Below are 56432 nucleotides of genomic sequence, written 5' to 3'. Positions count from 1 at the left end.
CGTCTCGCTCGACACGGCGCTGCCGGGCGTGGAAACGCTGACCACGGGCCGGCCCCTGTTCTTCGAGTCGATGGAGAATCTGGCCGCCGCCTACCCGGGGATCCCGCTGGACGCGCACCTCGGCGCCCGCGCCTTCCTGCCGCTGATCGCCTCCGGCAGGCCGGTCGGCTCCTGCATCCTCGGCTTCGACACGCCGCGCGGCTTCAGCCCGGAGGAGCGTACGGTGCTGACCGCGCTGGCCGGCCTGATCGCGCAGGCCCTGGAGCGGGCGAAGCGCTACGACAACGAGGCGGCGCGCGCCCGGGGGCTCCAGTCGGCCCTGCTGCCGCACCGGCTGCCGGTGCGCGAGCACGTGGACACGGTGGCCCGCTATCTTCCGGGCACGGTCGGCATGGACGTCGGCGGCGACTGGTACGACGTCATCGAGACCGACGACGGCCGGCTGGCGCTGGTGATCGGGGACGTCCAGGGCCACGGCGTGGCGGCTGCCGCGACGATGGGCCAACTCCGCAGCGCGGTACGGGCCTTCGCGCTCAGCGGCAGCACTCCGCAGGAGGTGGTGAGCGGCACCAACCGGCTGCTCATCGATCTGGATCCGGGCCAGTTCGCCAGCTGCTGCTACGTGTCGCTCGACCCGGAAACCGGTTCCGTGCGGGCTGTGCGGGCCGGCCACCCCCAGCCGCTGCTGCGCCACCCCGACGGCCGCACCGAGGTGCTCGACCTGGCGGGCGGGGTGGTGCTCGGCATCGACCCGCAGGCCTCGTACCCCGTCACCGAACTGCGGCTGACCACGGGCTCGGTGCTCGCCCTCTACACGGACGGGCTGGTGGAGAAGCCGGGCATCGACATCGACATCGGGGTGGAGCGGCTGCGGGCGGCCCTGGCCGAGGCCCGGCCGACCCCGCTGACCGAGACCGCCGACCGGCTGGTCAGCGAGGCGGGCAGCAGCACCGACCGGCCGGACGACATCGCCCTGCTGCTGGCCTCCCGCACGGGCGGCGCCCCGTAGGCCCGCTCGGCCGGTCACCCGGACGGCCCCGTCAGCCGGCGTCGGCGGGCCGCTCCCCGCCGAGTCCCAGGGTGATCGCGGTGTTCACCAGGCCGACGTGGCTGAACGCCTGTGGAAAGTTGCCGAGTTGGCGTCCGGCGACGGGGTCGTACTCCTCCGCGAGCAGCCCCACGTCGTTGCGTACGGCGAGCAGCCGTTCGAAGAGGGCGCGGGCCTCCTTGTCCCGGCCCGTCAGGTGCAGGGCGTCGACCAGCCAGAACGAGCAGGCCAGGAAGGCCCCTTCGTCGCCGGGCAGTCCGTCGACGGACGGACCTTCGGTGCTGTAGCGGCGGACCAGCCCGCTGCTGCCGAGCTCCGCGCGCACGGCGTCGACGGTGCCGGTGACGCGCGGGTCGTCGGGCGGCAGGAAGCCGACCCTGGGGATGAGCAGGGCCGACGCGTCGAGTTCGCGGGAGCCGTAGTACTGCGTGAAGGTGCCCCGCTCGGGGTCGAACCCCTTCTCGCACACGTCGCGGTGCACCTCCTCGCGCATGGTCCGCCAGCGCTCCACGTCGCCGGGCAGTGACGGATATCCCTCCAGGGTGCGGACGGCCCGGTCGGCGGCGACCCAGGCCATCACCTTGGAGTGCACGAAGTGGCGGCGCGGGCCGCGGACTTCCCACAGGCCCTCGTCCGGCCGGCGCCAGTTGCGGCCCAGGAAGTCGAGGAGCGCGAGCTGGATCCTCCAGGCGTGCCGCTCGACGGGGATCCCGGCGGCCCGGGCCAGGTGGAGGGCGTCGAGGACCTCCCCGTACACGTCCAGCTGGAGCTGGTCGACGGCCGCGTTGCCGATCCGGACCGGGGCGGAGGAGGCGTAGCCGCGCAGCCAGGGCAGCTCGACCTCGGGGATCCGCCGCTCGCCGCTGATCCCGTACATGATCTGGAGGTCGGCGGGATCACCGGCGACCGCGCGCAGCAGCCACGCGCGCCAGGCTCGGGCCTCGTCGAGGAAGCCGGTGGCGAGGAGCGAGCCGAGGGTGAGGGTGGCGTCGCGCAGCCAGCAGTAGCGGTAGTCCCAGTTGCGGACGCCGCCGATCTCCTCGGGGAGGGAGGTGGTGGCCGCGGCGACGATTCCGCCGGTCGGAGCGTAGGTGAGGGCCTTGAGGGTGATCAGGGAGCGGGTGACCGCCTCCCGGTAGGGGCCCTCGTAGAGGCACCGGGAGGTCCACTCGCGCCAGTCGGCGAGGCCCTGCTCCAGGGCGGCGTACGGGTCCACGGGCTCGGGGCGCGGTTCGTGCGAGGGGTGCCAGGTGAGGACGAAGGCGACGCGCTGGCCGGCGGCGACGGTGAACTCGGAGCGGGTGCTGTTGGCCTCGCCCCAGGTGGGCACGGGCGGCTCGCTGCGGAACCACGCCGAGTCCGGCCCGGCGACGGCCACGCGGTCACCCTCGGAGCGGCGGACCCAGGGCAGAACGTGGCCGTAGTCGAAGCGCAGCCGCAGGGTGCTGCGTACGGTGACCTCGCCGGAGACCCCTTCGACGATCCGCATCACATCGGGTGCGCTGTCCCGCTGCGGCATGAAGTCGACGACCTTGACCGTGCCGCCCTCGGTCTCCCAGTAGGACTCCAGGATCAGCGAGCCGTCGACGTAGGCGCGGCGGGTGCACCGCTCGGAGGGCCCGGCGCCGGCCGGCGCGATGCGCCAGTGGCCGTTCTCCTCGTCGCCGAGGAGCCTGGCGAAGCAGGCCGCGGAGTCGAAGTGCGGCAGGCACAGCCAGTCGATGGACCCGTCGCGGCCGACCAGCGCGCTGGTCATGAGGTCGCCGATGAGTGCGTAATCTTCGATGGGTTGTGTCATTCGTCCGCTCTTCCCTCGAATACCCGGGGTCAATCAGCTCGGACCCCGGGCACCCTCGTGCGGACTGCCCGTGACGTCAGTTCCGTACGAGGAGCAGCGCGCCCGCGAGGACCACGCCGAGGGCGACGGCGAGGGCCCCGTGCGCCAGTCGGTGGCTGCGCAGCACGGGCAGGAAGCGGTCGACGGCGTACCGTCCGGGGCCGGTCAGGGCGAGGGCCGCGGCGCCCGCGGTCAGCAGCAGTTCGTACTCGATGCCCTTCGGGGCGAAGAAGGCGCCGGCGCCGTGGACGGCGATCGCGTTGATGAGCGTGCCGACGATGGCGGCGCCGGCGAGCGGGGTGAGCAGTCCGACGGCGAGGCCGAGGCCGCCCAGGGTCTCGGTGAGGCCGGCGAGGACGGCCATGGCGTCACCGGCGGGGTAGCCGCTGGCCGTGAAGAACTGGCCGGTGCCGCTGACGCCGCCGCCCCCGAACCAGCCGAAGAGCTTCTGCGAGCCGTGCGCGGCCATGGTCAGGCCGAGGACCAGGCGCAGGAGCAGCAGGCCGGTGTCGTGACCGGGGGTGGAGAGGCCGGCGAGGACGGCGGGCCGGGGCTGTGCGGCCGGTGCGGCGGCCTGCGGCTTCGTCGTGGTGACGGAGGGGCTGGTCATCGGGGGGGTCCTTCCGGTCAGGCGGCCCGGTGAGGGAGGGGAATGTTGTTCAAATTCGAACCGCTAGTCGTCGACCCTAACCATTGATTCAAATTCGAACAACCCGTGTAGTCTGGAGCCATGGCTGAACCGAGATGGCTGGACGACCGCGAGATGCGGGCCTGGAGCGGCTTCCTGGCCGCATCGGCCCTGGTGAACCGCCGCCTCGACCAACAGCTCAAGGACGATTCCGGGCTCTCGCACCCCCAGTACGAGATCCTCGTCCGGCTCGCCGCCGCGCCCGGGCGCGAGCTGCGGATGACCGAGCTCGCCAACGGGCTGATCAACTCCAAGAGCGGGCTGACCTACCAGGTCACCCAGATGGAGAAGGCCGGGCTGGTCCGTCGCCGCAGCTGCCCCTCCGACGTGCGCGGCGTCTTCGCCGTCCTCACCGACGCCGGCAGCGCCAAGCTGGAGAAGGCCGCGCCGGGACACGTGGCCACGGTCCGGGAGATCCTCGTCGACGTCCTGACCCCCGGACAGCTCGACGCGCTCGCCGACGGACTCGGCGAGGTCGCCCGCCGGCTGCGCGAACACGGCGCCTGAGTGGATCCGGCCGCGGACCGGATCACGCGACCCGACATCGGGGTATAGGGGCGCCATGGACGGAAAGGTCTGGTTCACCCTGGCCGCGCTCGCCGTGGCGGGGCTCGCGATCGCCGCGGCCGTACTGCTCGTACGGGTCCTCAAGGCGCGGCGACTGCTGCGCGACGCGGGCATCCCGCTGCGCGACAAGGCCCTGTTCTGGGTCGCCGTGGTCTACACCGTCTCACCGGTGGACCTCATTCCGGACCCCGTGTACCTGGACGACATCGGGGTGCTGCTGCTGGCGCTGCGCTCCCTGCACGCGGCGGCCGCCACTGCGGTCAGCGAACGCCCCGGGGCCGGAACTGGACGCTGATGCGGGGGCCCACGGCCCGCGCCGACTTGGGTACGGCGTGCTCCATGGTGCGCTGGCAGGAGCCGCCCATGACGACCAGGTCGCCGTGACCCAGGGGCAGCCGGAGCAGGGTGGGCCCGCCGTCGCGCGGCCGGAAGGCCAGATCGCGCGGGTCGCCGACGGAGACGATCGCGACCATGGTGTCCTCGGTCGAGGAACGGCCGGTGCGATCCCCGTGCCAGGCGACGCTGTCGCGGCCGTCGCGGTACAGGCACAGGCCGGCGGTGGTGAAGGGCTCGCCGAGCTCGGCGGCGTAGTGGCGGGTCAGCACGGAGCGGGCCTCGGTGAGCGAGGGGTGCGGCAGGGCCTCGCCCTCCGCGTAGAAGGCCAGCAGCCGGGGCACATCGACCTCGCGCTCGTACATCTGGCGCCGCTCGGCCTGCCAGGGCACGTCGGCTGCCAACCGTTCGAAGAGCGCGTCGGCTCCGGTCAGCCAGCCGGGCAGGTGGTCCACCCAGGCCCCGGCGCCGAGCACGGTCCGCCGCATGCCGGCGAGCGGACCGAGCCGGATCTCGTCGCCTTGGTCGAAGAGTGAACCCTGCAGACCCTGAAGGCCCTGGACTGCGCGCATGACCCCAGCCTAACCCCATGAACCGAACACCTGCACGAATATGGCCGGCGCGGCGCGCCTCGGCCGGTCCGGGCGGTTCAGCCGGTCCGGGCGGTTCAGCCGGTCCGGGCGGTGCGCGCAGTTCGTGCGGTTCGTGCCACGGACGGCCGGGCCAGGACCGTGACGGCAACGGAGACCGCCGCGGCGAGGGCGATCGCGGCGCCGGGGGCGAGGTACTGGGCCAGGCCTCCGGCGATCGCGGCGCCGAGGCCCTGCCAGGTCATCCGGCCGGCGGACTCCACTCCCTGGACCTGGCCGCGCACCGCTTCGGGGGTCAGCGCGAGAAGCTGCTCCTGCAGCGGCAGCGTGGCCGCGAAACCGGCGCCGGCGAGGAACACCGCGGCCGCAGCGAACAGGGTCGGCGGGTGGAACGCGAACACCAGGAAGGGGACGGCGAGCAGCAGCCGCAGGGCGAACGCGCAGCGGCGTCGCCGGTTAGCGGTGAGCAGCCGGCCGACGGCCAGGTCCCCGAGGAGCATGCCCGCCGACCCGGCGGCCAGCAGGGTGCCGGCGCTGCCCGGGTCGTAGGAGATGAACAGGGCCTCGCAGCCGACGATCAGACCGTTGGGGACCCACAGGTTCAGCAGCAGCACCCGCCGGCCTGGGTGGGCGAACAGCTCCTTGTTCGTCGTCCAGGTCTGCCGCAGGCCGGGGCGGCGGGTGAGCCGGATCGAGCGCTCCCGGACGGTGGCCGCCACCACGGCCAGCCCGAGCGCGGTCAGGGCCGTGGCGACGGTGAAGACCCCGTACGGGCTGAGGTGGCGCAGCAGTACGGCGCCGATGGCGTAGCCGAGGATCGCCATGCCGCCCGAGGTGATGTTCATCAGCGAACGCGCCGTCGCGTAGGCGGAGGTCGGCACGATCTCGGCGAGCAGGCCCAGGCGCGTACCGGTCCCCAGGGACTGGAAGAAGCCGAGCATCAGCAGCAGGCCGAACCGGGCGGCCAGCGGCAGCCCGGGGATCGCCTGGGCGCCGACACCCACCAGCGAGGCGAACTGGAGGAGGACGATGGTCCGTCGGGGACGGTTCCCGTCCGCGACCGACATCAGCGTCAGCGCGCCGAGGACCGTCGCGAACGTGGCGCCGTACATGCTCACGGCCGTCAGGAACGGGGAGCCGGTACGGTCGTTGACCAGAGACCCGAGGGCGAAGCCCGACAGGGTGCTCGCGGCGGTCGTCACGGTGAAGCCGGCGTAGAGGCCGGTGAATTCGGTGTTGCGGAGCAGGTCGCGATAGCCGGTGGTGGTGTCGTCGGCGATGCGGTCGGCGATGTGGTCGGTGGCGTGGTCAGTGGCGTGGTCGGAAGGCATGAAAAAAGCCTCCGGGCACGTCCGTTGGGGACGTAGACCGAAGGCCGACACGGTGATTCTAGCAGCCCTGCGGGCTTGTCCGTTGTAAAGGTGTGATCAGGGACTCACGCTCTTGGCCGAAAGCCCTGCGCACGGTAGCGTCACGGCGACATTCCACATAGCGACGACGGCGAGACGGAAGTCCGGTGTGAATCCGGCATGGTCGCGCCACTGTGTGCTGTGGCGACATCCCCAGGGTGGCGCCGCGGCGAGTCAGACCCGAGGACCGTCGTCCTGCACCACCGTATGGGACGCGTGTTCCCCGAGGAGGTTCCATCATGGCCGAGGCTGTCGCTTCCGCTGCCATCCCCACCACCGCCGGCTCCCTGTCCGCTCCGCTGCCTGTCCGCGCGGTGCTGCCCTGGGCGCTCTTCGTCGGTCTCCTGATGCTCGTCGCCCTGTACTTCGTCGGTGCCGAGCAGGGCGCCACCGCCCTGTTCGCCGGTGAGGGCGTGCACGAGTGGGTGCACGACGGCCGTCATCTGCTCGGCTTCCCCTGCCACTGAGAGGCCACGCACATGTACGCCTCCACTGTCAGAGGTCTGCTCGTCCGCGGCATGCTCGCGGGCCTGATCGCCGGCCTGTTCGCCTTCGCCGTCGCCTACGTGGTGGGTGAGCCCCCGGTGCGGGGCTCCATCGCCGTGGAGGAGGCCCAGGCCGCTCAGGACGCCGCGGGCGCCGCGGGCGCTCACGCCGGGCACGGCGGTGACGCCGCGTCGGGCGAGGCCGCCGAAGAGGAAGAGGAGCTGGTCAGCCGACCGGTGCAGTCGACCGTCGGGCTGGCCACCGGCGTCCTGGTCTACGGGGTCGCGCTGGGCGGCATCGCCTCGCTCGCGTTCTCGTTCGCCCTGGGCCGCGTCGGCAAGTTCAGCCCGCGGGCGACGGCGGCGCTCACCGCCGCGGCCGCCTTCGCCACCGTCTACCTGGTGCCGTTCCTGAAGTACCCGGCCACCCCGCCGGCGGTGGGCAACCCGGACACCATCGGGAAGCGCACCACGCTGTTCTTCCTGATGATCCTGCTCAGCGTGCTGCTGGGCGTCGGCGCGATCATCATCGGTCGGCGGCTGGCACCGCGCCTGGGCAACTGGAACGCGACGCTGGCCGCGAGCGCCGGCTTCATCGCCGCCGCCGCCCTCGCGTTCGTGTTCCTTCCGGCGAACGACGACGCGGTCAAGCCCGGTTTCCCCGCCGCCCTGCTGTGGGAGTTCCGGGTCGCCTCGCTGGCCGTCCAGCTCGTCCTGTGGGCGGTGTTCGCCATCGTCTTCGGCGTCCTGGCCCAGCGGCTCCTGGCCGTGCGCGCCGACCGCCCGGAAGCGACGGTCCAGCAGAACGCGCCCGCGCTCGGCTGACCCCGTCCGGCTCGCCTGTACATGAGGCCCCGCCGCTCCCTCCTGGGAGCGCCGGGGCCTCATGCATGCGTGCGCAGACATGCACACATCGCCCTCCGGCCGCCCTACGATGTGGCCATGAGCGCAGACGGGCAAGTGGAGCGGGTCAAGGCGCGGGGCGACCGGCTGGAGGCCGCCGCGTCCGTCCTGGCGCTGCTCGCGGACCGCACCCGCCTGGCGCTGATGGAGCAGCTCGGCCGCGGCGAGGCCGATGTCACCACCCTCACCGAATCGTGCGGGGCCGCCCGCCCCTCCGTCAGCCAGCACCTCGCCAAGCTGCGCCTGGCCGGGCTGGTCACCACCCGCAAGGACGGGCGCCGGGTCGTCTACGCCTTGAGCCACGGGCATCTGCGGCGGCTGGTGGACGAGGCCCTGAACGTCGCCGACCACCAGCTCGGCTCCCTTCCGCCGCACGACTGAGCACCTCGGAACAGATACGTGCACAGGTACGCACATGTTGGCTACCATGGCGTCCTGTCAGCGATCCGCCGCCCGGGACGGGGGCTGCCCGTGCTGTCCGTACTGCGCAACACCACCTACCGCCGCCTGTTCACCGCCCAGGTCATCGCCCTGGTCGGTACCGGGCTCGCCACCGTGGCGCTGAGCCTGCTCGCGTACGACCTCGCGGGCGCCAGTGCCTCGGCGGTGCTCGGCACCGCGCTGGCGATCAAGATGATCGCCTACGTCGCCATCGGCCCCGTGATCGGAGCGGTCGCCGACCGGATCCCCCGCCGGGCTCTCATGGCGGCGATGGACCTGACCCGCGCCGGGGTCGCGGCGGCCCTTCCCTTCGTCACCGAGATCTGGCAGATCCACGTCCTGATCTTCCTGCTCCAGGCGGCGTCGGCGGCCTTCACGCCGACCTTCCAGGCCACCGTCCCCGAGGTCCTGCCCGCCGAACGCGACTACACCCAGGCCCTGTCGATGGCCCGGCTCGCCTACGACCTGGAGAGCCTGTTCAGTCCGGCACTGGCAGCGGCCCTGCTGACCCTGGTCTCCTACGACTGGCTGTTCGCCGGCACCACCGTCGGCTTCCTGGCCTCCGCCGCACTCATCGTCGCCACCGTGCTGCCCAGGCCCGCCCCCGTCGAGCGGACCGGCGGGGTCTACGCCAAGGCCGCCTTCGGCACCCGGTTGTTCCGGGCCACCCCGCGGCTGCGGGCCCTGCTCGCGCTCGACCTCGCGGTGGCCGCCGCCGGAGCCGTGGTCTTCGTCAACACCGTCACCCTGGTCCGCGACCACTTCGACCGCCCGGCCGGGGCCGTCTCCCTCGCCCTCGGCGCGTACGGCGCCGGCTCGATGCTGACCGCGCTGGTCCTGCCCCGCCTCCTGCGGCGCTCCACCGACCGCACGGTGATGCTGTCCGCCGCCTTCGTCCTCCCGGTGGTCCTGGTCGCCGTCGCCGCACTCACCGCGACCGCCCCGGGCGCCTGGTCCTGGCCCGCGTTCCTGGCCGTCTGGGCCGCGATCGGCGCCGCCTGCTCGGCCGTCCTGACCCCGGGGGGCCGCGTGATCCGCCGCTCCACCGCCGACGCGGACCTGCCCGCCGCCTTCGCCGCGCAGTTCTCCCTCTCCCACAGCTGTTGGCTGCTCACCTACCCGCTGGCCGGCTGGCTCGCCGCGGGGGCGGGCATGCCGCTGACCGCGGTGGTCCTGGGCGCCGTCGCCCTCGGCGCCACCGCGGCCGCAGCCGTGATCTGGCCCGCGCGTGACCCGTACCGGCTCGAACACGTACATCCGGACCTGCCGCCGGGCCACCCGCACCTCGCCGACGCCCGCCCGGGTACCGGCGGTTGGCGGCACGGCCACCACTACGTCATCGACCAGCACCACCACCGCTGGCCGGAGCGGATCCATTGAGCGGAAGGGCCGGGTCCGCGGGCAACGGACCCGGCCCTTCGGTCGGCGGTCGGCGGTCGGCCGTCGGCGGTCGGTCAGACGCGGTCGGCCGCGATCAGGACGTACTGGAAGGAGCCGTCGTTGTAGGAGTTGATGAACGCCTCTTCGATGCCGGTGACCAGGGAGGACTTGGCCCGCAGCTCCCAGTAGGGCAGGGTCGCGGGAGTCAGGTCGATGACGGCCTGCGGTACGAGACGGTTGTCGGCCATCGCGCGCAGGTACTCCCGGCGGGAGTGGATGTTGCACTCGAAGTGCGCGTTGATCTGGGAGACCCACTTCGACGGCTGGCCGTAACGCGGGTTCCAGCAGCCGGTGATGGTCACGTAGCGGCCGCCGACCGCGAGGATGCGGGAGTGCTCGGCGAAGAGGTCGTGCAGGTCGACGTACATGCTCGACTCGTTGTTCCACGAGGCCTCGGCCTGCCCGGTCTCGAAGGGCGTGGCGAGCATGTTGCAGACGCGGGCGTGGACCCGGTCCTCGATGCCGAGTTCGCGGGCGCGGTGGTTGGCGAAGTCGGCCTGCTTGGCCGACAGGGTGACGCCCTCGACCTTGCATCCGAAGCGCTGGTGGGCCATGACCATCGAGCCGCCGCGGCCGCAGCCGGCGTCCACGAGCGTGTCGTCGCGCTCGATGGAGCCGAGGTGGTCCAAGAGGGCTTCGGCCTGCGCCGACTCCAGACGGTGGAGCTCGGCGATCAGCTTCTTCTCGTATGCGCTGTCGTCGGCGTCGCCGAGGGCGCCGTGGTCGACCTCGCCGATTCCGTAGTGGTGGTGGTAAAGGCCGTCGACGTCACCGAGGCGCAGGTTCACCGGCCTGGCCTCGTCGTTCCAGTAACGGGCGATGTCACCCTGATAGGGCGTCACCGGGGCGGGGATGAACGTCGAGGTGCCGGCGGTGGTGAGGTCGATGCTAGTCACAGATGAGTCCATCCTTACCAGAAGTCGGGCAAGCTGTAGCGATAGGGGTTGGTCATGTGCCAGGAGTGGTTGCCGTCGACCCACACGGCCAGGCCCCGCAGGAAACGCAGCACCCTCGGGTCGGGGCAGGTGACGGCCAGTTCGGCGGCCGCGGCCTCGAAGGCGTGCATGAGGTCGTTGTGGACCTCGACCGCCTTCAGATAGGCGTCCCTTTCGGAGCGGCTCTCGCGTTCGGCGAGCACGACCGGCAGGTTCAGGTGGCGGCCGGGGCTGGCGAGTTCCTTGGTGTAGGAGTACAGGTCGTTGACGATGGTCGTCGCGTTCCCGGCGAGCGCGATGACCCGCTGCATGTGGTGAGCCTGAGCTGCTCCTCGGTCTGGTTCATCGGCTCGTTGTAGAGGTCGGCGACCCTCGTGTGCACCCGCAGGACGGTCTGTACGATGGAGAGTTCGTACTCGCGCGGCTTGAGCTCGTAGTCGACGAAGGTGCCGGGCAGCTCGGGTTCGCCGCTGTGGCCGACCGACATCGCGAGTTCGGCCTCGCCGTGCCGGTTCTGCCGCTGGTGCGGAAGCGAGCCGAACTGCTGGATGTGGGCCTGGAGGTTCGGCGCGTTGGACAGCACGGCGGCGAAGTCGGCCCGGGACAGGGTGAGCAGGGTGCCGGCGGTGGCGGCGATCGCGGTGTAGTCCCACCCTGCGGCGCCGTCGAGCAGGGCGTTCTCGCCGAACCGGTCGCCGTCCGCGAGTACGGCCACGGCGACCTCGTCGCCGTATTTGCCGACGGAGGTCTGGTTGATCCGGCCGTGAGCGATCAGGTGGATCTGGTCGGCGGGAGCGCCGCGCTCGGCCAGCACCTCACCGGGACGGAAGTCACGCTGGACGCAGCGGCCGGCGAGCGTGTTCAGCACCTCCAGGTCGTCGAAGCCGCGCAGCATGGCGAGTTCGCCGAGCTCCCGGGGAAGCACCCGGACGTGGGCGCCGTCCTGGACGAACTCGATGCGCCCGTCGCCGATGGTGTAGCTCAGTCGGCGGTTCACCCGGTAGGTGCCGCCCTTGGTCTCCACCCAGGGGAGCATCCTCAGCAGCCAGCGAGAGGTGATCTCCTGCATCTGGGGGGCGGACTTGGTCGTGGTGGCGGGTTGCGGGCGGCCGCCGTGCCGAGGCTGGACTGCCGGGGCGGCTCCAGTTGCGCTTCCGGGCTGGTGTCAACGGTCATCGGGCGAGCTCTCCTTCATAGAGAGGGGTGACGGCGTACGCGCATGTCACCGGTAAAAGAGTGAAAAGAGGGTGAATATCCGGGAATTCCTCCAGATTCGGGGGAACATTAGCGGCCGATGCGCCCACCCGCCCCTACGGAACCGCTGGTGTTCCCCCGATGCGGTGATCTCGACCCGCAGCGGGTTTGCACGGGCAACCGACGGGGTTCGGCCCTGGTCGGGTGCTTGCCCGGGGCGCGCCATGGCCGCCGCCGACGGACCGTCACTAGAGTCGGCAGGAGGTCACCTGCCAGCCCCACCGGGAGATGCGCATGAGGATGCTGATCAACAGTCCGCAGACCGTGGTCGCCGACGCCCTGCGCGGCATGGCCGCCGCCCATCCCGAGCTCGATGTCGACGTGGAACGGCGGGTCGTCGTACGGCGGGACGCGCGGGACAGCGGGCGGGTCGGGGTGGTGTCCGGGGGCGGGTCCGGGCACGAGCCGCTGCACGCCGGGTTCGTGGGTTACGGGATGCTGTCGGCCGCGTGTCCCGGGGAGGTGTTCACCTCTCCGGTGCCCGACCAGATGCTGCGGGCGGCCGGGGCCGTGGACTCCGGGCAGGGCGTGCTGTTCGTCGTCAAGAACTACACCGGCGACGTGCTGAACTTCGAGATGGCCGCCGAGCTGGCCGAGGAGGACGGCCTGCGGGTGGAGCGCGTCCTCGTCAACGACGATGTCGCGGTCACCGACAGCCTGTTCACCGCCGGGCGGCGCGGCACCGGGGCCACCCTCTTCGTCGAGAAGATCGCCGGGGCGGCGGCCGAGCAGGGGGCGCCGCTGGAGGAGGTCGCGGCGATCGCCCGGCGGGTCAACGGGTCCTCGCGGAGCTTCGGGGTGGCGCTGAGCGCCTGCACCACACCCGCGAAGGGCAGCCCGACCTTCGAACTCCCCGAAGGGGAGCTGGAGTTGGGTATCGGCATCCACGGTGAACCGGGCCGGGAGCGGCGCGCGATGATGTCGGCGCGGGAGATCGCGGAGGTCGCGGTGGGCGCCGTACTGGAGGAGCTCGCGGAGGTGGGTCCGGCCGGCGGGCCAGTGCTGGCGCTGGTCAACGGGATGGGAGCGACGCCGCTGCTCGAACTGTACGGGTTCCACGCGGAGGTGGCGCGGGTGCTGGGCGAGCGGGGTGTGCCGGTGGCTCGGGCGCTGGTGGGCAACTACGTCACGTCGCTGGACATGGCGGGGTGTTCGGTGACGCTGTGCCGGGCCGACGAGGAACTGCTGCGGCTGTGGGACGCGCCCGTCCAGACCGCGGCGTTGCGCTGGGGCCGCTGACCGTATGGTGTCGGTGGGACTGGCCAGACGGGTGCGAGGCGAGGAGATCCGGTGCGTGACGCAGAGTTCTTCCGGCGCTGGATGACCACGGCCGCGGCCGCGGTGGAGCGCGAGGCGGACCGGCTGACCGAGCTCGACTCCCCGATCGGGGACGCCGACCACGGGAGCAATCTGCTGCGCGGGTTCACGGCGGTGCTGGCGGCCCTGGACGCCGAGGCTCCGGCGGCGCCGGGCGAGGTGCTCCAGCTGGCCGGCAGGACGCTGATCTCGACGGTCGGCGGCGCGTCGGGACCGCTGTACGGGACGCTGCTGCGGCGCACCGGCAAGGCGCTGGGGGAGGCGGCCGAGGTCTCCGACACCCAGCTGCGCGAAGCCCTGTACGCGGGGGTGGCCGCGGTGGCGCAACTGGGCGGGGCGGCGCCGGGCGACAAGACGATGCTGGACGCGCTGGTGCCGGGCGTGGCCGCGCTGAGCACCTCGTACCGGGCGGGCGGGGTCGCGGCGGAGCACGGGGCGGTGGCGACGGTGCCGCTGCAGGCGCGCAAGGGCCGGGCCAGTTATCTGGGCGAGCGGAGCATCGGGCACCAGGATCCGGGCGCGACCTCGTCGGCGCTGCTGCTGAGCGCGCTGGCGGACGTGGCGGAGCCGGGCGAGGGCGCGCTGTGACGGGCTCCGGGCCCGGCCCCGACCCGGCGGCCATGGTCGGCATCGTGCTCGTGTCGCACAGCGCGCCGGTCGCGGAGTCGGTGGCGGAGCTGGCGCGGGGCCTGGCGGCCGGCGGCCCCCTGGCCCTGGTCGCCGCGGCGGGCGGAACGGCCGCCGGCGGGCTCGGCACGAGCGCGGAGCGGATCGTCGCGGCCGCCCGGGAGGTGGACGGGGGCGTCGGGGTCGCGCTGCTGGCGGACCTGGGGAGCTCCGTACTGACGGTGAAGGCCCTGCTGCTGGAGGAGGAACTCCCGCCCGGTTCCCGGCTGGTGGACGCGCCCTTCGTCGAGGGCGCGGTGGCGGCGGTGGTGACCGCATCCGCCGGAGCCTCCCTGGACATGGTCGCATCGGCCGCCGCCGAGGCCTACACGTACCGCAAGACCTGAGGCGCGAGGCACGTCCAGCCCCGCCCGCGTGTGAGGCGCGGGGTCTGGGGCGGAGCCCCGGGGAACCCGGCTCCGCCGGGCACCGGGCTCCGCCCGGACCTGCGCCTCACACGCCGGCGGGGCTGGGTTCCCGGGAGGCTACGGGCGGCCGCGCAGGGTTTCGATCTCGCGACGCTCCCGCTTCGTGGGGCGGCCCGCGCCGCGGTCGCGGATGCCGACCACGGCGGCCTCCACGGGAGTCGGCGGCGGCGGGCTGTTGTCGATCAGGCATTCCGCGGCGACCGGCGCGCCCACCCGCTTGGACACGGGCCGCTTGACGACCACGATCCGCTCGCGCCCCGCGTGGAAGAGCCGTACCTCGTCACCGGCGCGCACCGGCTGCGCCGGCTTGGCGCGTTCCCCGTTGACCTTCACGTGGCCCGCCCGGCAGGCCGTCGCCGCGGTCGAGCGGGTCTTCGTCAGGCGCACGGACCAGATCCACGCATCGACCCGCACCGTGCCCGTTTCCGTTACCTCATCAGCCATGCCCCGACTCTAGTGCTGTGACCGGAAAGGTTCACCGGGTCACGGCCCCCGGCACGGCACCTCGCCGCGTTGTCGGACCGCGCCGGTACGTCCAGTACGAGCCGCGGCCCTCCGCCTTGCGATGTACCGCACCGGACGCCGTGACCCGGCAAACCTTTCCGGCCACAGCACTAGCGATCCGGGCACGGCATGACGGAACGACTTTTGGCGGATGCGACAACACCCATGGCATCTGCTATGGAGATCATCCCAATAGGATTGCAAATGCGCCACGCATGCCCCTACCTTGTCGCACATGCAGTCCTACACCATCGGACAGGCGGCGCGCCTGCTGGGCGTCAGCCCGGACACCGCACGCCGCTGGGCCGACGCCGGCCGGGTCGTGACCCATCGCGACGAAGCCGGCCGACGCCTGATCAACGGCCGCGACCTGGCCGCTTTCTCCGTCGAGGTGGGCCAGGGCGCCCACGGCGAGGACGGAGAGCCGTACACCTCGGCACGCAACGCCTTTCCCGGCATCGTCACGGCCGTCAGGCTCGGCGACGTGGCCGCCCAGGTCGAGATCCAGGCAGGTCCCCACCGCCTGGTCTCCCTGCTCACCCGTGAGGCCGTCGAGGAGCTCGGGCTGGAGGTCGGCATGCAGGCCACCGCCCGCGTGAAGTCCACCAGCGTGCACATCGACCGCACCTGAACGGGGACGGCCCCGCCCGCCGTCCACCCGCGGTCCCCCGCACCACCCGCTCAGCGCCACCCACGTCCCCACCCGCTCCGCCCGTCACCGGCGCGGGTCACCACCGCGCGGAACCGGCACCCGGCCGGCCGCCGACCCGACCGAGGAGCACCCGCTCATGTCCCCGATCCTGACCCGCCGTCGCGCCGCGGCCGCCGCCCTGACCGCCGCCCTGCTCGCGCCGCTGGCGGCCTGCGGCAGCAGCGACACGAAGCCCGCCGCCGACTCCACGGGCTCCGCGCCGGCCTCCGCCGAGGCGAAGGCCGCGAACCTCACGGTCCTCGCCGCCTCCTCCCTCACCGACGTCTTCAAGACCGCGGGCGCCGCGTACGAGAAGGCCCACCCCGGCACGAAGATCACCTTCTCCTTCGCCGGTTCGCAGGAGCTCGCGGCCCAGGTCAAGCAGGGCGCCCCGGCCGACGCGCTGGTCACCGCCGACACCAAGACCATGGACGGCCTGAAGGCCGAGACCGGCGACGCCACGGTCATCGCCAAGAACCGCCTGGTCATCGCGGCCGGCAAGGGCAACCCGTTCAAGGTCGACGAGCTCAAGGACCTCGCCGACACCAAGATCAAGGTCGTGCTCGCCGCGCCCGAGGTCCCGGTCGGCCGCTACAGCAAGCAGATCCTCGACGCCCAGAAGATCGAGGTGAAGCCGGTCTCCCAGGAGCCCAACGTCCGCGCCGTCCTCTCGAAGGTGGAGCTCGGCGAGGCCGATGCCGGTCTCGTCTACAAGACCGACTCCGCCAAGTCCGGCGACAAGGTCGTCACGGTGGAGATCCCGGACGACCAGAACGCCGTGGCCTCCTACCCGGCCGCCACGCTGAAGCAGTCCAAGAACGCCGAGGCCGCGGCCGCGTTCGTGGCCTGGCTGAGCACCCCGGAGGCGCAGAAGATCCTCCAGGACGCGGGCTTCCAGAAGGCGTAGCGCCGTCGGCGTCCGGATGCCGAAGGGCTGCCTGGTCCGGGGGGACAGGCAGCCCCTCTCGGCGTGTGCGGCGCGCGTCCTCCCGTACGGCCGTCCGTAGCGCCGCAGCGGCATACGCTGCCCCCCGCAGCCACCGCCCCAGCCCGAGCCCCAGCCAGGAACCCTCATGAGCAGACTCCGCACCCGCACCCGGCCCCCCGTGACCCTGGCGCTCCCCGCGCTGCTCGCCGTCGCGTTCCTGCTGCTGCCGCTCATCGGCATCCTCGCCCGCACCCAGTGGGGCGAGCTCGGCGCCCACCTCGGCAGCCCCGGCGTGGTCCAGGCCCTGAAACTCTCGCTCGTGGTGTCCCTGTGGGCCCTCGGCTTCTCGCTGCTGCTCGGCGTACCGCTCGCCTGGCTGCTGGCCCGCGTGGAGTTCAGGGGAAAGGCCCTGGTCCGCTCGCTCGTGCTGCTCCCGATGGTGCTGCCGCCGACCGTCGGCGGCGTCGCCCTGCTGCTCGGCTTCGGGCGGCGCGGGCTGCTCGGGCCGTGGCTGGAAGGCACCTTCGGGATCACCCTGCCCTTCCACACGTCGGGCGCGGTCGTCGCGGCCACGTTCGTCGCCATGCCCTTCCTGGTCATCAGCCTGGAAGGCGCCCTCGGCGGTCTCAAGCAGAGCTACGAGGAGACCGCCGCCTCGCTCGGCGCCTCGCCGGTCCGCGTGTTCTTCACGGTGACCCTGCCCATGGTGGCCCCCGGCCTGATCGCCGGCGCCGCGCTCACCTGGGCCCGGGCGCTGGGCGAGTTCGGCGCGACCATCACCTTCGCCGGAAACCTGCCCGGCACCACCCAGACCCTGCCGCTTCAGGTGTACCTGCTGCTCCAGGACCAGCCCGAGGCCGCCACCTCGGTCTCCCTCCTGCTCCTCGCGATCGCCATGGCCGTACTGATCGCCCTGCGCGGCCGCTGGACGGGCGCCCCGGTCGCCCGCGAGGCCGCGGGGGCGCGGCAGATGCCCGATGACACCCCCGCCTCGGAACCCGCCCCGGCCGCCGGGACGGTGGCGGTGCCCGAGGCCGGCCACTGGCCCCTGCACGCCACGGTCACCGGCTTCAACCGGCTCACCCTCGACGCCGAACCCGGCACCACCATCGCCGTCGTCGGCGAAAACGGCGCCGGCAAGACCACCCTGCTGCGCGCCCTGCTCGGCCTGACCCCGCGGGCCCACGCCGACCTGCGGCTCGGCGACACCGACGTCACCGCGCTGCCCCCGCACAAGCGCCAGGTGGCCTGGGTTCCGCAGGACGGCGCCCTGTTCCCGCACCTGAGCGCCCTGGCCAACACCGCGTACGGGCTCCGCTCCCGCCGGATACCGCGCGCCGAGGCCCGCCGGGAGGCGCAGTCCTGGCTGGACCGGCTCGGTGTCGGGCACCTCTCCCACCGCAAGCCGGCCCAGCTCTCCGGCGGCCAGGCCCAGCGCGTGGCCCTCGCCCGCGCGCTGGCAGCACGGCCCCGCCTCCTGCTGCTGGACGAGCCGCTCGCGGCCCTCGACCAGACCACGCGGGCCCACGTCCGGCACACCCTGCGCACACACCTGGCCGGCTTCGGCGGGGTCTGCCTGATCGTCACGCACGACCCCGTCGAGGCGGTGTCGCTGGCCGACCGGGTCCTCGTACTGGCCGACGGCGAGGCCCTCCAAGACGCGCCGCCCACCGAGGTGACCCGGCACCCGCGCTCCCCCTGGGTGGCCCGCATGCTGGGGCGCAACGCCTGGCCGGGCATCGCCTCGGCGGACGGGCTCGCGCTCGCGGCGGGCGGCCGGCTGGTGGTCGCCGAGACGCTGCCCGAGGGGGCGCAGGCGCTCGCGATCATCGCCCCGGAGGCGGTGTCGGTGCACCGGGACCGCCCGGGCGGCAGCCCCCGCAACGTCTGGCCGGGCACCGTACGGGAGATCACCGCGGTCGGCAGCCGACTGCGCGTCCTGATCGCCTCGGCCGGCGCGCCCGACCTGGTCGCGGAGATCACCCCGGAGGCCGCCGCCGAGCTGGGCGTCATCGACGGCGCCGAGGTGTGGACGAGCGTGAAGGCCACGGAGGTCACGCTCGTACGCCTCTAGGGGCCGCCGGCGCGTCCCCGCAGGCCGCACGGGACCCCGCCCGCCGGTTCCGGCGGGGCCGGGTGTGTGCCGGGGCGTCCCCGCAGGGCGCCGAACACAACACCGCCGCAATCCCCGACCCCTCGCCACGTTCGGCGCCCGAGGAGACGCCCCGGCGCGCGCCCGGCCCCGCCGGAACCGGCCCCCGACCCGACCCGGCCCCGACGGAACCGGCCCCACCACGCCCGGCCCCGCCGGAACCACGCCCCGCCGCGCACACGAACCCGGCGGAACCAACCCGCTCACCTCCCGCCGCGCAGGCGAACAGGCGGAGCCAGCACCACCGCACCCCGCCGCGCACGCGAACCGGCAGAGCCGACCCACTCACCGCCCTGACCCATCCTCCGGAGCAACCACCGCGAACTCGCACCACACGCACTTCCCGCCGCCCCTGGGCTCCACGCCCCACTCGTCCGCGAGCCGGTCCACCAGCATCAGCCCGCGCCCCGAGACCGCCCAGTCCCCCGCCTCGCGCCGCCTCGGCAGAGCGCTGCTGGAATCCTCGACCTCGATCCGGATCCGTCCCTGCCCCGTGAGCCGCAGGCTGACGTCGCCGCCGCCCTCCGTGTGGACCAGGGCGTTGGTCACCAGCTCGTCGGCCGCCAGTTCGATCTCGTCGGCCCGCCCCGCCGCTCCCCAGGCGGCCGCCGCCGCCCGGATCATGTGCCGGGCCAGCGCCGGCGCGTCCGTGTCCCCCGGCTCCAGCCGCTGGCGCAGCGGGCCGCCGCCGCGCGGGGTGGGGGTACCGCGGCGCCGCAGGACGAGCAGGGCCATGTCGTCCCCGCCGCCCGAATCCCCGATCAGGTCGCACAGCACGTCGGCGAGTTCCTCCACGTCCACCGGGCCGCTGTGGACCGCCGCCATGAGCTCCCGCATGCCGGTGTCCTGGTCCGCGCCGGGACGTTCGATCAGGCCGTCCGTGCACAGCACCAGCGTGTCTCCGGGGTGCAGTTCGAGGCTGGTCACGGGGTAGCCGGAGCCGGTTCCGGACTGCTCGCGCGGCGGCAGCCCCAGCGGCAGCCCGCCGGCCACCTGGATCCGGTGGCAGCTGGCGTCGCCGCGCCGCACGACGGGGTCGAGATGGCCCGCGCGGACCATCCGCAGCATCCCGTTGGTGAGGTCGACCTCGGCGTACGTGCACGTGGCGAACCGTTCCGTCTCCAGTTCGCGCAAGAAGGCCGAGGCCCGCGCCATCGCCGTGCCGGGGGTGTGCCCCTCGACGACGTACGCGCGCATCACGATGCGCAGCTGCCCCATGACGGCGGCCGCGTCCGTGTCGTGCCCCTCCACGTCGCCGATCATCACCCCGACCCGGCCCTCGCCGAGCGGGATCACGTCGTACCAGTCGCCGCCGATGTCCCGCCCCATCCGGGCGGAGCGGTACCGTACGGCGATCCGCGCACCCGGCACCTCCGGGATCCGGCGGGGCAGCATGGCCCGCTGGAGCCCCTCGGCCAGGTCGTGCTCCTGCTCGAAGAGGATGGCGCGCTGGAGGCTCTGCGCGATGCCGCTGCCGAGCGCCATCAGCAGGTTCCGCTCCTCGGCGGTGAAATCGCCGTCCCGCTTGTAGAGCAGCCCGAGCGCCCCGACGGGCCGTCCCTGGGCGATCAGCGGCAGGTAGACCCCGCTGCGGACGGACAGCGGCTCGATGTACGGCCACAACTGCGGGTAGCGCCGCTGGAACTCCTCCCGCGACGCGAGGAAGACCGGCTGCATGGTGCGCACGGCCTCGCTCATCGGGAACTGCGCGTCGATCCGCGTGTACTCGATCTCGGGCACGTACGAGCCGAGCTGCCCCTCCGCGACCAGGTGGATGCGGCCGCCGTCGACGACGCCCAGCATCACGCTGACCGCGCCGAGGTGCCCGAGGGCCGCCGGGTCCTTGAGGACGTCGGTCACGTCGTTGACGGTGCGGGCGTGCGCGAGGATGGCGGTGGTCCGCTCGACGACGCCGGTCATCCGGCGCCGCCCCTCGGCGTGCTCCCCGTCGGCGCCGGGGTCGTCGGGGTCGTGGGCGGCGTCGCGCAGGATCCCGATCACGCGGTACGGACGTCCGTCCGGCTCCCGCAGGATGTGCCCCTGGATATGGGTCCAGGCCGGCGATCCGTCCCGGCGGCGGCTGCGCACGTAGGCGCCGTAGTGGCTGCGACCGTCCTTGATCGCCTGCGCGACGCGGGCGTCGAGCCTGGCCTCCTCGGCGGGGGCGAGGCGCGGCCGGAGCCCGTCGGGGGTCCCGTTGAACTCGTCCGGGCGCAGGTCGAGGACCTCGAGGGCGGTGGGATCCAGATGCATCCGCCCGCTGTCGAGGTCCCAGTCGAAGGTGCCCATGCGGTTGAGCGCAAGGCTCGTATCCGGCCGCGCGGGCCAGTCGACCTCGGGGTTCTCTCCCCTACGGGCCATGCAGCCAGGGTCTCACTCTCCCCCGCCGGTGTCCCCGTGAGGCGGCCGGGCCCTTCTCCGCCTCCCGCTCCTCCCCGGCCGCATCGAACGAACAGAGGACCAAAGTCCCTTCCTTTCAGGACCTTTCCGGAATGAGCGGCTTGCACGCTTCCGCGAAGATCGATCTGATCTTGATCATCTTCAACTGCGTCAGCAGCCGACTTCGGCGGGCCCGTTGACGCCGATGGCTGTGTGGGGTGTGGCTTGTCGCAGGCGCGGAGGACGACGGGAGAGCCGTCCGAGGAAGTGGAGGGCGTGCGGGGCGAGGAGGGAACCGGAGCCGCGCAGGAAACGACGCCCGAGCGGATACCCGTACCGGTCGGTGCCGCACGGGGCGTGGTCATCCGGCCGTACCGGGACCCCCTCGTCCTCGGCCCGCTCTTCCGGGACGAGCAGCCGGCCGCCGCCGAGGACCACGGCGACCCCGACGGCACGCACACACTGCGGCAGCCCCCCGTCCGCGGTGCGCTACCCCGGCGGCCCGCTCCGGCCGCGGCCGCCCCGGCGGCGGAAGCCACGCCGCCGATGCCTACGCCCACACCCACGGCCCCACCGGCACCGGCACCGACCCCGGCACCGACCCCGGCATCGGGCCGGCGGACCCTGCCGCCCGTACTCGACCCCGAGCTCGCGGAACGCCCCGCCCGGGCCTGTTCCGGCTGGTGGGCCCTGCTGGTCGCGGCGCTCGCCGTAGGCGGCGCCGCCGTGCTGCTGCGGTACGAGGACCCCCGGCCCGCCCTCCCCCTCACCCTCGCCGGGGCCTGGCCCGCGGCCGTCCTCGTCTGCTGCGCCACCCTCACGTTCATCGCCCTCACCGGGCTGCGCCGGGGCCGCAGCGGCCACGCCTGGACGCTGACCCTCTTCGGCCGCTACCGCGGCACGATCCGGCGCACCGGGCTCATCTGGTCCAGCCCGCTGCCCCGGGGCGCGCGGGTCGACGTACGGCTGCGGCACTGGCGCAGCGAGCCTCTTCCCGTCGTCGACGCCGAGGGCACGGCCCTGCGGACCGTCGTCCTCGTCGTATGGCGGGTCAAGGACACCGCCCGGGCTCAACTCGCCGTCGACGACCACGCCTCCTACCTGCGCGAACAGGTGGAATCAGTGACGGCCCGGGTGCTCTCGCGGATGCCGGCCGACTCCTTCCGGCCGCCGGGCGGCGCCGAGCCGCGGACCCTGCGCGACACCGAGGGCGTCGGCGACGAACTGACCCGGATGCTCGCGGGGGAATGCCGGGCCGTCGGGATCGAGGTGTTCTCCGCCCGGCCGCTGCACGTCGAGTACGCCCCGGAGGTCGCCGCCGCGATGCAGCGGCGCCGGATCGCGGCGATCGACGCCCGGCACCGCGACTCCGTCCTCACCTCGGTCCTCGACGCGGTCGACGACACCGTGCACCGGCTGTCCGACCGTGGGCTCGTGAGCCTGGACGACTACGAACGCAAGGCCCTGGTCAAGGACTTGACCGTGGCCTTCTACACGGCGCGCGGCCCCGCCGCCGACGCCCGCTGAGCCATCACACACACCCCAGCGCCGGAATCCGCCGGCACACCTCCGATGGAAAGGGAACCCTGCATGCGCACGCCCGAGTTCACCGAGGAAATACCCGACAGCTGCGACTGCGCCGGCTGTGCCCGCGGCGCCACGACCCTGACGGCCACCACCGACCGCCGCCGCTGCACCCTGCGGGGGGCCGTGGTCGCGGCCGTCGGCGCCACCCTGCTGGTGGGCGCGGGGGCGGGCACCGCCTCGGCCGAGCCCGCACCGGCCCACGGGGGCTGGGACGGGTCGAAGTACTGGTACAAGGACGAGACCGGCTGGTGGCGCTGGACCTCGCACTACGACAAGTACGTGGCGAAGACCGGCCAGTCGGGCCAGGCGCCCCAGAAGGGCACGGCATCCACCGCACGAACCTCCGAGCCGACCTTCCGCGGCCGGACGGGCTGGGACGCCACGGACCGCGTGTACTGGTACAAGGACGCGACGGGCTGGTGGCGCTGGACCAGCCACAAGGACAAGTACGAGCGCTACGCGGGCGGCTCGGGCTCATCGAGCTCCTCCGGCTCGTCCGGCTCCTCTTCGGGCTCTTCCGGCTCCTCCTCCGGATCCTCCGGCTCTTCCGGCTCTTCCGGCTCCGGCACCCCGATCCGCCAGGGCACCGAGGCCGCCATCTCCTTCGCCAAGAACCACCTCGGCGACCCCTACGTCTGGGGCGGCAACGGCCCCCGCGGCTGGGACTGCTCGGGCCTGGTCCAGGGGGCGTACCGCAGCGCCGGAATCTCCCTCCCCCGGGTCGCCTCCGATCAGTACCGGGCCACCACCCCGATCTCGCGCGCCGAACTGCGCCGCGGCGACCTGGTCTTCTGGAGCTCGAACGGCTCGGCCTCCGGCGTCCACCACGTGGCCATCTACCTCGGCGACGGCCAGTACCTGGAGGCCCCCCGCCCGGGCAAGAACGTCCGGATCTCCAGCTTCAGCTACTACAACCCGAACATGTACGGCCGGGTCCGCTAGATCCTTTCGCAGGCACGGTGCATACAAGGATCCGGTCGAGGCTGCTCTGTACCGGATCCTTGTGTGCGAGGTGGGGCAGGCCCCACCCTCAAGTGGGCGGCGCACCCCAGTGACCGGGCGGCCTCGGTGCGGGATGGTGATCGCGATGCCAACGGCATCGCACCCCGCCCACGTCCACGTCCACGTCCACGCCCACGCCCACGCCCACGCCCACGCCCACGAAGCATCCTGAACACGGCCTGCCTGGAGGTCGGCGCGGCGGCTACCCACTCGATCGAGCCGAAGGAATCGCCGTGCACAGTCCCGCAGCAGCGTCACGCTTCGCAGGTATCCCCGGTAGGGCACTCGCCGTGCTCGTCGCCCTCGCCGTGTCCCTCGTCGCCGCCTTCGTCGTCGCCCCGCGCACGCTGGCGGCGGGCGGGTCGGACGGCGGCATCGTCGACAGACACAGCCTCGTCGAGGCCCTGCGCGAGGCGTTCGTCGGGTATTGGAGTTCCGGCGACCGGGATCTCTCCCCGGGCTTGGAGAGGGTCGTCGACTACTGGTTCCGCTATCACGTGGCCAAGGCCGTGATCGCTGCGATCCTGCTGATCGTGCTCGTCGTCCTCGGCGCTCTGCTCTGGAAGGCGTTCCTGAGGGCCGGCGGTCTCGGGACGGGAAGGAGGACCGCCCTCGCGTCGGCGGGCGCTCTCGTCACGCTGCTCGCGCTGCTCGCGCTGGCGATCGTGATGGCCAACGTCCAGGGCGCGGTGGCGCCCTTCGCCTCGCTGTTGCCGATGCTGGCGGTCGGCGCAACCGACGGAGAGCTCGGCGAAACGCTCGATCAGGTCAGGCGGCGACTGGCCGACTCCCTGAGCACGGGTGACCGAACCCCGCCTGCCCTCGAGGTGATGATCAGCGACTTTGCCCGCTATCACGTGGCGATGGCCGTGGTTGGCGCGATCGTGGCGGTCGCCCTCGCCGGCATGAGCGTGGTGCTGTGGCGGAGGTTCGCGAGAACGGAGTCATCCGACGGGCGAACGAGGCGCGTGCTGGGGTCGTTCGGCGTTCTCTCGGCGCTGTCCTCGCTGGCCGTGATCGTCGTCGTCGTGGCGAACACGACCACCGCCGCAGACCCGGCCCCGGCACTCGCGGCCTTCTTCGACGGCGGATGGTGACACACCTCGTCCAGCGCAAGGGCGAGCCGGTCCAGCCCGCGGTACGTATGATCGGCGCCGTCGGAGGGGGTCCGTACCGTGCCCGAGTTGCGTGTCGAACCGTCCTGGCGTGCGCCGTTGACGACATGGCTCCGTTCTGCGAGCGAACGCGCGCAGTACGCCGTGATCCCAACAGCCCACGGTGAGTACATGCTGTTCCGGGGGCCTGGTCAGCGGCTGAGCCCTGCCGCGAAAGCCGAGGCGTGGGAGCGGTGGCAGTTCGTGCTCGGTGAGGACGTCGTCCTGGAGATCGACGATGCCGGGGCGCCGTGGCACGTCTTGCGGGCCAGGATGCGCGCCGGCGTCCGCGGCAGGCTCGATGGCGTGCCCTTCACCGCACGGGCCAGGGGCATGTCGTTCGCGCCGAGCCGCCGCTGCATCCGCTTCGCCCTGGAGGATGGGCGGACCTTGTCGTTCACGGCCCACCGTTTTCACCAGCACCTCATCCGCGACGTCGGTGGTGAAGCGCGGGCGATCGCGCGTTCGAAAGGGCGGCGGTGGCAGACGGACCGCCTGGACCGTGGCGAGCTTGCGCTCCTGTGCTTCGTAGTGATCTCTGGCGCCGGCGCCCTGCTCGCGTCTCCCCTGCAGCGCCTCTAAGCATCACCCGGCGCTCGTGGACTCCGGCAGACCGGCGCGAGATAGTCCACTGATCCTTGACTCCTCAAGCATTGATGGTGATACTTGAGGAGTCAAGGAGGTAGCAATGAGTGATGCGCTGGACGTATGCCTGCGCTTGGTAAAGGCCGAGACGACCCTGGTGAGGCGGTTCGACAACCGGCTGGGGGCGTTGTACGGGGTGAGCCTGGCCGACTTTCTGACCCTGCTGCACTTGGGGCGGGCCGAAGGCGGGCGGATGCGGCGGGTGGATCTCGCCGAGGCACTGGGGATGACCGCGTCGGGAGTGACCCGGGGTCTGGCGCCGTTGGAGCGGATCGGCCTCGTGGTGCGGGAGGCGGACGCCCGGGACGCCCGCGTGGCGTACGCCGCTTTGACGGACGCCGGACGCGAGCGGCTGGGCGAGCTGCTGAAGGCGGCCGAGCAGGTTGCCGCCGAGTCCTTCACCGCGTCGCAGTGGGCCCCGGAGGACGTCGACGCGCTGGGAGCCCTGCTCACGCGGCTGGGCGGCACCGGACTTCCGGAGGACCACAGCCGCGCCTAGCGCTGTGACCGGAAAGGTTCACCGGGTCGCGGCCCCCGGCACGGCACCTCGCCGCGTTGTCGGACCGCGCCGGTACGTCCAGTACGAGCCGCGGCCCTCCGCCTTGCGATGCGTCCCCTAGGCCCTGCGGGCCTGGGGAGGCCCCATGGCACCGGACGCCGCGACCCGGCAAACCTTTCCGGCCACAGCACTAGGGCAGAGCCGGCGAAGGCGACGGGAGCAGCGGGCTCGGGGAAGGCGGCGGCGGGGGCAGTTGCCCGGGCGGCGTGACCGTGAGAGCCGGTTCCGGCTCGGGTTCCGGCTCGGCCGGTGGCGGCGGAGACGGGGATTCCGGCGCCGCCGGGCTCCGCGGGGACGCCGGCGGCGGCGCGGACTGCGGTTCCGGCTCCTGCGGCGGTGAGACCGAGGGCGACTTCGACGGCGACGGTGAGACCGAGGGCGACTTCGATGGCGACGGCGACGGCGACGGGGACGGGGACGGCGACGGGGGCAGGGTCGGCAGGCAGGACGCGTTGGGTGTGTCCGTCGGCGGGCACAGCGTCGGCGACGCGGATGACTCCGAGGGCGACTTTCCGGGCGACGGGGACAGCGACGGCGGGCAGGACGCGTTGGGCGTGTCCGTCGGCGGGCAGGGGGTCAGGGACCCCGGCGACTTCGACGCAGACTCCGACGCAGACTTCGACGGGGACTTCGACGGGGACTCCGAGGCGGAGGCCGAGGCCGAGGCGGAGGCCGAGGGGGAGGCCGAGGGGGAGGCCGAGGGGGAGGCCGAGGCGGACTTCGACGGGGACTCCGAGGGCGACTTCGACGGCGATTCCGACCGGGACTTCCCGGACTCCGACGCCGTGGGGGAGGTCTGCGACACGGACGGTGTCGGCGACGTGGGCGTGACCCACGGGTTCGGCGTGGGCGGCGGCGGGACCTGCTTGTCGTGCTTGCCCTCGTGGTCGTGCCGGTCGCGCTCGTACCAGCGCCGGTCGTGGTGGTCGTAGATCACGAACTTCTTCACGACGGTCGTCGACGGTGCGATGACCACCACCTGCGCCGGCCGGTACGAGTTCCACACCTGCCCGTAGCGCTTCGGGTTGGCCTGGAGCGCCACCGGCGGACCGAGCGGGTTCCCGCACGCGCAGCGCACCCGGGGCACGCCCCGGTCGTCCACCAGCACGGCCGTCCCGGCCTGGAGCACGGCCTGGTAGCTGGTGGCCTTGCCGTCCCGGTAGCCGTGGTTCGTCACGCGGGTGTCCGTGCGCAGCTGCACCGGGGTGAGCGAGCGGAGGTAGCCGGGGACGGCCGTCGGCTGGATGCCGAGGGCGGAGGCGAAGGCGGCGTTCTTGGCGGGCGATGCGGACAGCGCCGCCACCTGCTTCTCGACGTCGCAGCTGGCGGTGGACCTGGTGGCGCCGTACACGCCCGGCGCGGCGCCGCTGACGCTCCTGGTGGCCGTCGTGGTGCCCGCGGTGGCCGTGTCGCCGGCGGAGGGCTGCGGGCTCTCCGGCAGTGGCGTGGCGTCCTTCGCGGCGGTGGACTCGGTGAACGGGTCCGGTCCGGAGGCGGCGACGGGCTGGAGGAACACCTCGCGGCCCGCGCTGTCGGACGTACCGCTGGGCCGGGTCAGGACCAGGGCCAGGGCCACGGCCGCCGCCACCGCGACGAGCGCGGTGGCGAGCCGCGGTACGGATCGCCACCAGGGGCCTTTGGCGGGGCGGCCTCCCGGGCCTCCGGGGCCGCCCCCACCGCCGGTGTCTCCCGGCCCACCGGGCGGCGCCGAAGGCGGGGGCGGTGGCACGGGCGGCCCCTGCTGCCCGCCCGAGAGCGGGCCGGAAGGCGGCCCCGTGGGGCGCTCTGATGACGGCACCTGGCCGGAAGGTTGCGTGGTCACGGGCTCTTCTTCCCAGGAGGAGTGAGTTCCCTGGGGACCATTGTGTGCGCCGTCCGGGTGGTGCCCGCAAGCCGAGGGTGCCACGGTTGCAGGGTGAGCCAGACGCCGAGATCGACATTGCCCGGGGGCTCCGTGAGGGCATGGCGGGACGCCCTCGTCGCGGTCATCGCCGGGTTCGCCGTGATGACCGCCGTCGCCGCGGCCGGCCTGGCGTGCGCCGGGGCGGGCGATCTGCCGGGCGGCGCGTTCCCCCACGTCGTCGCCGCGGTCGTGGTGATGGCGGCCGGCGGCTCGGTCGAGGTGTCGGGCGGGGCCGGATTCCTCGCGGGGGCGGACGCGGCCCTGTCGGTGCTCCCGCTCTCGGTGAGCCTGGCCGGCGCCCTCATGACCGGCTACTGCTTCCTGCGCCCGCTGCACAACCGGGCGGTGGCCCGCCCCCTCGAACTCCTCGGCCGGGCCGTCCCGTTGGTGCTGCTGTGGCTGCTCGCGCTCACCGGCGCCGCGCTCCTCGCCCGCCGGACCTTCGGGATCTCCACCGGCGACTCCCCCCTGGGGGAGATCGGCGAACTCCTTGACTCCGCCCCGACGGTGGGCTTCCGCGCCGACCTGCCCGCAACGCTCCTCTTCGGACTCCTCTGGATCCTGGGCCTGTTGCTCATCGCGCTGCTGGTCTCGCGCCGCGCGCCGCTCCCGGCCCGGCTGATCCGCTTCCACGCGGCGCTGCGCCCGGCCGCCTTCGCCACCGTCGTACTGCTCCTCTCGTACGTGCTCATCGGCGTCGTCGTCGGCCTGGTGGTGGCCGCGACCCAGGGCCACGCCGTCCGGACCCTGGCCGTGCTCCTGCTGGGAGCGCCCAACCTCGCCTGGCCGGCACTCACCCTCGGCTTCGGCGGCGCCTGGGAGGGCAAGGTCGAGGGCCCCTTCGGGCTGCCGATGCCGCAGTTGCTGGACCAGGTCCTGCGCGGCCCCGACCTGTCCACGATCGACGTGGCCTCACTCGCGGAGCGGGACTCCCGGGCGTGGTGGCTGGTGGCGGTGGCCGCCGTCCTGCTGCTCGGTGCGGGCGTACTGACGGCCGTACGGTCCCCCGCCCACGTCCGGCCCTGGCAGCACGCGCTGCACCTGGGCGTGGCCCTGGCCCTCGCCACCCTGGCGGTCTGTCTGCTGGCGCGGATCCAGGCCCAGTTCGGCCTCTCCCTCCTCGGCATCGGCGACATGGACGGCCTCGGCGGCAAGGTCGAGCTCACCCCCGTCCTGTGGCGTACGGTCGGCCTCGCCCTCCTCTGGGGCGCGGTGGCGGGCTTCCTGGGCGGCTTCCTGGCCCGCCCCCTGCACCGCCGGGGCCGGGTCGACGAGCCCGCCGCGATACTGGAGCGGTGACCGATTCCCTCCTGCCCGCCGGCTGGACCATCGACAGGATCCGGGCGCTCTCCGGCGACTCCACCGCCACCGTCATCTCCCCCGATCCCGACCGGCTCGTCCTCCTGGAGGACGAGCCGCTGGATCCCGCGCTCGTCATCTCGTTCCACGGTCTCTGCCTGGTGCGGCCGCACGGCGACGAGGACTGGTACATGGGCGAGCTCGATGCCGGCTCCACGCTCACCTGCTGGGCTTCGTACGGTCCCGACCTCACTGCGGCTATCCGCGCTCTGTAGGCCCGCGGAACACGGGCAGCGCCCAGCGCGGTACGGGGGGCGGCTCGGGCGGCGCCGTCCCGCCCCCGGACCCCGCGGACCGTGCGGAGCCCGTGGACGACCTCCTGCGCGGACGAGCGCTCGCCCCTGCCCGCCGCAGCGCCCCGGTGAACTCCAGGCAGGTGCTCCAGCGGTCCTCCGGGGATTTGGCCAGGGCCTTGGCCAGTACCTCGTCCACCGCCGCCGGCAGATCGGGCCGCCGGGAGGTCAGCGGCGGCGCGACGGCGTACTGGTGGGCCCACAGCAGGGCCATGTCGTCGTCCCGCTCGAAGGGCGGGCCGCCGGCGAGGGTCTCGTAGACGACGCACCCCAGGCTGTAGACATCGCACCGGCCGTCCACCGGCTTCCCCGAGATCTGTTCCGGCGCCACGTAGTCCAGGGTCCCGACGAACTCCCCGACGCTCGTGAACCCGGTCAGCGACAGCGACTTCTTCGTCAGCCCGAAGTCCGTGAGGTACACGTGCTCGGGGTGGTCCGCGTCCGTACCCTCGGCGACGAGGATGTTGCCCGGCTTCACGTCGCGGTGCACCAGGTCGTGGTCGTGGGCCGCGTCCAGAGCCGAGGCCACCTGGCCGGCGATCCGCGCGGCCGTCTCCACCGGCAGCGGACCCGTCCGGTCCAGCATCGCCCGCAGGTCCTGCCCGGCGACGTACCGCATGGCGATGTAGAGGAGTCCATCCGTCTCCCCCGCTTCGAACACGGGCACGATGTGCGGGTGGTCGATGGCCGCGGCCACCTTCGACTCGTGGGCGAACCGCTTCCTGAAGGTGTCGTTCCGGGCCAGCTCGGGGGCCAGCAGTTTCAGTGCCACCGTCCGGTCGAGCCGCAGGTCCCGCGCCCGGTAGACGACCGCCATCCCGCCGCGCCCGATCTCGCTCTCCACCAGGTACCCGGCGATCTGCTTCCCGCGCAGATCGGAGGGGCGCCCGCGGACCGGTTCCTCCGCCATCACCCACCTCCCGGTTCACGCGTGTCCACGACCTGCGTCGGGTCGTGCGCCACGGGCCGGTCGGACGGTCCGCGGGGCGGTCCGTCGGGCGGCGCGTCACGCCCCGCCCCGGCCGGGTCGGCCGGTGGTGGATCCCGTCGTACGTCGGCCCCTCGGCCGGGAGCCGTCGGCGGCTCCGGCGGCTCCGGCCCGGGCGGTGCCCCCGGTCCCGCGGCGACCGCGTAGGTCGCCAGGCGGGTCCCGTCGCCGTACAGCCACCGTCCCGCCGCCTCGTCGTAGAGCCACACCGACTCCCCGTCGAGCACGATTCCGGCCCGCAGCCCCCGTACGGAGCGCCGGAAGGCCTCGCTGTTGACCCTCCCCGAGGCGAACTCCTCGAAGGCCCGCCGGTAGCTGTCCAGGACCTCGGCGCCGCGGGCGAGCAGCGGCCGCGGGTCGTCGGCACGCACCGGTGGCCCCCCTGCGGCCGTGGGGGGCGGCTGCGGCACGGCGACCAGCAGCCGTCCGTCCACCCAGGCGGACCAGCCGTTGGCGCACAGGACCTCCCCCCACTCGCCCTGCCGGGTCAGCAGCCGCACGGGCAGGAAGGGGTCCAGCGGGGCCGTGGGCCGGGAGCCGTCCGGGGTCTCCCAGGCGGCGAGTCCCTCCTGTGGCACGACGTGGGTGGGCCGGAAGTCCGCCGCTCCGCCCCCTGGACCGCCCATCGGGCTGCTCATGAGGCCTACTTCCGCATGATGGCCGGCTCGTGGCGGCGCAGCAGCCGGGAGACCAGCAGACCGAAGAGCACGGACAGGGCCACCAGCATGCCCATGCAGCGCAGCCACACCCCCTTTTCGTGGGCGAAGAGCGGGTCCTGGGTGAGCTTGCCGGGGACGATCGCGCCGAGGTCGATGGTGCCGGCCATCGCGCCCATCGCCCACCGGGCCGGCGCGAACCACGCCAGCTGTTCGATGACGGGGACGCCGGTGAGTTTCAGCAGGGTGCCGCAGAAGACCACTTGGACGATGGCGAGGAGGACCAACAGCGGCATGGTGACCTCCTCCTTGCGGACCAGGGCGGAGATCAGCAGGCCGAGCATCATGGCGCTGAAGGACAGCAGGGCCACGGCGAGGGTGATCTCGATCAGCGGGGGCATGAAGACGCCCCTGCCGTCCGGGGCGTTGAGTTCCACCCCGGCGAGGGCCGCGAGGGTCAGCACGACTGCCTGGGCGACGGTGATCGTGCCGAGCACCACCACCTTCGACATCAGGTAGGCGGAGCGGGACAGCCCGACGGCGCGTTCGCGCTGGTAGATGACGCGTTCCTTGATGAGTTCGCGGACCGCGTTGGCGGCGCCGGTGAGCACTCCGCCGATGCACAGGATGAGAAGCGCGTTCAGCGCCGTCTCGGCGGTGAGGGTGCTCCCGGCGAGTGCGCGGGCCATGGCCCCCATCATGAACGGCAGCGCGATCATGATGACGATGAAGGTGCGGTCGGCGCTGAGCACGGCGGCGTAGCGGCGGACCAGGGAGGACAGCTGGGAGCCCCAGCTCTGCGCCTTCGGCGGTGGCAGGGGCGCGGCTGCGCCGGGCCGTTCGGCCTCCCCGGCGAGGCGGGGCTGGCGGGCGGTGATGTCGATGTGTCGGCGGTGGGTGGGCGAGGCGCGGTACTCCCCGGCCCAGTCGCGGTCCTGCTGCTCCTCGAACGCCTCGAAGGCCTCGGGCCACTCGTCGAAACCGAAGAAGGCGAGGGCCTCCTGGGGCGGTCCGAAGTACGCGATGCGCCCGCCCGGTGCGAGGACCAGCAGCCGGTCGCACACGTCCAGGCTGAGCACGCTGTGGGTGACGACGATGACGGTGCGGCCGTCGTCGGCGAGGCCGCGCAGCATGTGCATCACGGAGCGGTCCATGCCGGGGTCGAGGCCTGAGGTGGGCTCGTCGAGGAAGAGCAGCGAGGGTTTGGTGAGCAGCTCCAGGGCGACCGAGACGCGTTTGCGCTGGCCGCCGGAGAGGCTGTGGATGGGCTGGTCGGCGCGCTGCTGGAGTCCGAGTTCGCCGATCACCTCGTCCACCCGGGCCCGGCGCTCGGCCTTGGCGGTGTCCTGCGGGAAGCGCAGCTCGGCGGCGTAGGTGAGGGCGCGGCGGACGGTGAGCTGGGCGTGCAGGATGTCGTCCTGCGGGACGAGCCCGATGCGGCTGCGCAGTTCGGCGTAGTCGCGGTAGAGGTCGCGTCCGTCGTAGAAGACGGTGCCCTGGTCGGCGGGGCGCAGGCCGGTGAGCGCGCCGAGCAGGGTGGACTTGCCGGCTCCGCTGGGGCCGACGACGGCGAGCAGGCATTTGGCGCCGACGGGGAAGGCGACCTTGTCGAGGAGGGTCTTGCGGCCGTGGTCGACGGCGACGGTGAGGCCCTGGACGTCGAGGGAGACCTCGCCCGTGTCCACGTACTCCTGGAGCTGGTCGCCGACGAGGCAGAAGGCCGAGTGGCCGATGCCGACGATGTCGCCCTCGATGAGGAAGGCGGCCCGGTCCACCCGGGAGCCGTTGAGGTAGGTGCCGTTGTGGCTGCCGAGGTCGGCGATCTCGTAGGTGCCGTCGGCGAGGGCGCGCAGTTCGGCGTGGCGGCGGGAGACGGTGAGGTCGTCGATGACGAGGTCGCTGTCGGGGGCGCGGCCGATGCGGACGACGGTGCGGGCGGGCAGCGGGCGTACGGTCGTCGGCTGGCGGAAGGTGCCGGTCATCGACGGGTTCGAGACCCGGGACGGGCGGCCGGTGGCCGGCGCGGAGGCGAACGCGGCGACGGACGCGGGAGCCGATGCGGGAGCCGACGCGACCGGAGGGTCGACCAGGACGGCTCGCGGGCCGTCGTCGGCGCTGCCGAAGCGCAGTTCGCTGCCGACGCCGACGCTCCACTCCTGGACGCGGTGGCCGTCGGCCCAGGTGCCGTTGGTGCTGCCCTCGTCCTCCACCGTCCAGTGGTCGCCCTCGGAGCGCAGTACCGCGTGGTGCCAGGAGACGCGGGCGTCGTCGAGACAGATCTCGCAGAGGGGGTCCCTGCCGACGTGGTAGGTCCGGCCCGGGCTCATCGGGGTGGAGCCCAGGTCGGTCTGCAGGACTAGCTCGGGCGCGGTCGGCACACCGGGGCGCTGGACCATGAGCAGATTTTCCCACGATCCGGCCGCCCCGGCATCGGCCAGACATCACCGCAGGTCAGAGGCCTCTTATGGGTAATGACAACGGTCCCCGTTGCAGCCTTTGCCCATCTCGCCGGGGTGCGCTTCACTTCACGCGACGGAACCGAACACACGGGTGACGCGACGAGACGGGGGACGCCATGAGCGGGCACGACCACACGCGCGACGACCACGACCACGGGCCGGGCCAAGGACACGACCACGGGCACGGCCACGGCGGCCACAGCCACGCGGTGTCGGCCGACGCCGACCGGCGCTGGCTGGCGATCGCGCTCGGCCTGATCGGCTCGTTCATGGCCGTCGAGGTGTTCATCGGCATCATGGCCCACTCCCTGGCCCTGATCTCCGACGCGGCCCACATGCTGACCGACGCCGTCTCGATCGTCCTCGCGCTGATCGCCATGCGGCTGGCCGCCCGCCCCGCCCGCGGCGGCTACACGTACGGCCTCAAGCGGGCGGAGATACTCTCCGCCCAGGCCAACGGCCTCACCCTGCTCCTGCTGGCCGTCTGGCTGGCGTACGAGGCGGTGCGGCGGCTGGTGGACCCGCCGCCGGTGGAGGGCGGGCTCGTCCTCGTGACGGCGCTCGCGGGCATCGCCGTCAACGTGGCCGCGGCCTGGTGCATCTCGAAGGCGAACCGGTCCTCGCTCGCCGTCGAGGGCGCCTACCAGCACATCCTGAACGACCTGTTCGCCTTCATCGGGACCGCCGTCGCCGGACTGATCGTGCTCACCACCGGATTCCGGCAGGCCGACGCGATCGCCACGCTCGTGGTGGTGGTGCTGATGGTCAAGGCGGGCTACGGGCTGGTCCGCGAGTCCGGCCGGATCTTCCTGGAGGCCGCCCCGGCCCATGTGGACCCGAACGCGGTCGGCGACCGGCTCGTCGAGCACCCGCCCGTCGCCGAGGTGCACGACCTGCACATCTGGACCATCACCTCCGGGCAGGCGGCGCTCTCCGCGCACGTGCTCGTGGAGCCGGCGGGCGACTGCCACGCCGTACGCCGGGACCTGGAGCAGATGCTGGCCAAGGAGTACGGGATCACGCACACCACCCTCCAGGTGGACCACGAGCAGGACTCCCTCCTCACGGTCGGCCGCGCGGGCGAGGACTCGTACGACTCCCACTGCGCGGACGCGCACGGGCCGGTCCACCGCCAGGGCCCGCACGACCACTGACCGCTGACCACTGACCATTGACCACTGACCATTGGCGCGCGTCCGTACGGGGCATGAATGCACCCATGACGCAGAAGCGCAGTGCCGGACTGCTCCTCTTCCGGCGGACCGGCCAGGGGCCGCAGACCGGTGTCGAGGTCCTGCTCGGGCACATGGGCGGCCCGCTCTGGGCCGGGCGGGAGGCCGGGGGCTGGGCCATCCCCAAGGGCGAGTACGGGCCGGACGAGTCACCGCGGGACGCGGCCCGCCGGGAGTTCACCGAGGAGATCGGGCTGCCCCCGCCGGAAGGCGAGTACCTGCCGCTGGGCGAGGTACGGCTGTCCAGCGGGAAGCTGGTGACCATCTGGGCGGTGGAGGCGGACCTCGACCCCGGGCTGATGGTGCCCGGGACTTTCACCATGGAGTGGCCGCCGCGCTCCGGAAACGCACAGGAGTTCCCGGAGCTGGACCGGGTGGCCTGGTTCACTCCCCCGCTGGCCGAAAGCATGCCGATTCCCTCTCAAGTCCCTTTCCTGGAGCGACTGTTGGAACTCATGAAGGGTTGACCGGAGCGCGCGCTTGCCAACATCGCCACCCGCGTGGACATTGCACATATGACGAACGTCGTGCTGGTGGGAACCCTGGACACCAAGGGTGTGGAGTACGGCTGGCTGCGCGAGAAACTGCTGCGCGCCGGCGTCGAGGTGGTACTGGTCGACACAGGAATCATGGGCGAACCCCGGGTGCCCGCCGATGTGCCGCGTGACGCGGTGGCCCGGGCAGCGGGAACGGAACTGTCACAACTGCGCACGGCCGCCGACAGAGGCGCGGCCGTGACCACGATGGCCCGGGGCGCGGAGGCGACGCTCTTACGCCTGCACTCCGAGGGCCGGCTGCACGGAGTGCTCGCGATCGGCGGCAGCGGCGGCACCTCCATCGCCACCCGGGCGATGCGCGCCCTGCCGTTGGGCGTACCGAAACTGATGGTGTCGTCCATGGCGTCCGGGGACGTCTTCCCGTACGTCGGCTCCTCGGACATCACCATGATGTACAGCGTGGTGGACATCGCGGGGATCAACAGCATCTCCGGACCGGTCCTGGAGAACGCCGTGGAGGCGATCGCCGGGATGGCCAGGGCCTTCGCCCGCGCTTCCCTGGAGCGCCGTCCGCCCCGGCTGGGATCGGGCGCCCGCCCGCTGGTCGCGGCGAGCATGGCGGGCGTGACCACGACCGGCGTGGACGCGGCCCGCGAGCGGCTGACGGAACTCGGCTACGAGGTGCTGGTCTTCCACGTCAGCGGGACCGGCGGCCGGACCCTGGAGACCCTGGCCGGCCAGGGGATCTTCGCGGGCGTCCTCGACCTCACCCTCAGCGAGCTCGCCGACGACCTGTGCGGGGGCATCCTCACCGCGGGCCCCGACCGGCTCAGCGCGGCCGGGAGGGCGGGGATCCCCCAGGTGGTCAGCCTGGGGGCGCTGGACATGGTGAAGTTCGGCCCGCTGGAAACCCTGCCGCAAAGGGTCCGCGACCGGGGCGTCCACGTCCACAACCCGTCGATCACGGTGATCCGTACGACCCCGTCCGAGTGCGCCGAGCTCGGCCGCCGGGTCGCCGCCAAGCTCCGTGCGGCGACCGGGCCCACGGCCGTGTGCGTCCCCCTGCGCGGACTGTCCACGCTGGGCGCGCCGGGCGGCCCGTACCATGACCCGGTCGCGGACCGGGCGCTGTTCGCGGCGCTGCGCAAGGGGCTGCGGGGCAGCGGGGCCGTCCTGCACGACTACGACACCCACATCAACGACCCGGCGTTCGGCCGTTCGGCGGCCGACCGACTTCATGCGATGATCTGCGCGCAGCGGGCCGCCGCCTGAGACACCCCGAACGGCTGGGAACCAGCCACGGCGGAAACCGTGTCCCTGGGGGTGGCCGGTCGGCGGACGACCAGGCTGCGGGGCCTGGGGCACGGTGACGTCATGGACGGGGGCAGACGATGAAGAGCGCATGGGCGGTGCCCGGTTATGCGGAGGTCCGGGAACTGGGTTCGGGCGCCAGCGGTCGCGTGGTACTCGCCGTCCATCAGGCGACGGGCACGGCGGTCGCGGTGAAGTACCTCAGCGACCGGCTGCGCGAGGACCCCGCGTTCGTCGGGGAGTTCCGGGCGGAGGCCCGGCTCCTCGGCGCTCTGCAGTCCCCGTACGTGGTGCGGCTGTACGAGTACGTGGAGGCGCCTGGCGGCGCCGCCATCGTGATGGAACTGGTCGACGGGATCTCCCTGCGCGCCGTGCTCAAGCAGTCCGGGCAGACGGATCCCGAGGCCGCGCTCGTGGTGCTGAAGGGCTCCCTGCTGGGCCTGGCCGACGCGCACCGCGCGGGCGTCGTCCACCGTGACTACAAGCCGGAGAACGTGCTGGTCGCGGCGGACGGATCCTCGCGCCTCGTGGACTTCGGGATCGCCGCGAACCGCGGCGCCACGCCGGGTGTGGCCGGAACCCCCGCCTACATGGCGCCCGAGCAGTGGCAGGGCCGGCCGGCCTCGCCCGCGGCCGACGTGTACGCGGCGACGGCGACGTTCTTCGAGTGCCTGACCGGCCACAAGCCCTTCGGCGGGGAGAACTTCGCGGAGCTCGCGGTCCAGCACATCGAGGCGCCGGTGCCGGAGGCCGAGGCCCCGGAGCCGGTCCGCCCGCTGATCCGGCGGGGCCTGGCCAAGGCCCCGGAACAGCGGCCCGAGAACGCGGAGGCGTTCGTCGCGGAGCTGGAGGACGTGGCGCAGGCCGCCTACGGCCCGGACTGGGAGGAGCGCGGCCAGCGCAAGCTGGCGGCGCTGGCGGCGCTGCTGCCGCTGCTGTTCCCCTCCGCGGGCGCTCCGGCGTCCGGGACCACGGCTCTGGCGTCGACCACGCTGAAGCCGCCGGCGGCCGGTTGGATGCCGGGGCGGCGCGGCGCCGTGGCCGCGGGTGTGGCCCTGGTGCTCGGGGCCATGATCGTGTTCGCGGCGCAGGCGGCCGGTGAGCAGCTCGACGGGTCCGCGGCGGTGACCGCGTTCGCGACGACCGGTCCGGCCCCGGGCGGCGGTTTCCCGACGCCCGTGCCCGGCTCTTCGGCTTCGCCGTCGCCGTCCGCGTCCCCGTCCGCGTCGCCCTCCGCCTCCGCGTCTGCGTCCCCTTCCGCCTCCCCCTCGACTTCGGCCGGCCCGGGCTCCTCCCCGACGGCCACGCCCACGGGGACCGGGCCGACGACCGCGCAGCCGACCACGCAGCCGCCGACCACGAGGCCGACGGTGGTCGTCGGGGCGATCAAGGTGGACCTGCGGCAGGCGGACTTCACGGTGGGCGAGGCGAGCATTTCGATCGACGCGAAGGGCGCCGCTCCGGTCACGGTCACCGTGGAGTGGTTCAGCAGCAACCAGTCCGGCGTGCTCGGCGCGGCGGACGGCCGCGCGGACACCCTGACCTACCAGCCGGGCGGCGGGACGATCGTCCGCAGGCACACCTTCTCCGGCCAGGGCTGCTACTGGGGCGTGCGCGTCACCACCAAGCCGGCCGCCGGCAACGGCTCCCAGACCGACCAGGTATGGCTTTCGAGGTGCCAGATCCGATGAGCGACGACGACTACAGCGCCACCGTCCTCGGCAGCCACTGGTTCAGTGGTCCCGCGCAGCCGCAGGAGGCCGTGCCCGACCGGGTCGAGGGATCGGTCATGCGGTTCGGGCCCGGTGTGACGGCCTCGATGCCGGCGCCGTTCCCGGTGACCGTCCCGCCGGGGCCGGAGCGCCGCGGATCCGGCGGCTGGCGGCGGTACACCCTCGCGGTGGTCGTGCTGCTCGCGGTCCTCGCGTACCTCGGGTGGCAGCGGCTCGGGCCCGCCATCGAGGTCCGGGACGTGGCCGTGACCACCGAGCCGCAGGGTCCGGCCTGCGATGCGGCGGCCGACGTGGTGGCCACCGTACGGACCAACGGGCGCCCGGGAACCCTCACCTACCGCTGGATGCGCAGCGACGGCACGCAGTCGGAGCAGCTGACCGAGCGGGTACCGCGCGGCCGGGCGGAGGCCCGGCTGCACCTGCTGTGGACCTTCCAGGGCACGGGCACCTACCCGGCCAAGGCCGAACTGCAACTCCTGTCGCCCGAGCGGCGCACGGCGGCCGTGGAATTCACCTACCGGTGCCGCCCGTAGGGACGGCTGCCACAGCCGCCTCGGCCGTTCGGCCGGGCGGATGTGGCCGTCCGGCCGAAGCCAGGCACCGGGCCCGCTGGTTGGCTTGACCGCCCCCCGCCGCAACCGGGGGACGGAGTTCAGAAGCGGGCGTGGGCCGTGATGTCGGCCTCGAACTCGCCCGTCATCGCCGGCGTCACCGTCGGCCGGCACTGCCGGGCCGCCGCCAGGTAGTCCGCCGTGGTCGCGCCCAGCTGCGCGGCCGCCGCGCCTCGCGCGCCCACCGCCTCGAGGTCCCGCTCGAAGGACACCTGCGCCGCGATCCGCGCCGCGTGCTCGATGTCGGCCGGCGTGAACAGCTCGGTCGCCGCCACCAGGGCGCTCACGTCGACGTCCGGGCGGCCCGCCGTGTAACGGGACCAGATCGCGGCGCGCGCCCCGGCGTCCGGGGTGCCGATCGGGATCAGGTAGTCGAAGCGCCCGGGCCGCAGGAAGGCCGGGTCGAGCGAGCGGATGGAGTTGGTGGCGCACACCAGCAGCCGTTCGTCGCCCTCCCGGAAACCGGGTATCAGCTTGAGCAGTTCGTTCGTCACCCCGTGGATCCCGCCGGGCTGCGCGGGCTCGGTGCGCACGGGCGCGATCTCCTCGACCTCGTCGATGAAGACGAGCACGCGCTCCAGCTCGGCGATCCGGGCGAAGGCGTCGCGCAGCGCGGCGGCCAGGTTCCCCTCGTCGGCGAGGCGGGAGGGCAGCAGTTCCACGAAGGGCCAGCCGAGCCGGGAGGCGATGGCCCGGGCGAAGGTGGTCTTGCCGGTGCCGGGCGGGCCGAAGAGGGTGATGGCGCGCGGTGGCCGCACCCCGTGCGAGGCGGCCCGTTCGGGCTCGGCGAGCGGCAGTACCACGCGCCGCTCGATCAGGTCCTTCTCCTTCTCCATGCCGGCGACCTTGGCCCACAGGTCGTTCGGCAGGAAACGGCCGCCGAGGTCGTCGAGGAGACCGGCGGCCGGACCGTGCAGCGGCTCGGTCTTCTCGAAGTAGGCGACGGCCGGCTGCCGGGTGTAGCCGGCGTTGAGCAGGCCCTCGCCGAGCAGGTCCTCCTCGGGCAGGACGTACGCGATCCGGCCGACGCGGGCGGCGATGAGCCGGCGCTCCAGCTCGACGAGCAGGGCGCTGGCCAGGCCGCGGCCGCGCCAGCCGGCGGCGATCGCGATGCGCATGACCCAGGCCCGCTCGCCGGTGACGAAGGCGAGGGCCGCGCCGATCGGGACGCCCTGGTGGACGGCGACCACGCAGGGCTGCCGGTCGGTGAGGGCGCTGATGCACTCGGCGAGCGAGAAGACCGACTCCTGGCCGAGTTCGGCCGTGGTGTCGATCAGGTGGACCACCGCTGCGAGATCGCTCTCGCGGTAGTCGTGGATGAGCCAGTTCACCGGGTACCGCCCCTCGTTCGTGCTCCTGCGGCGAGGCTAGGGGCGGCAGGGCCGGGCGATCACGCTCCGTCGTGCACAACAGGCGGTCCGGAAACCCTCCGTGGCGTCCATAGACTGGTGTCTTCCGCCCGAACGCCAGACCGAGGATCCCAGCACCTTCATGCTTTGCCACATACCCGCGGCCCGACGCGGGCTTCTCATATGGCTGGTCCCGTTCCTGTGGACCTTGGCGTTCGGCCTCTGGGGGCTCTCGCGGCAGGACAGCGTGTGGCGGGACGAGGCGGCGACCTGGCAGGTGGCCGGGCGGTCGCGGGCGAGATCTGGGACATGCTCGGCAACGTCGACGCCGTGCACGGGTTCTACTACCTGCTGATGCACGGCCTCTTCTACGGGCCGGGCGCGGTGTGTGGCTGCGCTGGGCGGCGTACGGCGGCGGCGCGGTGGCGGGGGCGCTGCCGCTGATCCTGTTCAGCCGGAGCCAGTCCGACCAGGTGTCGTGGATACCGCCGCTGACCTGGCACATGCTGATCGGGCCGGGGATCCTCCTCGCGATCGGCGGCCTCGGGGCGTGGGCGGACCGGCCCCGCGCGGGTCGTCTGTCGGCGGCGGCGGTCGGGCTGCCGCTGCTGGCGGTGCCGCAGCTCGGGCTGATCGGGATCTCGCTGGTCCAGCCCCTGTTCCTGGACCGGTACGTGCTGTTCGCCATGCTGGGTCTGGCGCTGCTGATCGGTGCGGCCCTGGGCGCCGCCGTACGGGCCTGCGCACCCCGCTTCCCGAAGGCGGCGGGCCTGCTCGTACCGGGTGTGGTGGGGGTCGCGGTGCTGGCCCTGCTGCCGGTCGAGCTGGGCAAGCGGGCCCCGGCGAGCCGGGTCGACGACGTCCTGTCGGCGGCCGGTGAGGTGGCCCGGCTGAAGCGGGACGGGGACGCGGTGCTGTTCGTCCCGGCCGCGCGGCGGGACACGGCACTGGTCTCCCCCGGCGCCTTCACGGGCCTGGCCGACATCGCGCTGGCCGTGGACCCGGTCGCCTCGGCCACCCTCAAGGGCGAGGAGGCCGACCCGGCGCGGATCCGGGCGGAGCTGCGCGGGCGGCGGCGGGTGCTGCTGGTGACGGACTCGGCGAAGGTCGCGAAGGCGCCGTCGGCGGAGCGCGACAAGGCGAAGGCGGCCGTCCTGCGGGAGGACTTCACGGTGGTGGAGGACCGGCAGGTCCGGGGCCGCCGGGTGACGGTGTACGAGCGCCGCGTCTAGGGCCCGATCCGCGGGACACAAGCCCTCGGTTCCGCCCCGGCCGCGGGGATGTCCTGCACAGCGGCTTCACGGGATTCACAGCGGATTCATACGGAATCCCGGGCTCCGGACACAGTTTCGGTGGGCAAGGTGGGGTCATGATCCACCGCACGCTCCACCGACCGGCCCGGCGCACCCGTGCGCGGCGGGCGTCACGGATTCTGCTCGCGCTGACGGCGATGGCCGCGCTGATCGGCGTGGACCTGCCCGACGCCGGGGCGCAGCCGCCGCTCGGCGTCACCGCGCAGGCGCTGCCCGACGCCACGGCGGACCGGGTGGGCGCGCTCTTCGCGGACGGGCTCGACGGCGGGCACTTCTGCACCGCCGCCGTGGTGCACAGCGACGACGGCGACGTGATCGCCACCGCCGCGCACTGCCTCGACAGCCCGTACACCACCGTCTTCGCGCCGGGCTACCGGGACGGAAAGGCCCCCTACGGCGTCTGGAAGGTCACCGGCGTGCACGTCGCCCCGGGCTGGACGGACGGCCAGGACCCGGACGCCGACATCGCCTTCGCGACGGTGGCCCCGGTGGAGGGCGGCCGGAACACGAGGGTCGAGGACCTGGTGGGCGGTTTCCCGGTCGCCGCCGAGCAGCCGGACGACGCCGCGGTGACGGTCATCGGCTATCCGCGGACCGCGGAGAACCCGCTGCGCTGCGCCAACACCACCGCTCTCCTGTCGGGGACCCAGCGCCGGATCGACTGCCCCGACCTCAGCGGCGGCACCAGTGGCAGCCCCTGGCTGGTGGACGGCGCCGTGGCCGGGGTGCTGGGCGGCTACGAGGGCGGCGGGACCGTGCCGGAGGTCTCGTACAGCGCGGTGATGGGCGACCAGGCCGTGGAGCTGTACCGGGAGGCCGCCGACGCCGGCTGACGGTCAGCGGCCGACCGGGAGGCGTTCCGCGGCGGGCGCGGAGGGCTGGGCGGGAAGCAGGTCGAGCGACGGCCGGCGCGGGGTCTGCGCGCGGATGTCCTCCACGCCGCGGCGCAGGCCGTCGCGCAGCGCACGGCTCAGCGGGCGTTCGACGAGCCGGTGGATGAGCCAGGCGAGCGTCAGCATGACGGCGGTCACGCCGATGACCAGGGGCACGGGCGCCACCTCGGCGCGGAAGTGATGGATGAGCGTCAGCCCGGCCATCATGTGGATCAGGTACAGCGGGTAGGTGATCGCTCCGACGTGCGGGAGCCAGCTCCATCGGACGCCGTCGAAGGCGCCGAGCGCTATGGCCGCCATGAGGATGAAGCCGAGCGCGATGATCACATGGGCGGGCCAGGCGGGCGTCTGCTCGGCCGCGCTCCGGCCCAGGCTGGCGACCATGCGGTCCTGCACGTGGTGCTGCGCGAGGAGGAACTGGGTGCCGGCCACGCCCCACAGGACGGCGTTCGGCCGGAAGCGGCGCATCAGGTAGAAGGCGATTCCGGCGATGAAGTAGGGGGAGGAGGACGGGACCGCGAAGAAGGACAGCACGCCGTTGTCCGCGCTCGGGGCCACGACGCCGGCGAGGGTCCAGAGCCCGCAGAAGAGGACGCAGTTGCGGTAGGTCACGCCGCGCATGACGACGACCGCGAACAGTACGTAGAACTTGAGCTCGACGAAGAGGGTCCAGTACGCGTCGTCCATGTGGGGCACCCCCATGCCGCCCTGGAGCATCGACAGGTTCACCACGACGTCGCTGACCTCCTTGACCCGCCGCACCTCGGGCCAGTTGAACAGCACGAGGGAGGTGAAGGCCACGCCCGCCCAGTAGGCGGGGAAGAGCCGCGAGACCCGGGACACCGCGAAATCGCCCACGGTGCGGCCCCAGGCGCTCATACATATGACGAAGCCGCTGACCAGGAAGAAGATCTCGACGCCGAGCCAGCCGTAGACGGCGAACCGGTGGGCGTTCGGGAAGATGCCGGCCGGCGGTTCGCCCCAGGCGCTCGCGAGGACCACGTAGTGGTAGAAGAGCACGGCGAGTGCGGCGAGGACCCGGACGCCGTCGAGGACCGCCAAGCGCGATCCGGGGGCTCCGGCAGGCCTACGGACGCCCGGCTGCGCCTCTCCGGCCGAACTGCGCACGCCCATCACTCGACCGCCCCTTCGAAAGAACGACTGTCCGAATACAGCCGTCGGATCTGCGGAACTGTAGCGCGCCGCTACTCGGCGATCTCTGCGGGCACTTCGAACCAGGTGGGCTCGTCCCGCAGGGCCCGGTGGATCCGGTCCAGGGCGAAGGGCTCCAGCGGCGGCAACGCGTCCACTTCGAACCAGGCGACCTCCAGGGACTCGTGGTCGTTGGCCCGCGCCTCGCCGCCGGTCGCGCGGCAGCGGAAGGTGATGTCCTGGAACTGGCAGACGTCCCCGTTGGGGTAGGTGATCGGCTCCAGCATCTGGACGAGCACCACCCGCTCCGGAACGCAGCGCACCGCCGTCTCCTCGTACACCTCGCGCACGGCGGTCTCGGCGGGCTGCTCCCCCGGTTCTGCGATGCCTCCGACCACGGACCACCGCCCGGTGTCGGAGCGCCGGCCGAGCAGCACCCGGCCCCGGTCGTCGAGGACGATGGCCGTGACTCCGGGCAGCAGGAGCAGCCGGTGGCCGGCGGTGGCACGGATCTCGCGGATGAAATCGGGAGTGGTCATCCCCCGACCCTACGAGGCCACCGCGCCGGCCCCCGCCTCAGGCCGTGCGGCGGGCGCGAACCCGGCGGGTCAGGATCCAGCCGAGCCCGCCCGCGGCGAGAACCAGCAGCGCGTACTCCGGCAGCGGTCCGACGACGGTGGCGGGGGTCCGGCTGGAACGCAGCGGGATCTCGGCGACCAGCGCGTCCGCGGTGAACATCTTGGTCTGGGCGGTGATCTTCCCGTCGGGTCGGATCACCGCGCTGACCCCGCTGGTGACGGGGACGAGGACGGTCCGGCTGTGCTCGACGGCACGGACCCGGTCCATGGCGAGCTGCTGGTAGGTCATCTGGGTCCGGCCGAAAGTGGCGTTGTTGCTGGGTACGGCGATCACCTGGGCGCCGTCCTGGACGGTGGAGCGGACGGCGTCGTCGAAGGCGGCCTCGAAGCAGGTGACCATGCCGACGCCGCTGCCGGCCATGTCGAAGACGCCGGGGTCCTTGCCGGGCCCGAAGTCGCGGCGCACCCGGTCCACGTCGGAGCTGAAGAGCCGGACGAAGGAGCGCATCGGGATGCGCTCGCCGAAGGGCTGGATCTTGCGCTTGTCGTAGGTGTCGGTGGGGCCCGCGACCGGGTCCCAGAGGATCATCGTGTTGCGCAGCGGCCCCGTCTCCGGGGACACCACCGCGCCGATGGCGACGGGCACGCCGATGGCCTTGACGGCACGGTCGATGGCCTCGTACGCGTCGGGCTGCGCGTACGGGTCGAGGTCGGAGGAGTTCTCCGGCCAGACGACGAAGTCGGGCTTGGGGGCGCGGCCCGCCCGGACGTCCTCGGCGAGCTGGACGGTCCGGTTGGCGTGGTTGTCCAGGACCTGGCGGCGCTGGGCGTTGAAGTCGAGGCCGAGGCGCGGCACGTTGCCCTGGATGACGGCGGCCACGACGGTGCCGTCCTCGGCCGCGTCGGAGACCAGCGGGCGGGCGGCGAGGCCGGCGCCGATCGGCGCGGCGATGGTGAGCGCGGCCAGCGCGGCGGTGGTGCGGCCGGGGTGGTTGCGGGCGATGCGCACGGCTTCGCAGAGGCCGAATCCGCAGAGCGCGACGCCGAAGGAGAGCAGGGGTGTGCCGCCGAGGGCGGCGAGCGGGGTGAAGACGCCGTCGGCCTGTCCGAAGGCGAGCTTGCCCCACGGGAATCCGCCGAAGGGCGCCCGGGCGCGCAGCGCCTCACCCGCGACCCAGACGGCGGCGGCGAACAGCGGCCAGGCCGGGAGCCGGCTGACGAGGGCGATACCGAGACCGGTCAGGCCGATGAGCAGGGCTTCGAGCGCGGCCAGCGCCAGCCAGGGCACCGGGCCGACCTCCTCGCCGGTCCAGACGAGCAGCGGCAGGAGGTAGCCGAGCCCGGCGAGGAAGCCGAGGCCGAGGCCGGCCCGGGCGCGGCGGCCGTACAGGCAGCCGGCGAGCAGGGCGAGGGCGAAGGGAGCCAGCCACCACAGGGGGCGGGGCGGGAAGCTGAGGTAGAGCAGCACCCCGGAGAGGGCGGCGAGCGGTGCGCGCGCCAGCCAGAATCCCTTCCGTGTCCCCCACCAGGGGGATGCGGCACCTTCGGTTCCGGGGGCGCCCTCGGCTCGGTCGACGGGCTCCACGGGCTCGTTCCCGGCCGTGCGGGTGACACTGCTGCTCATCTGGCGGAGTGTACGTCCCCTCGGACGAAGCGCTGGTAAGCGCGGGTGGGACAAGGACGGTGTCCTAGCGGGCGAGGGCTCGCAGGTGGGCGCGGATGACCAGGACGGCGTTCTCGGCGTCGTCGACGGTGACCGTGAACAGCTTCCCGTCGCCGAGCTTGAGCTCCACTCCCTCGCCGCGCCGGACGATCACCGCGGTGCCCTTCTCGGGGCGCCAGCGGTAGCCCCAGCCGCCCCACTGCTGCGGGGTGATGCGCGGGAGGAACTCGGCGGAGGCCACCTCGGCGAGCCGGATCTTGCGGCGCGGCAGCCCGATGTGGCCGCAGCGCACTTCCAGGGCCTCGGAGTCGACGGTGACGGCGACGTACACGAAGGCGAGCGTGCCGTAGAGGATGAGCAGCCCGGCGGCGAGGCAGCCGATCACGGCCATCAGGAGGGGGACGAAGCCGGAGGTCCAGGCGTTGTCGACGGCGAGTTCGATGCCGAGCGCCACGCAGGCCGCACCGGCCGCTGCGAGAAACCACTGCGCACGGTTGGAGGCCCGGCCCGTCCAGAGCGGACCCGGGGGGTGACCCGTCATGTGTAGCAGCGTACTCACGTTCCGCACGGCCGCCACCGTCTCTCGCCCACTCGGTTCACCGCCCGCCATCCCGCCGCCGAGCCGCCCGCAGGGTCCCCGATCCCGGCTGCCCCTAGGCTGGCGGCGTGAATCCGGACCGAGGCGACGCCGTGACCACCCGACTCGACCGGGCCGTGGGAGCCGTACTGGGCTCGGCGGCGGGCGACGCGCTCGGGGCGCCGTACGAGTTCGGCCCGGCGGGTCAGCTGACCGCGCGCGGCGAGGAGATGTGCGGGGGCGGCGGCTGGGACCCGGGCGAGGCGACCGACGATACGCAGATGGCCGTCCTCGTCGGCGAGTCCCTGCTGGAGCGGGGCGGCCTCGATCTCCCGGACGTCTTCGCCCGGTTCCAGCGGTGGGCGGCCGGCGAGCCCAAGGACATCGGTCTCCAGACCGAGGACGTGCTGACGAACGGCGAGCCGTGGGACTTCGCCGCGGCCCTGCACTTCCAGATCAACGCCCGGGCAGCGGGCAACGGTTCCCTGATGCGGGCGGCGACCTCGGCGGTGTACTTCGCCGCCGCCGGGCAGGCGGGGACCATGGACGCCGCCCGGCGGCTCGCGGCGCTGACGCATGGCGACCGGGCCGCATGGGAGGGGACGGCGGTGCTCCACGAGCTCGTGCGCGTCGCCCTGGGCGGAGCCGATCCGCTGGCCGCCCTCCCCGCGGCGCTCGCCGCGGTGCACCCGGAGCACCGCGCGCGGTACGGCCGTGTGCTCGCTCCCGACTGGCACCCCGGCCTGGCCACCGAGTTCAACGGGGCCGTGTGGCCCTGTCTGGGCTCGGCGGTGTGGGCGCTGCGGACGACCGCCGGGTTCGCGGACGCGGTACGGGCCGCCGTGGACCTGGGCGGGGACACCGACACGGTGGCCGCGGTGACGGGGATCCTGGCCGGGGCCCGGTACGGCCAAGGGGCGATACCCGAGCACTGGACGGCCGCGCTCCACGTGCCGCTGCCGGGGTTCGGGGGCCGGGTCCTGGACGCAGCGGACCTGCGCGGGCTGGCTCAGCGGCTTGCCGGGCGCTTTCCGGCGGCGGCCGGATCCGGCTGAAGTTCCAGGCGGCGGCCCTGGAAGGTCGCGCGGAGCCGTCGGTCGTGCGTGACCAGGACCAGGGTCCCGGCGAAGTGGGTCAGGGCCGCCTCCAGTTCCTCCACCACCGCCGGGGCCAGGTGGTTCGTCGGCTCGTCCAGAAGCAGCAGGTCGAGCGGTCGCGCCACCAGCCGGGCCAGCTCCAGCTTGCGGCGCTGGCCGGCCGAGAGGGCGCGTACCGGCCGGGTGAGGTCCTCCGGGGCGAGCAGTCCGTGTGCCGCGACCTGGTCGGCGTACTCCTGGCCGAACACCTCGACCGCCGAGCGGAGTTCACGCGCCCAGGGGTCGTCCTGCCGGAGCAGCCCCACCCGCGGGGGTGTGCGTACGAGGCCTTGCGCGGACCCCCGTTCACCGGCCAGCAGGTGCAACAGGGTGGACTTGCCCGCCCCGTTGGGCCCGGTCACCAGGAGCCGTTCCCCCGGCGCGAGGGTCAGCGAGACCGGTGCGAGCCGTCCCGGCACGGCCGCACCGGCCAGCTCCACCGCCCCGGCGGAGCCCGCGGTGAACCGCCCGGTGAAACTGAGCGGCCGCGGGGGCGGCAGAACCGGGTTCTCGGTCAGCCGGTGCAGCCGTTCGCGGGCGGCGCGGATGCGGCTCGCGGCGCCGTGGGTCCGCGATCGGGCGCGGAAGGCCCCGGCTCCGCTGAAGCCGCGGGGCAGCTTGCGCGGGATCGCGGCGAACCGCCCGATGTTGGTGTCGGCGAGCTTCTCGGCGCTCCGCACCTCCTCGCGCCACTCCTCGTGCTCCCGCTGCCGGCGGGCCCGTTCGGCGGCGCGGGCGGTCAGGAACCCGGCGTAGCCGTTGCCGTAGCGGCGTACCGTCCGGCGGCCCTGGTCCACCTCCAGGATGGCGGTCGTGACGCGGTCGAGGAAGAGCCGGTCGTGGGTGACGGCGACGACGGTTCCGCGGTGGCCGCGCAGGCGCTCCTCCAGCCAGCCGACCGCCTCGTCGTCGAGGTCGTTGGTCGGTTCGTCGAGCAGCAGGAGTTCCGGCTCGGCGGCGAGGGCGGCGGCGAGCGCGAGGCGGGAGCGCTGGCCGCCGGACAGGGTGCCGAGCCGGCGGTCCGGGTCGAGCGCGGCGCGTTCGCCGAGACGGCGCAGGGTGGTCGCGACGCGCCGTTCGGCATCGCGGCCGCCGCGGGCCTCGTGGGCGGCGAGGAGTTCCGCGTACGCGGTGAGCTCCTCGGGGCCGGCCCGGTGCAGGAGGGATTCGGCGGCGCGGATCCGGCGTTCCAGGGCGCGCAGGTCGGCGAGCGCGAGGTCGACGGCGTCGCCGACGCGGGCGGTCGGCGGGAGGTCGAGGGTCTGCGCGAGGTGTCCGACGCCGCCGGGCGCGGTGACGGTGACCTCCCCGTGGTCGGGCCGCTCCCGTCCGGCGAGGAGCCGGAGCAGGGTGGACTTGCCGGAGCCGTTGTCGCCGACGACACCGACCCGCTCGCCGGGCCGGACCGTGCAGCTGACGCGGTCCGGGACGACGTGGGTGCCGTAGCCCTTGGTGACCTCGGACAGGACGATCTGGGTGAAGGCGAGTGGAGCACGCAAGGGCGGTCCCTTCGATCGACGACGCCAATGAAAACTACGAGACGAAACGTCGCGTCTCGTTTCATGGGCAAAAATAGACGAGGCCCGGTGGTTACGCAAAACGAATCGTCTCGCCAGAGGAGATGCAGGCTGCGGCTATCCGACGGGTGCGCCCTGCCCCGCGAGCAGTCGGCCCTCGGCGTACCCGAGCGCGGCGGCGGGAAGGGCGCCTTCGCGCCCGCTGTGCAGGACGGTCAGTCCGCCCGTGCGGGGCAGCGCGGGCTCGGGCCGGGCGCCGAGACGGCGCAGCGCCTGGAAGGCGACGGCCTCGGCGGAACCGTGGAAGACGAATTCGGCTCCCAGTGTCCGCGCGGCGAGGGCGGCCCGGATCGGAGCCTCGACGAGCTCGTAGTGCGTGCAGCCGAGCACCACGTCGGTGACATCGGCCGGGGTCAGCGCGGCGGCCGCGGCGACGGCGGCCGTCACGGCGGCGTCGTCGGCCGCCTCCACCGCGTCGGCGAGGCCGGGGCAGGGCACCTCGGTGACCCGGGCCCCGGTGGCGAAGTCGCGGATCAGTCCGCGCTGGTAGTGGCTGCCGGTGGTGGCGGGGGTGGCCCAGATCGCCACGCGGCCGCCGGCGGCCGCGGCGGGCTTGATCGCCGGCACGGTCCCGATGACCGGGATGCCGGGCTCCAGTTCCGCCCGCATCGTGTCCAGGGCGTGCACGGAAGCGGTGTTGCAGGCCACGATCAGCGCGTCCGGGCGGTGCTCGGCGGCGGCCCGCGCGACGGCGAGCGCCCGCTCGGTGAGGTCGGCCGGGGTCCGCGGCCCCCAGGGCATCCCGTCGGGGTCGGAGGACAGCACCAGATCCGCGTCCGGCCGCAGCCGCCGCACTGCCGCGGCCGCCGCGATGAGGCCGATTCCGGAGTCCATGAGCGCGATCTTCACCCGGCCACCTTAATCGACACCGGTCCCCTCCGGGCCCGCCGGCCGCAACACCCGGGCCGATCCGCCCCGTCTCGCACCAGGGGCCGTGGGGCGGAGACACTGCGGGGGCTCCCCGCAGGCGCGGCGAACCAACCACCGCCCCAGGCCCCGACCCCGCCAAGGTTCGCAAGCCGAGGAGAGCCCCCGCAGGGGCACCGCCCCACCCCGAAGCCACCGACCCGGGTGATCCGGCCGCACAAACCCAGCCCCGCCGGCGCTTGAGGCGCGGGGTCCGGGGCGGAGCCCCAGGAAGCGACGCCGCACCCGGCCGGGCCGGCGGTAACCACCGCCCCGACCGCCGCCCCGCCGGGAGGCAGATGCGCGACAGGCCCGCCCCGGCGCGGCACACTGCCGCCATGGGCCTCCTCACCGCCGCCTGCGCGGCCTACGCCTCCCTCGCCGCCTGGCTCTGGCTCACCCTCGCCCAGGGCATGTTCTGGCGGACCGACGTCCGCCTCCCCCCGCGCACCGCCCCCACCCACTGGCCGTCCGTCGCGATCGTCGTCCCGGCCAGGGACGAGGCCGAGGTGCTGCCCCGGAGCCTTCCCTCGCTCCTCGCCCAGGACTATCCCGGCGAGGCCGAGATCGTCCTCGTCGACGACGGCAGTACGGACGGCACCGGCGCCCTCGCACTCCGGCTCGCCCGGGAGCACCCGGGGCTCCCCCTCACCGTGACCTCCCCCGGCGAGCCCGCCGCCGGCTGGACCGGCAAGCTCTGGGCGCTCCGGCACGGGATCGCGCTCGCCCGCACGTCGCAGGCCACCGAGCCCGACTACCTCCTCCTCACCGACGCCGACATCGCGCACGAGCCCGACAGCCTGCGCGAGCTGGTCGCCGCCGCGACCTCCGCCGGCCTCGACCTCGTCTCCCAGATGGCCCGGCTGCGCGTCGCCGGCCTCTGGGAGCGGCTCGTCGTACCGGCGTTCGTCTACTTCTTCGCCCAGCTCTACCCCTTCCGCCGGATCAACCGCCCCGGCGCCCGGACCGCTGCGGCCGCCGGCGGCTGCGTACTGCTGCGCACGGAGGCAGCGGTGCGGGCGGGGGTGCCCGACTCCATCCGCCAGGCCGTCATCGACGACGTCTCCCTGGCCCGCGCGGTCCACCGCTCCGGGGGCCGGATCTGGCTCGGACTGGCGGAGCGGGTGGACAGCGTGCGCCCGTACCCCGCGCTCGCGGACCTGTGGCGGATGGTCTCGCGCAGCGCCTACGCGCAACTGCGCCACCAGCCCCTGCTGCTGGCCGGGACGGTCGCCGGGCTGGTGCTGGTCTACCTCGTGCCCCCGGTCGCCCTCCTGGCGGGTCTCGCGACCGGACACCCCGCCGTCGCGTGGGCCGGCGGCCTGGCCTGGCTGCTGATGTCCGGCACCTACGCGCCGATGCTGCGCTACTACCGGCTGCCGATCGCGCTCGCGCCGCTGCTTCCGTTCACGGCGCTGCTGTACCTCCTGATGACCGTCGACTCGGCCGTCCAGCACTACCGGGGCCGCGGCGCGTCGTGGAAGGGCCGTACCTATGCCCGGCCGAGCGACGCCTGAAACGGCGAACTGCTGCCCGAAACAGAGTCATCCGAGGTCACCGCGTTGTGACGCTCCGTCAGCACCAAGTCGGTGCAACACACAACCGGTGAGTACGAGTAGGAACAAGATGGGGTGGAAGTGGCGAATCGTGCACGTGAACGTCAAGTGAAAGGTGTGGCTCTGACCTGCGAATATGCAGGTCAGGGCGGTGTTGACGACACCTCGCTATGGACCCGGTGAAGTCGTGGGCTTAACTTAGGTCCCATGACCTCCCCCCGCTCCACTTATGGCGGCGGTTACTACTCCGCGCCCTCCTTCCCGGACACCCCCATCTACGACTCCCTCGTCGCCGAACGCGGCACTCCGCAGATCGCCCCGATCCGCGTCCCGGCCGCCTACGACTCCCCGAGCGCCGGCTATTCGAGCGGTGGGTACCTGCCGGCCCTCGCCTCGGCGATGCCCGCGCTGCCGCCGGCGATGCCGCAGCAGCAGGCTCCGGCGTACGGATACCCGTACCAGCAGCAGGCCGCTCCGCAGCCGATGCCGCTGCAGCACGCGCCCGCCCCGTACATCCCGCAGCAGCAGCCGCTCGCCGCCCGAGGGGGGTACGTACCGCAGCCCCAGCCGCAGCAGCCCCGTCCGGTCGCGACGGCCACCGGGTACGAGGCCATGCGCCCGGCCGCCCCGCGTCCGATGGCCGTGCCCGCGCCGGTGCCGGCCGCCTCGTACGAGGACCCGTACGGCCGCCCCTACCAGGGGCGTGGCTACTGACCGGTCCACCCACGCCCGGGGCGGCGGAGCGGGCTGGCAGGATGCTCCCATGTCGAACTTGCGCGTTCAGGCCCTCCACGTCCATCCCGTCAAGTCGGTAGCGGGGACCGCTCCCGACGAGGTGGTCGTGGAGCCCTGGGGGCTGGCCGGGGACCGGCGGTGGGCGCTGGTCGACACCGAGGGCACGGTCATGACCCAACGCCGCCATGCACGGCTCGCCTTGGCGTCGGCCCGTCCGCTGGACGGCGGCCGGATCGCGGTGTCGGCGCCGGGCATGGCGGAGCTGGTGGTGGAGGAGCCCGGGCCCGGTCCGCTGGAGCCGGTCGTCCTGTTCGGGAAGAAGGTCGAGACCGTGGTCGCGGCGAGCGCCGCGGCCGACTGGTTCAGCGCGTACCTCGGGGTGCCGGCGCGGCTGGTACACCTGGACGATCCGGCCGTACGGCGTCCCGTGGACCCGGATTACGCGCTGCCGGGCGAGACGGTGAGCCTGGCCGACGGCTATCCGCTGCTGATCGCCACCCTCGCCTCGCTGGACGCGCTCAACTCGCTGATCGCGCAGGGGGACCACCCCGAGGAGGGGCCGCTGCCGATGAACCGGTTCCGTCCCAACGTGGTGGTCTCCGGGGCCGAGGCGTGGGCCGAGGACGGCTGGCGACGCATCGCGATCGGCGACGCCGTCTTCCGCGGGGCGCGGGAGTGCGGCCGGTGCATCGTCACCACCACCGACCAGGGGACGGCGGAGCGGGGCAAGGAGCCGCTGAAGACCCTGGCCGCACATCGGCGGATCGGCAAGTCGCTGGCTTTCGGTCGGCTGCTGGTGCCGGTGCGGCTGGGCACGGTGCGCGTGGGCGACGAGGTCCACATCCTTGACTGACCTGCCCGGGGTGAGCCCCCGGGTGAGTGACCGGCCCTCCGGAATGACACCTTCGGGGGGCCGCGCGTCCAGGTTGGAACCAACCGGCACGACCAAGCCGTTGGATCAGTCAGGACAGGTGAACAGGCGGAGACTGGCCGAGGCAGGGGGAGCCGGACTGTGCGGACAGCAATGGGTGTGTGGCGTTGGCGGCGCAATCCGCTGCGCCGGCCGACCGATCTCTTCGAGGCGTGGGTGGCGTTCGCCGCGCTGGTGTGTGTGGTGGTGGTGGCCCCGACCGTCGGGTGGATCGCGGGGCTGCGGGTGGACGGCACGCTGCAGCGTGCCGCGCACGCGCAGCGGCAGGAGCGCCACCTCGTTCCGGCGGTGGTGGTCCGGCCGACCCCGGAGTCGGCCGGACCGGGCATGTCCGCCGACCCGTCGGCGCAGCGGACGGCCCCGCACCGTACGCAGATCGTGGCCGTGTGGACCGCGCCCGACGGCAGCAGCCACGAGGGCACGGTGCCGGCCGCGGAGGAACCGCCGCACCCCGGCGACCGGTTCCGGATATGGACCGATACGCACGGCCGGGTGGTGGGGCAGCCGCTCGACCCGTCCGTCGCCGTCTTACACGCGGGGATCGCGGGCCTGGCCGCCGCGATCGGTGTGGCCGCGCTGGTCGAGACGGTCCGGCGGCTGGTCGTACGAAGGCTCATGCATTGGCGGTACATACGTCTGGACCGGGCGTGGGCGGCCGCGGGGCCCGACTGGGGCCGGGCGGGCGCGGGCAGTTGACCTGGCAGCTCATCGGCTCCGCGCGCGCTACGGTGGGGCGGCCGGACCGGTCGCTCCCGTGGCTCCAGTGGCTTCATCGGCTCAGGACTTCAGTGGCTTCGGTCTTCGGCGGCTTCGGTCGCATCGGCAGCGCGAGTAAGAGAGTGGGGGCACGACAGCACCATGGTTCAGGGCACGGTCCAGGTGACGCACGGCGGGTCTTCGCGGTGGCGGCGCCGCTCCGGTGAGTATCCGACGCTGACCGCCGCGCTCGCCGTGGCGGGCGACGGAGACGTGCTGTCCATCCCTCCCGGCACCTACCGGGAGAACCTGGTGCTGCACCACGCCGTCACCCTGCGCGGGCCGGAGGGCGGGCTGGGGTCCGTGCGGATCGCCCCGCTCGACGGGATCGCGCTGACCGTGCGCGCCTCGGCCGTGGTCCAGGACCTGTATCTGGAGGGCCAGGACCGGGCGGCGCCCGCCCTGCTGGTGGAGGACGGCTCCCCCGAGCTCACCGACCTGCGGGTGAGCACCCGCTCGGCGGCCGGCATCGAGGTGCGCGGCTCCGGGGCCCGGCCCCTCGTGCGGCGGTGCACGGTGGAGAATCCGACCGGTGTGGGGATCGCCGTACTGGACGGCGGCGGCGGGGTGTTCGAGGAGTGCGAGGTCGTGGCCGCCGGGCAGACCGGCGTCTCGGTGCGCGGCGGCGGCCGTCCCCGGCTGGAGCGCTGCCGGATCCACCACGCCACGGGCGCGGGCATCGGGGTCACCGGCGAGGGTTCGGGCCTGGAGGCGCTGGGCTGCGAGGTGTACGAGGTCAAGGGCACCGGGGTGCAGATCGCCGCGCGCGCCACGGCCCGGCTCACCGACTGCGCGGTGCACCGCACCTCCGCCGACGGGGTCACCCTCGACACCGACGCCGTGCTCACCCTGGCCGGGTGCGACATCCACGACATCCCGGAGAACGCGGTCGATCTGCGGTCCCGCTCGGTGCTCACCCTCAGCCGCACCACGGTGCGCCGGTTCGGCCGCAACGGCCTGTCCGTGTGGGACCCGGGCACCCGGGTCGACGCCGAGTCCTGCGAGATCCACGACAGTACGGGTGACTATCCGGCGGTGTGGATCAGTGACGGGGCCACCGTCTCCCTCGACTCCTGCCGGGTGCACGACGTGCCGGACGCGCTGTTCGTGCTGGACCGGGGCTCGCGCGTCGACGTGGTCGACAGCGATCTGTCCCAGGTGCGCAACACCGCCGTCTCGGTGAGCGACGGGGCCACCGCGCAGCTCGACGACTGCCGGATCCGCGAGGCGGCCACCGGGGCCTGGTTCCGCGACCACGGCAGCGGCGGCACCCTCGCCAACTGCACCATCGATGCCGTCCAGACCGGTGTGATCGTCACCAAGGGCGCCGACCCGTCCCTGGAGCGGTGCACGGTCACCTCCCCCGCCGAGGCCGGGTTCTACGTGTCGGCGGGCGGCCGAGGCACCTTCACGGCCTGCCGGGTGACGGGGAGTTCCGGTTTCGGCTTCCACGTCATCGACGGCTCCCGCACCACGCTGACGCGTTGCCACACCGAGCGCTGCGCCCGCGGGGGTTACGAGTTCGCGGAGGACGGGCCGGTCTCCGAGGAGTGCACCAGCGACGAGTCCGGCCCGCGCCTGGCGGCCCAGTCGGCCCCGGGCGGCGGATTCGCCGGGGCTCAGGCGGGGATCCGTACGGCCACCGCCGCCCAGAGCTCCGTGGCGATGCCCGCGCAGGCCCCCGTACCGCGGCCCGCCGACCGGCCCGAGGGCGGCCCGGCGGCGCCCGCCCGGAATTCCGGCGAGATGCTGGGGCAGCTCGACGCGCTGGTGGGACTGGACAGCGTCAAACGCGAGGTGCGCGCCCTCACGGACATGATCGAGGTGGGCCGGCGACGGCAGCAGGCGGGCCTCAAGGCCGCCTCGGTGCGCCGGCACCTGGTCTTCACCGGCTCCCCCGGCACGGGCAAGACCACGGTCGCCCGGCTGTACGGGGAGATCCTCGCCTCCCTCGGGGTGCTGGAGCGCGGGCACCTGGTCGAGGTGTCCCGGGTGGACCTGGTCGGGGAGCACATCGGCTCCACGGCGATCCGTACGCAGGAGGCCTTCGACCGGGCGCGCGGCGGGGTGCTGTTCATCGACGAGGCGTACGCGCTGGCCCCGGAGGACTCGGGGCGGGACTTCGGGCGCGAGGCGATCGACACGCTGGTGAAGCTGATGGAGGACCACCGGGACGCGGTGGTGGTGATCGTCGCCGGGTACACGGCCGAGATGGACCGCTTCCTGACCGTCAACCCGGGTGTGGCCTCGCGGTTCTCCCGGACCATCACCTTCGGCGACTACGGGCCCGAGGAGCTGCTGCGGATCGTGGAGCAACAGGCGGAGG

50 protein-coding genes and 3 pseudogenes (2 of these 53 running past the window's edge) are annotated in these 56432 nt (G+C 73.4%); 33 read left to right on the top strand and 20 right to left on the bottom strand.

Annotation, left to right across the window (positions count from 1 at the left end; translation table 11 throughout):
• Positions 1-1009 carry the 3' end of a PP2C family protein-serine/threonine phosphatase gene (locus tag ACZ45T_RS11875; RefSeq protein ID WP_468440001.1) on the top strand. It extends 1160 nt beyond the left edge of the window, so only the last 1009 of its 2169 coding nucleotides appear in the window; the start codon falls outside the window, past its left edge; it ends in the stop codon at positions 1007-1009.
• Positions 1010-1040: 31 nt separating this feature from the next.
• Here the strand turns inward: ACZ45T_RS11875 and ACZ45T_RS11870 are convergent, their stop codons facing one another.
• Positions 1041-2846, bottom strand: a complete 1806-nt coding sequence (locus ACZ45T_RS11870) for a glycoside hydrolase family 15 protein (protein WP_468439999.1) — start codon at positions 2844-2846, stop codon at positions 1041-1043.
• Between the two features lie 76 nt (positions 2847-2922).
• A complete protein-coding gene (locus ACZ45T_RS11865; protein WP_468439997.1) occupies positions 2923-3495 on the bottom strand; it encodes a DoxX family protein in 573 nt (190 codons plus the stop codon).
• A gap of 120 nt (positions 3496-3615) precedes the next feature.
• On the opposite strand from ACZ45T_RS11865, the gene ACZ45T_RS11860 reads away from it, so the two are divergent.
• Together ACZ45T_RS11860 and ACZ45T_RS11855 are read left to right on the top strand one after the other, a co-directional pair.
• Positions 3616-4080, top strand: coding sequence for a MarR family winged helix-turn-helix transcriptional regulator (locus ACZ45T_RS11860; protein ID WP_468439995.1), 465 nt, complete (start codon positions 3616-3618; stop codon positions 4078-4080).
• 55 nt (positions 4081-4135) lie between these two features.
• Positions 4136-4435 carry a YkvA family protein gene (locus ACZ45T_RS11855; RefSeq protein ID WP_468439993.1) on the top strand — a complete coding sequence of 100 codons (300 nt, stop codon included), beginning with the start codon at positions 4136-4138 and terminating at the stop codon, positions 4433-4435.
• Here ACZ45T_RS11855 and ACZ45T_RS11850 read toward each other — a convergent pair.
• Together ACZ45T_RS11850 and ACZ45T_RS11845 are read right to left on the bottom strand one after the other, a co-directional pair.
• Positions 4401-5045 carry an alpha-ketoglutarate-dependent dioxygenase AlkB gene (locus ACZ45T_RS11850; protein ID WP_468439991.1) on the bottom strand — a complete coding sequence of 215 codons (645 nt, stop codon included), beginning with the start codon at positions 5043-5045 and terminating at the stop codon, positions 4401-4403. The genes ACZ45T_RS11855 and ACZ45T_RS11850 overlap by 35 nt on opposite strands.
• Before the next feature lie 95 nt (positions 5046-5140).
• Positions 5141-6394: an MFS transporter gene (locus ACZ45T_RS11845; protein ID WP_468439989.1), complete on the bottom strand. Its 1254-nt coding sequence runs from the start codon at positions 6392-6394 to the stop codon at positions 5141-5143.
• Positions 6395-6711: 317 nt separating this feature from the next.
• Between ACZ45T_RS11845 and ACZ45T_RS11840 the strand changes: the two genes are divergently transcribed.
• The 4 genes from ACZ45T_RS11840 (at position 6712) to ACZ45T_RS11825 (ending at position 9681) form a co-directional block, all read left to right on the top strand.
• Complete coding sequence (locus ACZ45T_RS11840; protein WP_360900297.1) at positions 6712-6939, top strand: CbtB domain-containing protein; 228 nt, start codon at positions 6712-6714, stop codon at positions 6937-6939.
• A gap of 12 nt (positions 6940-6951) precedes the next feature.
• On the top strand, positions 6952-7782 hold the full coding sequence (locus ACZ45T_RS11835; protein ID WP_468439986.1) for a CbtA family protein: 831 nt from the start codon (positions 6952-6954) through the stop codon (positions 7780-7782).
• A 117-nt stretch (positions 7783-7899) separates the two neighbouring features.
• The gene (locus tag ACZ45T_RS11830; RefSeq protein ID WP_468439984.1) at positions 7900-8241 is read left to right on the top strand and encodes an ArsR/SmtB family transcription factor; all 342 of its coding nucleotides are present in this window, start codon (positions 7900-7902) and stop codon (positions 8239-8241) included.
• Between the two features lie 90 nt (positions 8242-8331).
• Positions 8332-9681, top strand: coding sequence for an MFS transporter (locus tag ACZ45T_RS11825; RefSeq protein ID WP_468439982.1), 1350 nt, complete (start codon positions 8332-8334; stop codon positions 9679-9681).
• Positions 9682-9755: 74 nt separating this feature from the next.
• On the opposite strand, the gene ACZ45T_RS11820 is transcribed toward ACZ45T_RS11825, so the two are convergent.
• From ACZ45T_RS11820 to ACZ45T_RS11810, 3 genes and pseudogenes are all read right to left on the bottom strand, one after another.
• Positions 9756-10649: a geranyl diphosphate 2-C-methyltransferase gene (locus tag ACZ45T_RS11820; RefSeq protein ID WP_468439980.1), complete on the bottom strand. Its 894-nt coding sequence runs from the start codon at positions 10647-10649 to the stop codon at positions 9756-9758.
• Between the two features lie 2 nt (positions 10650-10651).
• Positions 10652-10987: pseudogene (tcp, locus tag ACZ45T_RS11815) on the bottom strand (2-methylisoborneol synthase); the annotation flags it as partial.
• 2 nt (positions 10988-10989) lie between these two features.
• Positions 10990-11852: pseudogene (locus ACZ45T_RS11810) on the bottom strand (family 2B encapsulin nanocompartment shell protein); the annotation flags it as partial.
• Between the two features lie 312 nt (positions 11853-12164).
• Between ACZ45T_RS11810 and dhaK the strand changes: the two are divergent.
• The 3 genes from dhaK to ACZ45T_RS11795 are packed head-to-tail and all read left to right on the top strand — an operon-like array spanning position 12165 to position 14260.
• Positions 12165-13169: a dihydroxyacetone kinase subunit DhaK gene (dhaK, locus tag ACZ45T_RS11805; protein ID WP_468439978.1), complete on the top strand. Its 1005-nt coding sequence runs from the start codon at positions 12165-12167 to the stop codon at positions 13167-13169.
• Positions 13170-13220: 51 nt separating this feature from the next.
• The gene (dhaL, locus tag ACZ45T_RS11800) at positions 13221-13835 is read left to right on the top strand and encodes a dihydroxyacetone kinase subunit DhaL (RefSeq protein WP_468439976.1); all 615 of its coding nucleotides are present in this window, start codon (positions 13221-13223) and stop codon (positions 13833-13835) included.
• 32 nt (positions 13836-13867) lie between these two features.
• Positions 13868-14260: a PTS-dependent dihydroxyacetone kinase phosphotransferase subunit DhaM gene (locus tag ACZ45T_RS11795; RefSeq protein WP_468440060.1), complete on the top strand. Its 393-nt coding sequence runs from the start codon at positions 13868-13870 to the stop codon at positions 14258-14260.
• 138 nt (positions 14261-14398) lie between these two features.
• Here ACZ45T_RS11795 and ACZ45T_RS11790 read toward each other — a convergent pair whose 3' ends face one another.
• Positions 14399-14785 (bottom strand): RNA-binding S4 domain-containing protein, encoded by a 387-nt coding sequence (locus ACZ45T_RS11790; RefSeq protein WP_468439974.1) that lies wholly within the window; start codon positions 14783-14785, stop codon positions 14399-14401.
• Positions 14786-15080: 295 nt separating this feature from the next.
• Between ACZ45T_RS11790 and ACZ45T_RS11785 the strand changes: the two genes are divergently transcribed.
• The 3 genes from ACZ45T_RS11785 (at position 15081) to ACZ45T_RS11775 (ending at position 18538) form a co-directional block, all read left to right on the top strand.
• Positions 15081-15476, top strand: coding sequence for a TOBE domain-containing protein (locus ACZ45T_RS11785; protein ID WP_468439972.1), 396 nt, complete (start codon positions 15081-15083; stop codon positions 15474-15476).
• A gap of 157 nt (positions 15477-15633) precedes the next feature.
• Entirely contained in the window at positions 15634-16443 is an 810-nt protein-coding gene (gene modA, locus ACZ45T_RS11780) for a molybdate ABC transporter substrate-binding protein (protein WP_468439970.1), read from the top strand.
• Between the two features lie 166 nt (positions 16444-16609).
• Positions 16610-18538 (top strand): ABC transporter permease, encoded by a 1929-nt coding sequence (locus tag ACZ45T_RS11775; RefSeq protein ID WP_468439968.1) that lies wholly within the window; start codon positions 16610-16612, stop codon positions 18536-18538.
• Between the two features lie 363 nt (positions 18539-18901).
• Here ACZ45T_RS11775 and ACZ45T_RS11770 read toward each other — a convergent pair whose 3' ends face one another.
• Entirely contained in the window at positions 18902-20977 is a 2076-nt protein-coding gene (locus tag ACZ45T_RS11770; protein WP_468439966.1) for a SpoIIE family protein phosphatase, read from the bottom strand.
• Positions 20978-21271: 294 nt separating this feature from the next.
• Between ACZ45T_RS11770 and ACZ45T_RS11765 the strand changes: the two genes are divergently transcribed.
• From ACZ45T_RS11765 to ACZ45T_RS11745, 5 genes are all read left to right on the top strand, one after another.
• Complete coding sequence (locus ACZ45T_RS11765; RefSeq protein WP_468439964.1) at positions 21272-22522, top strand: SPFH domain-containing protein; 1251 nt, start codon at positions 21272-21274, stop codon at positions 22520-22522.
• Between the two features lie 63 nt (positions 22523-22585).
• Complete coding sequence (locus ACZ45T_RS11760; RefSeq protein WP_468439962.1) at positions 22586-23524, top strand: C40 family peptidase; 939 nt, start codon at positions 22586-22588, stop codon at positions 23522-23524.
• A 350-nt stretch (positions 23525-23874) separates the two neighbouring features.
• Positions 23875-24681: a hypothetical protein gene (locus ACZ45T_RS11755; protein ID WP_468439960.1), complete on the top strand. Its 807-nt coding sequence runs from the start codon at positions 23875-23877 to the stop codon at positions 24679-24681.
• A gap of 78 nt (positions 24682-24759) precedes the next feature.
• The gene (locus tag ACZ45T_RS11750; protein WP_468439958.1) at positions 24760-25320 is read left to right on the top strand and encodes a hypothetical protein; all 561 of its coding nucleotides are present in this window, start codon (positions 24760-24762) and stop codon (positions 25318-25320) included.
• 106 nt (positions 25321-25426) lie between these two features.
• Complete coding sequence (locus tag ACZ45T_RS11745; RefSeq protein WP_468439956.1) at positions 25427-25882, top strand: MarR family winged helix-turn-helix transcriptional regulator; 456 nt, start codon at positions 25427-25429, stop codon at positions 25880-25882.
• A 190-nt stretch (positions 25883-26072) separates the two neighbouring features.
• On the opposite strand, the gene ACZ45T_RS11740 is transcribed toward ACZ45T_RS11745, so the two are convergent.
• Entirely contained in the window at positions 26073-27530 is a 1458-nt protein-coding gene (locus tag ACZ45T_RS11740; RefSeq protein WP_468439954.1) for a DUF6777 domain-containing protein, read from the bottom strand.
• Positions 27531-27896: 366 nt separating this feature from the next.
• Between ACZ45T_RS11740 and ACZ45T_RS11735 the strand changes: the two genes are divergently transcribed.
• Together ACZ45T_RS11735 and ACZ45T_RS11730 are read left to right on the top strand one after the other, a co-directional pair.
• Positions 27897-29144 (top strand): streptophobe family protein, encoded by a 1248-nt coding sequence (locus ACZ45T_RS11735; RefSeq protein WP_468439952.1) that lies wholly within the window; start codon positions 27897-27899, stop codon positions 29142-29144.
• Entirely contained in the window at positions 29141-29419 is a 279-nt protein-coding gene (locus ACZ45T_RS11730) for a hypothetical protein (RefSeq protein ID WP_468439950.1), read from the top strand. Before ACZ45T_RS11735 ends, ACZ45T_RS11730 begins: the two co-directional genes overlap by 4 nt.
• Here the strand turns inward: ACZ45T_RS11730 and ACZ45T_RS11725 are convergent.
• The 3 genes from ACZ45T_RS11725 to ACZ45T_RS11715 are packed head-to-tail and all read right to left on the bottom strand — an operon-like array spanning position 29403 to position 33537.
• A complete protein-coding gene (locus tag ACZ45T_RS11725) occupies positions 29403-30407 on the bottom strand; it encodes a serine/threonine-protein kinase (RefSeq protein ID WP_468439948.1) in 1005 nt (334 codons plus the stop codon). The two genes, ACZ45T_RS11730 and ACZ45T_RS11725, sit on opposite strands and share 17 nt — an antisense overlap.
• On the bottom strand, positions 30407-31123 hold the full coding sequence (locus ACZ45T_RS11720) for a hypothetical protein (protein ID WP_468439946.1): 717 nt from the start codon (positions 31121-31123) through the stop codon (positions 30407-30409). Before ACZ45T_RS11720 ends, ACZ45T_RS11725 begins: the two co-directional genes overlap by 1 nt.
• Before the next feature lie 5 nt (positions 31124-31128).
• Complete coding sequence (locus tag ACZ45T_RS11715; protein WP_468439944.1) at positions 31129-33537, bottom strand: ABC transporter ATP-binding protein/permease; 2409 nt, start codon at positions 33535-33537, stop codon at positions 31129-31131.
• Positions 33538-33716: 179 nt separating this feature from the next.
• Here ACZ45T_RS11715 and ACZ45T_RS11710 point away from each other — a divergent pair, with 179 nt between their 5' ends.
• The 5 genes from ACZ45T_RS11710 to ACZ45T_RS11690 all read left to right on the top strand — a co-directional run bounded on the left by ACZ45T_RS11710 (position 33717) and on the right by ACZ45T_RS11690 (position 38906).
• A complete protein-coding gene (locus ACZ45T_RS11710; RefSeq protein ID WP_468439942.1) occupies positions 33717-34754 on the top strand; it encodes a cation diffusion facilitator family transporter in 1038 nt (345 codons plus the stop codon).
• Positions 34755-34819: 65 nt separating this feature from the next.
• Positions 34820-35299, top strand: a complete 480-nt coding sequence (locus ACZ45T_RS11705) for an NUDIX hydrolase (protein ID WP_468439940.1) — start codon at positions 34820-34822, stop codon at positions 35297-35299.
• A gap of 48 nt (positions 35300-35347) precedes the next feature.
• Entirely contained in the window at positions 35348-36601 is a 1254-nt protein-coding gene (locus ACZ45T_RS11700; protein ID WP_468439938.1) for a Tm-1-like ATP-binding domain-containing protein, read from the top strand.
• 119 nt (positions 36602-36720) lie between these two features.
• Positions 36721-38331 carry a serine/threonine-protein kinase gene (locus ACZ45T_RS11695; protein WP_468439936.1) on the top strand — a complete coding sequence of 537 codons (1611 nt, stop codon included), beginning with the start codon at positions 36721-36723 and terminating at the stop codon, positions 38329-38331.
• Positions 38328-38906 carry a hypothetical protein gene (locus ACZ45T_RS11690; RefSeq protein WP_468439934.1) on the top strand — a complete coding sequence of 193 codons (579 nt, stop codon included), beginning with the start codon at positions 38328-38330 and terminating at the stop codon, positions 38904-38906. The genes ACZ45T_RS11695 and ACZ45T_RS11690 overlap by 4 nt, the downstream gene beginning before the upstream one ends.
• A 119-nt stretch (positions 38907-39025) precedes the next feature.
• On the opposite strand, the gene ACZ45T_RS11685 is transcribed toward ACZ45T_RS11690, so the two are convergent.
• Positions 39026-40315 (bottom strand): ATP-binding protein, encoded by a 1290-nt coding sequence (locus ACZ45T_RS11685; RefSeq protein ID WP_468439932.1) that lies wholly within the window; start codon positions 40313-40315, stop codon positions 39026-39028.
• Positions 40316-40475: 160 nt separating this feature from the next.
• Between ACZ45T_RS11685 and ACZ45T_RS11680 the strand changes: the two are divergent.
• Positions 40476-41565, top strand: a pseudogene (locus ACZ45T_RS11680) (hypothetical protein).
• 137 nt (positions 41566-41702) lie between these two features.
• Positions 41703-42479 carry a trypsin-like serine peptidase gene (locus tag ACZ45T_RS11675; protein ID WP_468439930.1) on the top strand — a complete coding sequence of 259 codons (777 nt, stop codon included), beginning with the start codon at positions 41703-41705 and terminating at the stop codon, positions 42477-42479.
• A 3-nt stretch (positions 42480-42482) separates the two neighbouring features.
• On the opposite strand, the gene ACZ45T_RS11670 is transcribed toward ACZ45T_RS11675, so the two are convergent.
• The 4 genes from ACZ45T_RS11670 to ACZ45T_RS11655 form a co-directional block, all read right to left on the bottom strand.
• Positions 42483-43601 (bottom strand): acyltransferase family protein, encoded by a 1119-nt coding sequence (locus tag ACZ45T_RS11670; protein ID WP_468439928.1) that lies wholly within the window; start codon positions 43599-43601, stop codon positions 42483-42485.
• A 143-nt stretch (positions 43602-43744) separates the two neighbouring features.
• Positions 43745-44230 carry an NUDIX hydrolase gene (locus ACZ45T_RS11665; protein ID WP_468439926.1) on the bottom strand — a complete coding sequence of 162 codons (486 nt, stop codon included), beginning with the start codon at positions 44228-44230 and terminating at the stop codon, positions 43745-43747.
• A 37-nt stretch (positions 44231-44267) separates the two neighbouring features.
• Positions 44268-45893: an apolipoprotein N-acyltransferase gene (gene lnt, locus ACZ45T_RS11660; RefSeq protein ID WP_468439924.1), complete on the bottom strand. Its 1626-nt coding sequence runs from the start codon at positions 45891-45893 to the stop codon at positions 44268-44270.
• A 64-nt stretch (positions 45894-45957) separates the two neighbouring features.
• Positions 45958-46473: a hypothetical protein gene (locus tag ACZ45T_RS11655; RefSeq protein ID WP_468439922.1), complete on the bottom strand. Its 516-nt coding sequence runs from the start codon at positions 46471-46473 to the stop codon at positions 45958-45960.
• Positions 46474-46598: 125 nt separating this feature from the next.
• Here ACZ45T_RS11655 and ACZ45T_RS11650 point away from each other — a divergent pair, with 125 nt between their 5' ends.
• Entirely contained in the window at positions 46599-47564 is a 966-nt protein-coding gene (locus ACZ45T_RS11650) for an ADP-ribosylglycohydrolase family protein (protein ID WP_468439920.1), read from the top strand.
• Here ACZ45T_RS11650 and ACZ45T_RS11645 read toward each other — a convergent pair.
• Both ACZ45T_RS11645 and ACZ45T_RS11640 read right to left on the bottom strand, forming a co-directional pair.
• Positions 47519-49144: an ABC-F family ATP-binding cassette domain-containing protein gene (locus tag ACZ45T_RS11645; protein WP_468439918.1), complete on the bottom strand. Its 1626-nt coding sequence runs from the start codon at positions 49142-49144 to the stop codon at positions 47519-47521. The genes ACZ45T_RS11650 and ACZ45T_RS11645 overlap by 46 nt on opposite strands.
• Positions 49145-49279: 135 nt before the next feature.
• The gene (locus ACZ45T_RS11640) at positions 49280-50071 is read right to left on the bottom strand and encodes a glutamate racemase (protein WP_468439916.1); all 792 of its coding nucleotides are present in this window, start codon (positions 50069-50071) and stop codon (positions 49280-49282) included.
• A gap of 395 nt (positions 50072-50466) precedes the next feature.
• Between ACZ45T_RS11640 and ACZ45T_RS11635 the strand changes: the two genes are divergently transcribed.
• From ACZ45T_RS11635 to ACZ45T_RS11615, 5 genes are all read left to right on the top strand, one after another.
• Positions 50467-51645, top strand: a complete 1179-nt coding sequence (locus ACZ45T_RS11635) for a glycosyltransferase (protein WP_468439914.1) — start codon at positions 50467-50469, stop codon at positions 51643-51645.
• Between the two features lie 246 nt (positions 51646-51891).
• Positions 51892-52398, top strand: a complete 507-nt coding sequence (locus ACZ45T_RS11630; protein ID WP_468439912.1) for a DUF6643 family protein — start codon at positions 51892-51894, stop codon at positions 52396-52398.
• 49 nt (positions 52399-52447) lie between these two features.
• Positions 52448-53272: an MOSC domain-containing protein gene (locus ACZ45T_RS11625; protein WP_468439910.1), complete on the top strand. Its 825-nt coding sequence runs from the start codon at positions 52448-52450 to the stop codon at positions 53270-53272.
• Between the two features lie 159 nt (positions 53273-53431).
• Entirely contained in the window at positions 53432-54046 is a 615-nt protein-coding gene (locus ACZ45T_RS11620) for an Rv1733c family protein (RefSeq protein WP_468439908.1), read from the top strand.
• A gap of 162 nt (positions 54047-54208) precedes the next feature.
• On the top strand, positions 54209-56432 hold the 5' portion of the coding sequence (locus ACZ45T_RS11615) for a right-handed parallel beta-helix repeat-containing protein (RefSeq protein ID WP_468439906.1). 224 nt of this gene lie beyond the right edge of the window; 2224 of the gene's 2448 nt are visible here — the first part of the coding sequence; its start codon is at positions 54209-54211; the stop codon falls past the right edge of the window.

It is taken from the genome of Streptomyces sp. NPDC030995, assembly GCF_055571215.1.
This window is presented reverse-complemented; position numbering and strand designations above follow the sequence as displayed.

Bases quoted from the DNA above. Each gene is read 5' to 3' on its own strand.
- ACZ45T_RS11845 (WP_468439989.1), bottom strand. From the start codon at position 6,394: ATGCCTTCCGACCACGCCACTGACCACGCCACCGACCACATCGCCGAC.
- ACZ45T_RS11665 (WP_468439926.1), bottom strand. From the start codon at position 44,230: ATGACCACTCCCGATTTCATCCGCGAGATCCGTGCCACCGCCGGCCAC.
- ACZ45T_RS11865 (WP_468439997.1), bottom strand. From the start codon at position 3,495: ATGACCAGCCCCTCCGTCACCACGACGAAGCCGCAGGCCGCCGCACCG.
- dhaK (WP_468439978.1), top strand. From the start codon at position 12,165: ATGAGGATGCTGATCAACAGTCCGCAGACCGTGGTCGCCGACGCCCTG.
- lnt (WP_468439924.1), bottom strand. From the start codon at position 45,893: ATGAGCAGCAGTGTCACCCGCACGGCCGGGAACGAGCCCGTGGAGCCC.
- ACZ45T_RS11705 (WP_468439940.1), top strand. From the start codon at position 34,820: ATGACGCAGAAGCGCAGTGCCGGACTGCTCCTCTTCCGGCGGACCGGC.
- ACZ45T_RS11775 (WP_468439968.1), top strand. From the start codon at position 16,610: ATGAGCAGACTCCGCACCCGCACCCGGCCCCCCGTGACCCTGGCGCTC.
- ACZ45T_RS11770 (WP_468439966.1), bottom strand. From the start codon at position 20,977: ATGGCCCGTAGGGGAGAGAACCCCGAGGTCGACTGGCCCGCGCGGCCG.
- ACZ45T_RS11830 (WP_468439984.1), top strand. From the start codon at position 7,900: ATGAGCGCAGACGGGCAAGTGGAGCGGGTCAAGGCGCGGGGCGACCGG.
- ACZ45T_RS11835 (WP_468439986.1), top strand. From the start codon at position 6,952: ATGTACGCCTCCACTGTCAGAGGTCTGCTCGTCCGCGGCATGCTCGCG.
- ACZ45T_RS11625 (WP_468439910.1), top strand. From the start codon at position 52,448: ATGTCGAACTTGCGCGTTCAGGCCCTCCACGTCCATCCCGTCAAGTCG.
- ACZ45T_RS11695 (WP_468439936.1), top strand. From the start codon at position 36,721: ATGAAGAGCGCATGGGCGGTGCCCGGTTATGCGGAGGTCCGGGAACTG.
- ACZ45T_RS11855 (WP_468439993.1), top strand. From the start codon at position 4,136: ATGGACGGAAAGGTCTGGTTCACCCTGGCCGCGCTCGCCGTGGCGGGG.
- ACZ45T_RS11870 (WP_468439999.1), bottom strand. From the start codon at position 2,846: ATGACACAACCCATCGAAGATTACGCACTCATCGGCGACCTCATGACC.
- ACZ45T_RS11675 (WP_468439930.1), top strand. From the start codon at position 41,703: ATGATCCACCGCACGCTCCACCGACCGGCCCGGCGCACCCGTGCGCGG.
- ACZ45T_RS11850 (WP_468439991.1), bottom strand. From the start codon at position 5,045: ATGCGCGCAGTCCAGGGCCTTCAGGGTCTGCAGGGTTCACTCTTCGAC.
- ACZ45T_RS11655 (WP_468439922.1), bottom strand. From the start codon at position 46,473: ATGACGGGTCACCCCCCGGGTCCGCTCTGGACGGGCCGGGCCTCCAAC.
- ACZ45T_RS11795 (WP_468440060.1), top strand. From the start codon at position 13,868: ATGGTCGGCATCGTGCTCGTGTCGCACAGCGCGCCGGTCGCGGAGTCG.
- ACZ45T_RS11710 (WP_468439942.1), top strand. From the start codon at position 33,717: ATGAGCGGGCACGACCACACGCGCGACGACCACGACCACGGGCCGGGC.
- ACZ45T_RS11860 (WP_468439995.1), top strand. From the start codon at position 3,616: ATGGCTGAACCGAGATGGCTGGACGACCGCGAGATGCGGGCCTGGAGC.
- ACZ45T_RS11840 (WP_360900297.1), top strand. From the start codon at position 6,712: ATGGCCGAGGCTGTCGCTTCCGCTGCCATCCCCACCACCGCCGGCTCC.
- ACZ45T_RS11715 (WP_468439944.1), bottom strand. From the start codon at position 33,537: ATGGTCCAGCGCCCCGGTGTGCCGACCGCGCCCGAGCTAGTCCTGCAG.
- ACZ45T_RS11790 (WP_468439974.1), bottom strand. From the start codon at position 14,785: ATGGCTGATGAGGTAACGGAAACGGGCACGGTGCGGGTCGATGCGTGG.
- ACZ45T_RS11700 (WP_468439938.1), top strand. From the start codon at position 35,348: ATGACGAACGTCGTGCTGGTGGGAACCCTGGACACCAAGGGTGTGGAG.
- ACZ45T_RS11785 (WP_468439972.1), top strand. From the start codon at position 15,081: ATGCAGTCCTACACCATCGGACAGGCGGCGCGCCTGCTGGGCGTCAGC.
- ACZ45T_RS11630 (WP_468439912.1), top strand. From the start codon at position 51,892: ATGACCTCCCCCCGCTCCACTTATGGCGGCGGTTACTACTCCGCGCCC.
- ACZ45T_RS11635 (WP_468439914.1), top strand. From the start codon at position 50,467: ATGGGCCTCCTCACCGCCGCCTGCGCGGCCTACGCCTCCCTCGCCGCC.
- ACZ45T_RS11690 (WP_468439934.1), top strand. From the start codon at position 38,328: ATGAGCGACGACGACTACAGCGCCACCGTCCTCGGCAGCCACTGGTTC.
- ACZ45T_RS11745 (WP_468439956.1), top strand. From the start codon at position 25,427: ATGAGTGATGCGCTGGACGTATGCCTGCGCTTGGTAAAGGCCGAGACG.
- ACZ45T_RS11760 (WP_468439962.1), top strand. From the start codon at position 22,586: ATGCGCACGCCCGAGTTCACCGAGGAAATACCCGACAGCTGCGACTGC.
- ACZ45T_RS11820 (WP_468439980.1), bottom strand. From the start codon at position 10,649: ATGGACTCATCTGTGACTAGCATCGACCTCACCACCGCCGGCACCTCG.
- ACZ45T_RS11720 (WP_468439946.1), bottom strand. From the start codon at position 31,123: ATGAGCAGCCCGATGGGCGGTCCAGGGGGCGGAGCGGCGGACTTCCGG.
- modA (WP_468439970.1), top strand. From the start codon at position 15,634: ATGTCCCCGATCCTGACCCGCCGTCGCGCCGCGGCCGCCGCCCTGACC.
- ACZ45T_RS11725 (WP_468439948.1), bottom strand. From the start codon at position 30,407: ATGGCGGAGGAACCGGTCCGCGGGCGCCCCTCCGATCTGCGCGGGAAG.